The 57084-nt window shown below is 63.1% G+C and carries 51 protein-coding genes, 1 tRNA gene, 1 other RNA gene and 1 riboswitch (1 of these 54 only partly in view); of the genes, 16 read left to right on the top strand and 37 right to left on the bottom strand.

Annotated elements, in window-relative coordinates; genetic code table 11:
• From V6E02_RS10610 to V6E02_RS10565, 10 genes are all read right to left on the bottom strand, one after another.
• Positions 1-1093: the 5' portion of a tyrosine-type recombinase/integrase gene (locus V6E02_RS10610; protein ID WP_347308774.1), read on the bottom strand. The gene continues 71 nt to the left of window position 1, outside the view; the window shows 1093 of its 1164 coding nt (coding positions 1-1093); the start codon lies at positions 1091-1093; the stop codon falls past the left edge of the window.
• A 252-nt stretch (positions 1094-1345) separates the two neighbouring features.
• The gene (gene pelG, locus V6E02_RS10605) at positions 1346-2716 is read right to left on the bottom strand and encodes an exopolysaccharide Pel transporter PelG (RefSeq protein WP_347308773.1); all 1371 of its coding nucleotides are present in this window, start codon (positions 2714-2716) and stop codon (positions 1346-1348) included.
• Entirely contained in the window at positions 2716-4215 is a 1500-nt protein-coding gene (pelF, locus tag V6E02_RS10600; RefSeq protein WP_347308772.1) for a GT4 family glycosyltransferase PelF, read from the bottom strand. The genes pelG and pelF overlap by 1 nt, the downstream gene beginning before the upstream one ends.
• Entirely contained in the window at positions 4212-5186 is a 975-nt protein-coding gene (locus tag V6E02_RS10595; protein WP_347308771.1) for a tetratricopeptide repeat protein, read from the bottom strand. The genes pelF and V6E02_RS10595 overlap by 4 nt, the downstream gene beginning before the upstream one ends.
• On the bottom strand, positions 5176-6471 hold the full coding sequence (locus tag V6E02_RS10590) for a PelD GGDEF domain-containing protein (RefSeq protein ID WP_347308770.1): 1296 nt from the start codon (positions 6469-6471) through the stop codon (positions 5176-5178). Before V6E02_RS10590 ends, V6E02_RS10595 begins: the two co-directional genes overlap by 11 nt.
• A gap of 7 nt (positions 6472-6478) precedes the next feature.
• Positions 6479-7009, bottom strand: a complete 531-nt coding sequence (locus V6E02_RS10585; protein ID WP_347308769.1) for a penicillin-binding protein activator LpoB — start codon at positions 7007-7009, stop codon at positions 6479-6481.
• Between the two features lie 44 nt (positions 7010-7053).
• The gene (locus V6E02_RS10580; RefSeq protein WP_347308768.1) at positions 7054-9342 is read right to left on the bottom strand and encodes a tetratricopeptide repeat protein; all 2289 of its coding nucleotides are present in this window, start codon (positions 9340-9342) and stop codon (positions 7054-7056) included.
• Complete coding sequence (locus V6E02_RS10575) at positions 9311-10654, bottom strand: hypothetical protein (RefSeq protein ID WP_347308767.1); 1344 nt, start codon at positions 10652-10654, stop codon at positions 9311-9313. Before V6E02_RS10575 ends, V6E02_RS10580 begins: the two co-directional genes overlap by 32 nt.
• Positions 10614-13316: a bifunctional glycoside hydrolase/polysaccharide deacetylase family protein gene (locus V6E02_RS10570; RefSeq protein WP_347308766.1), complete on the bottom strand. Its 2703-nt coding sequence runs from the start codon at positions 13314-13316 to the stop codon at positions 10614-10616. The genes V6E02_RS10575 and V6E02_RS10570 overlap by 41 nt, the downstream gene beginning before the upstream one ends.
• 37 nt (positions 13317-13353) lie before the next feature.
• Positions 13354-14817, bottom strand: coding sequence for a RimK family ATP-grasp domain-containing protein (locus tag V6E02_RS10565; RefSeq protein WP_347308765.1), 1464 nt, complete (start codon positions 14815-14817; stop codon positions 13354-13356).
• Between the two features lie 211 nt (positions 14818-15028).
• On the opposite strand from V6E02_RS10565, the gene V6E02_RS10560 reads away from it, so the two are divergent.
• Entirely contained in the window at positions 15029-15706 is a 678-nt protein-coding gene (locus V6E02_RS10560) for a response regulator (protein WP_347308764.1), read from the top strand.
• 514 nt (positions 15707-16220) lie between these two features.
• A complete protein-coding gene (locus V6E02_RS10555) occupies positions 16221-17570 on the top strand; it encodes an ATP-binding protein (RefSeq protein WP_347308763.1) in 1350 nt (449 codons plus the stop codon).
• An 11-nt stretch (positions 17571-17581) separates the two neighbouring features.
• On the opposite strand, the gene V6E02_RS10550 is transcribed toward V6E02_RS10555, so the two are convergent.
• Positions 17582-18649, bottom strand: a complete 1068-nt coding sequence (locus tag V6E02_RS10550) for a thioredoxin family protein (RefSeq protein WP_347308762.1) — start codon at positions 18647-18649, stop codon at positions 17582-17584.
• Between the two features lie 184 nt (positions 18650-18833).
• Between V6E02_RS10550 and V6E02_RS10545 the strand changes: the two genes are divergently transcribed.
• Complete coding sequence (locus tag V6E02_RS10545) at positions 18834-20039, top strand: GAF domain-containing sensor histidine kinase (RefSeq protein WP_347308761.1); 1206 nt, start codon at positions 18834-18836, stop codon at positions 20037-20039.
• The gene (locus V6E02_RS10540; RefSeq protein WP_347308760.1) at positions 20036-20704 is read left to right on the top strand and encodes a response regulator; all 669 of its coding nucleotides are present in this window, start codon (positions 20036-20038) and stop codon (positions 20702-20704) included. The genes V6E02_RS10545 and V6E02_RS10540 overlap by 4 nt, the downstream gene beginning before the upstream one ends.
• 147 nt (positions 20705-20851) lie before the next feature.
• On the opposite strand, the gene cysG is transcribed toward V6E02_RS10540, so the two are convergent.
• The 16 genes from cysG to dsrA form a co-directional block, all read right to left on the bottom strand.
• Positions 20852-22273, bottom strand: coding sequence for a siroheme synthase CysG (gene cysG / locus V6E02_RS10535; protein WP_347308759.1), 1422 nt, complete (start codon positions 22271-22273; stop codon positions 20852-20854).
• A gap of 58 nt (positions 22274-22331) precedes the next feature.
• On the bottom strand, positions 22332-23801 hold the full coding sequence (locus V6E02_RS10530; RefSeq protein ID WP_347308758.1) for a dihydrolipoyl dehydrogenase family protein: 1470 nt from the start codon (positions 23799-23801) through the stop codon (positions 22332-22334).
• A gap of 4 nt (positions 23802-23805) precedes the next feature.
• A complete protein-coding gene (locus tag V6E02_RS10525) occupies positions 23806-24183 on the bottom strand; it encodes a HesB/IscA family protein (protein ID WP_347308757.1) in 378 nt (125 codons plus the stop codon).
• Positions 24184-24209: 26 nt separating this feature from the next.
• Positions 24210-25613, bottom strand: coding sequence for a cobyrinic acid a,c-diamide synthase CobB (locus V6E02_RS10520; protein ID WP_347308756.1), 1404 nt, complete (start codon positions 25611-25613; stop codon positions 24210-24212).
• Between the two features lie 116 nt (positions 25614-25729).
• On the bottom strand, positions 25730-26935 hold the full coding sequence (gene nrfD, locus V6E02_RS10515; RefSeq protein ID WP_347308755.1) for an NrfD/PsrC family molybdoenzyme membrane anchor subunit: 1206 nt from the start codon (positions 26933-26935) through the stop codon (positions 25730-25732).
• A gap of 2 nt (positions 26936-26937) precedes the next feature.
• The gene (gene dsrO, locus V6E02_RS10510; protein ID WP_347308754.1) at positions 26938-27684 is read right to left on the bottom strand and encodes a sulfate reduction electron transfer complex DsrMKJOP subunit DsrO; all 747 of its coding nucleotides are present in this window, start codon (positions 27682-27684) and stop codon (positions 26938-26940) included.
• A complete protein-coding gene (locus V6E02_RS10505; protein WP_347308753.1) occupies positions 27681-28160 on the bottom strand; it encodes a hypothetical protein in 480 nt (159 codons plus the stop codon). The genes dsrO and V6E02_RS10505 overlap by 4 nt, the downstream gene beginning before the upstream one ends.
• Complete coding sequence (locus V6E02_RS10500; protein ID WP_347308752.1) at positions 28160-30109, bottom strand: NAD(P)-binding protein; 1950 nt, start codon at positions 30107-30109, stop codon at positions 28160-28162. Before V6E02_RS10500 ends, V6E02_RS10505 begins: the two co-directional genes overlap by 1 nt.
• Before the next feature lie 39 nt (positions 30110-30148).
• Positions 30149-31690, bottom strand: coding sequence for a sulfate reduction electron transfer complex DsrMKJOP subunit DsrK (gene dsrK, locus V6E02_RS10495; protein ID WP_347308751.1), 1542 nt, complete (start codon positions 31688-31690; stop codon positions 30149-30151).
• Positions 31691-31713: 23 nt separating this feature from the next.
• The gene (locus V6E02_RS10490) at positions 31714-32448 is read right to left on the bottom strand and encodes a respiratory nitrate reductase subunit gamma (RefSeq protein ID WP_347308750.1); all 735 of its coding nucleotides are present in this window, start codon (positions 32446-32448) and stop codon (positions 31714-31716) included.
• A 78-nt stretch (positions 32449-32526) separates the two neighbouring features.
• Positions 32527-32859: a TusE/DsrC/DsvC family sulfur relay protein gene (locus tag V6E02_RS10485; RefSeq protein ID WP_347308749.1), complete on the bottom strand. Its 333-nt coding sequence runs from the start codon at positions 32857-32859 to the stop codon at positions 32527-32529.
• A 31-nt stretch (positions 32860-32890) separates the two neighbouring features.
• Positions 32891-33196, bottom strand: a complete 306-nt coding sequence (gene tusB / locus V6E02_RS10480; protein WP_347308748.1) for a sulfurtransferase complex subunit TusB — start codon at positions 33194-33196, stop codon at positions 32891-32893.
• 13 nt (positions 33197-33209) lie between these two features.
• Positions 33210-33617 (bottom strand): sulfurtransferase complex subunit TusC, encoded by a 408-nt coding sequence (gene tusC / locus V6E02_RS10475; protein WP_347308747.1) that lies wholly within the window; start codon positions 33615-33617, stop codon positions 33210-33212.
• Positions 33618-33628: 11 nt separating this feature from the next.
• Positions 33629-33988, bottom strand: coding sequence for a sulfurtransferase complex subunit TusD (gene tusD / locus V6E02_RS10470; protein ID WP_347308746.1), 360 nt, complete (start codon positions 33986-33988; stop codon positions 33629-33631).
• Between the two features lie 79 nt (positions 33989-34067).
• Positions 34068-35138, bottom strand: a complete 1071-nt coding sequence (dsrB, locus tag V6E02_RS10465; RefSeq protein ID WP_347308745.1) for a dissimilatory-type sulfite reductase subunit beta — start codon at positions 35136-35138, stop codon at positions 34068-34070.
• A gap of 71 nt (positions 35139-35209) precedes the next feature.
• The gene (gene dsrA / locus V6E02_RS10460; RefSeq protein ID WP_347308744.1) at positions 35210-36514 is read right to left on the bottom strand and encodes a dissimilatory-type sulfite reductase subunit alpha; all 1305 of its coding nucleotides are present in this window, start codon (positions 36512-36514) and stop codon (positions 35210-35212) included.
• A 321-nt stretch (positions 36515-36835) separates the two neighbouring features.
• Between dsrA and V6E02_RS10455 the strand changes: the two genes are divergently transcribed.
• The 11 genes from V6E02_RS10455 (at position 36836) to V6E02_RS10405 (ending at position 44003) form a co-directional block, all read left to right on the top strand.
• Positions 36836-37057, top strand: coding sequence for a DUF6967 family protein (locus V6E02_RS10455; RefSeq protein WP_347308743.1), 222 nt, complete (start codon positions 36836-36838; stop codon positions 37055-37057).
• Positions 37058-37062: 5 nt separating this feature from the next.
• Complete coding sequence (gene cas6 / locus V6E02_RS10450; RefSeq protein WP_347308742.1) at positions 37063-37695, top strand: type I-MYXAN CRISPR-associated protein Cas6/Cmx6; 633 nt, start codon at positions 37063-37065, stop codon at positions 37693-37695.
• Positions 37696-37771: 76 nt separating this feature from the next.
• Positions 37772-38104 (top strand): TusE/DsrC/DsvC family sulfur relay protein, encoded by a 333-nt coding sequence (locus V6E02_RS10445; RefSeq protein ID WP_347308741.1) that lies wholly within the window; start codon positions 37772-37774, stop codon positions 38102-38104.
• 56 nt (positions 38105-38160) lie between these two features.
• On the top strand, positions 38161-39009 hold the full coding sequence (locus tag V6E02_RS10440) for a sulfurtransferase (RefSeq protein WP_347308740.1): 849 nt from the start codon (positions 38161-38163) through the stop codon (positions 39007-39009).
• 1 nt (position 39010) lies between these two features.
• Entirely contained in the window at positions 39011-39583 is a 573-nt protein-coding gene (locus tag V6E02_RS10435; protein WP_347308739.1) for a hypothetical protein, read from the top strand.
• Positions 39583-40482: a TauD/TfdA family dioxygenase gene (locus V6E02_RS10430; protein ID WP_347308738.1), complete on the top strand. Its 900-nt coding sequence runs from the start codon at positions 39583-39585 to the stop codon at positions 40480-40482. The genes V6E02_RS10435 and V6E02_RS10430 overlap by 1 nt, the downstream gene beginning before the upstream one ends.
• A gap of 74 nt (positions 40483-40556) precedes the next feature.
• Positions 40557-40655: signal recognition particle sRNA small type (gene ffs, locus V6E02_RS10425), an RNA gene on the top strand.
• 91 nt (positions 40656-40746) lie between these two features.
• Positions 40747-42372, top strand: coding sequence for a DNA polymerase III subunit gamma/tau (gene dnaX, locus V6E02_RS10420; protein WP_347308737.1), 1626 nt, complete (start codon positions 40747-40749; stop codon positions 42370-42372).
• Between the two features lie 12 nt (positions 42373-42384).
• Positions 42385-42711, top strand: coding sequence for a YbaB/EbfC family nucleoid-associated protein (locus V6E02_RS10415; RefSeq protein ID WP_347308736.1), 327 nt, complete (start codon positions 42385-42387; stop codon positions 42709-42711).
• Positions 42712-42771: 60 nt separating this feature from the next.
• The gene (gene recR / locus V6E02_RS10410; protein ID WP_347308735.1) at positions 42772-43371 is read left to right on the top strand and encodes a recombination mediator RecR; all 600 of its coding nucleotides are present in this window, start codon (positions 42772-42774) and stop codon (positions 43369-43371) included.
• 11 nt (positions 43372-43382) lie between these two features.
• Positions 43383-44003 carry a nucleotide-binding protein gene (locus V6E02_RS10405; RefSeq protein ID WP_347308734.1) on the top strand — a complete coding sequence of 207 codons (621 nt, stop codon included), beginning with the start codon at positions 43383-43385 and terminating at the stop codon, positions 44001-44003.
• On the opposite strand, the gene V6E02_RS10400 is transcribed toward V6E02_RS10405, so the two are convergent.
• From V6E02_RS10400 to V6E02_RS10355, 10 genes are all read right to left on the bottom strand, one after another.
• Positions 44004-46457, bottom strand: a complete 2454-nt coding sequence (locus tag V6E02_RS10400; protein ID WP_347308733.1) for a DUF1631 domain-containing protein — start codon at positions 46455-46457, stop codon at positions 44004-44006.
• Between the two features lie 100 nt (positions 46458-46557).
• Positions 46558-46645, bottom strand: a riboswitch (cyclic di-GMP riboswitch).
• Between the two features lie 261 nt (positions 46646-46906).
• A complete protein-coding gene (locus tag V6E02_RS10395; protein ID WP_347308732.1) occupies positions 46907-47740 on the bottom strand; it encodes a transposase in 834 nt (277 codons plus the stop codon).
• Between the two features lie 82 nt (positions 47741-47822).
• The gene (locus V6E02_RS10390) at positions 47823-49955 is read right to left on the bottom strand and encodes a nitric oxide reductase activation protein NorD (RefSeq protein WP_347308731.1); all 2133 of its coding nucleotides are present in this window, start codon (positions 49953-49955) and stop codon (positions 47823-47825) included.
• A 95-nt stretch (positions 49956-50050) separates the two neighbouring features.
• Positions 50051-50863, bottom strand: a complete 813-nt coding sequence (locus tag V6E02_RS10385) for a CbbQ/NirQ/NorQ/GpvN family protein (RefSeq protein ID WP_347308730.1) — start codon at positions 50861-50863, stop codon at positions 50051-50053.
• Between the two features lie 2 nt (positions 50864-50865).
• A complete protein-coding gene (locus V6E02_RS10380) occupies positions 50866-51786 on the bottom strand; it encodes a YkgJ family cysteine cluster protein (RefSeq protein ID WP_347308729.1) in 921 nt (306 codons plus the stop codon).
• A gap of 179 nt (positions 51787-51965) precedes the next feature.
• Positions 51966-53987, bottom strand: a complete 2022-nt coding sequence (aprA, locus tag V6E02_RS10375) for an adenylyl-sulfate reductase subunit alpha (protein WP_347308728.1) — start codon at positions 53985-53987, stop codon at positions 51966-51968.
• A gap of 72 nt (positions 53988-54059) precedes the next feature.
• Positions 54060-54527: an adenylyl-sulfate reductase subunit beta gene (aprB, locus tag V6E02_RS10370; RefSeq protein ID WP_347308727.1), complete on the bottom strand. Its 468-nt coding sequence runs from the start codon at positions 54525-54527 to the stop codon at positions 54060-54062.
• A 71-nt stretch (positions 54528-54598) separates the two neighbouring features.
• Positions 54599-55807, bottom strand: a complete 1209-nt coding sequence (gene sat / locus V6E02_RS10365) for a sulfate adenylyltransferase (RefSeq protein WP_347308726.1) — start codon at positions 55805-55807, stop codon at positions 54599-54601.
• A 190-nt stretch (positions 55808-55997) separates the two neighbouring features.
• Entirely contained in the window at positions 55998-56402 is a 405-nt protein-coding gene (locus tag V6E02_RS10360; protein ID WP_347308725.1) for a hypothetical protein, read from the bottom strand.
• Positions 56403-56495: 93 nt separating this feature from the next.
• Positions 56496-56765 carry a hypothetical protein gene (locus tag V6E02_RS10355; RefSeq protein WP_347308724.1) on the bottom strand — a complete coding sequence of 90 codons (270 nt, stop codon included), beginning with the start codon at positions 56763-56765 and terminating at the stop codon, positions 56496-56498.
• Between the two features lie 130 nt (positions 56766-56895).
• On the opposite strand from V6E02_RS10355, the gene V6E02_RS10350 reads away from it, so the two are divergent.
• Positions 56896-56972, top strand: a tRNA-Met gene (locus V6E02_RS10350).
• The last annotated feature ends 112 nt before the right edge of the window (positions 56973-57084 follow it).

The raw sequence follows: 57084 nt of genomic DNA, 5'->3' as shown, positions 1-57084 counted from the left end.
GCCGGTAAGCCGACTCGACGCCTTGAAGCTGGTGTGCCAGCGCGGCCTCGATAACGTCGCGTGGATGATGGGTCATGTCCCCGGCCCAGTCTCGGAATGTGGAACGGAACCCGTGCACGGTCATCCCAGGGCGCATACCGCGCAGCAATTCAAGCATTGCCATGTTGGACATTTGTCCGCCTCTTGCGCCTGGGAACACGTATGGGCAGCCGTCGATCACGGGGGTGCGGCGCAACGTCTCCAGGGCAAGGTCAGATAGCGGCACTTCGTGGGCGCGCCTGGTTTTCATGCGTTGCGCAGGGATCCTCCAGAGGGCGTTGCTCATGTCAATTTCGTCCCACGTTGCTCCCAGCACCTCGCCAGTTCGCGCGGCGGTGAGGATCAGAAATCGCAGGGCCAGAGCGGCCATGCCGGACTTGGCTTGAAGCTCCTGCCAAAAGGCGGGGAGGTTCTCGTAAGGGATCGCCGGCATGTGGCGTACGAGCGATTTCTTGCTGAGCGCTGGCAGAAGATGCTGAAGGTGTCCCCGCCAACGGGCTGGGTTGTCGCCGCGACGCCAGCCGGCGGCGCACGCGGCGTCCAGGATCGCTTCAATGCGCTGTCGTACGCGGCTGGCCGTCTCGTGCTTCTCCGTCCAGATGCTTTGCAATGCTCGCAGGACGTCTTGCACGTCCACCTCATCAACTTTCTTGTCTCCGAAAACGGGGAACACGTAAGTGCTCAGGGTGTTTTCCCATTGGCTCGCGTGCTTGGCGTTTTTCCATCCCTGACGCTTAGATTCGATGACCAGGGTCGCAACCTCAGCGAACGACGGAACATGCTCGCTGCGGTTGTCGCGGCCCAGTGCCGAGGCGGGGTCCTGGCCATTCGCTATGAGCAACCGCATCTCTGCGGCAAGCTTCCTGGCCTGAGCCAGGCTGCGGCTGACGGCGCTTCCAAGGCCAAGCTCCCTGACCACGCCGTTGCTCTTGTACCGGAATACCCAGGCACGGCTGCCGCCCCGGACGCGAAGAAACAGATTTCCACCGTCCGCGTGATTGCCGTCCGGGAGTGTTTCGACTTGCCTCGCAGTCAAGATATGGATACGTCCCATGGGTGCGTTGTCTTACCGTTTGTCTTACCCGTAACGGTCGGATTGTGCAGATCGTAAGAGGACCATACAAGACAGAAATAGCGATATAGATTATACACTTATGGTTGACAGATGGACCGTGAGAAACCGCTTTGGATAATGATTGTGCGGACGCCCTCTCCGCCATTCAAAAAATGGGGCCATTGGCCCCATTTTGCATTTCAGCGTGCCCGCGAGACATACGCAGGGATTGGTGTGGCGGGCTAGGCTGCTTCACTGGAACATGAAAGTCTCGTATTCGAGCCGGTCGAGCTTACGGTCGAGGAGGATGAGGCCGAGGGCGACGGTGGTCAGCAGCGCGATGGCGAAGCCGTAGCCGTAGAAGGGGGCACCCAGCTTGAGGGTAAGTACGGTGAAAAGGGTATTGGCCAGAAGGAAGATCGCAGTCAGGGCCACCACGATGCGTCGGCGATCGAGATAGAACAGGACGTTGAGGATGGCCAGCAACATGACTTGCAGGCTTGCGCCCACTACTTGAATCTGCAGCAAGGGTAGATATAACCCGGATATGCCGAGCAGTGCGAGCAGGCTTGGGCCGGCCACGAAGGTGGCCAGCACGGCGATGAACTGGATCTTGGCGATTTCCCCCAATCCCTGCCGCACGGCATAGACCATTTCGTCTCGCATGTCCTGGATGTATTCCAGCGAGGCGCCCTCGCGGACGGCGGTGAAGAACTTGTCGTAATACTCCGCGAAATCGGTTTCGATGCGCACGAGGAATACCGCCATTCCTGGCACGATGGAAAGATAAGCGAGGAACACCGGTAGATCGTAGATGAGGGAGCCGCGCAGCGGGCCGATCACCGGCTCCGAGGTCTCTGGCCAAGCCCAGAATAGAAACTTGTCTGCCCATACGGCGAGATTGTAGAGGGTGCCAGTGACGAGCAGGCTGGGATAGAAGGTGCGCCGACGTAGGCAGTGGTAGCTCACGCTGCGCGGGCTGGGATAGGCCCGGGCCACCGTCCACCACATGCCGCCGAGCAACACCAGTTGCCCCAAGGCAAAGGCAGCGAGCAGTCCTTCCAGACCGAAAGGAGCGAGGGCATAGGCCAGGCCCACTACCAGCGAGTAGGCCACGGCGAACAACAGCACGATGGCCTTGTAGCGTTTCAGTCCCGACAGCAGCACCGCCAACACCCATACCCCGGCCAGTTCCGTGAAGGCCATCACCACCAGGACGCGGTAGGCGAAACTCACGCCTTCGAACAGAGTGGCCAGGGCGAGGGTGGACAGGGCGGCTGCGCCAGCCAGCGTCAGCCCCAGCACGCCGTGCAGATTGGGTAGCACCAGCTCGTCTCGTTGCTCGAACAGGCGGTCGGAGACGTAGCGGGTGAAGGCAAGCTGCAAGCCACCGGTGAGGATCAAACTGAAGGCGATGAGGTAGGTGACGGTGGTCTGGAACTGGGTGACGAGACTGGGCGGCACCACGATGCCGCTCGCTAGCACACCCACCAGGAGAATGCCGATGATGGACAACACCCAGGGACCGGAGCCGATCATGCCCGCGTAGGCGTAGGCCTGCAGCACACCGCCGAGGGTGTTGCGGGCGAGCAGCTTGCGCAATTCGAAGCCGATGCCTGCCATCAACCCCGCTCCATGGCTTCGCTGTACACTTTGCGGTAGGCGTCGAACATCATCTGGTCGGCATAGTAAGTTTCCACGCGCGCGATGGCCGCACGGGAGGCCGCCTGCCAGCGGGCCTCGTCCGTGAGTAGGGCGAGTGCGGCATCGGCCAGCGCGGTGGGATCGGCGATACCGACGATAGCGCCCGACGGGCCCAGGGCGCGGTCCTCAGGGGTGAGCCCTTCCACCAGCTGGCGGCAGGAACCCACATCGGTGGCCAGCGTGGGCACGCCCGCCGCATAGCCTTCCAGGATCACCAGCGGCAGTGCCTCGCTGATGGAGGAGAGCACCGTGAGTCCAATCTTGGGCAATAGCTCATCCACTTTTTGGAAACCAAGAAAGCGTACCTTTTCTGTGAGGCCCAGGCTTGCCACCAGGTTGCGGCATTCCTGGGCGTAGCCCGGGTCCTCGTCCTCGGGGCCCGCGATCCAACCTTCCGCTTCCGGCAATACGTTCACCACGCGGCGCATGGCGCGGATGAAGGTCTTCACATCTTTGATGGGTACGACTCGCCCGATCAAACACAGCACGGGTGGAACGCGGGTGGAGCGTTGCGCACGCAGCGGAGCAAAGCGGGCGAGATTGACGCCATTGGGAATGAGGCGGGTGCGGGCGGGGTTGGCGCCGTCCTGGATCTGACGCTGACGGTTGGCCTCGTATAGAGCAATGATGGGCTGGGCCGCCTCGTAACAGGCGCGCCCCAGCCATTCGAAGAAGCGGATCCAAAGGGAGCGGTAGTAGGACACTTCCGTGGGATCGCGCTGGAAGACATTGCGGTTATCTTTGATCCACTGCGCCTGGAGGAGATCGATCTTGCGCTCCTTGGTGTAGATGCCATGCTCCGACAGGATCAATGGCCGCCGGTGGTGTGCTTTCGCCAAAGCGCCAAGAAATCCTGCGTAACCGGTGGAGATGGTGTGATAGACGCGGCTGGCAGGCAGGTTCCGCGCGATGGCGGCGAGTTTCCACAGGGGCGCATGCATGATGCGCACCGTCCAGAAGTAGTCCACGAAAGAGGGGTCGGTGCAGAAGCGCTTGTAGCGGCTGCAAATCGTCTCCCATGCCGCGCGGGAACGCAAGAAATGCTCGCGGGTGAGGTGATCGCCTTGTAGCAGGGTGGGATACATGCTGGCCATGCGCGCCATGGCCTGCGCTGGCGGGACCCCGGCGAGAAAGGATGTGTGCAGGGCCTCGACCTCGGCCATCACCTGAGGCGACGGTTCCAACACTTCGAGGGGAGGGGGCGCTTCCGGTTCAAACAGGTAGTGGGTTTCCAGCCCAGCCACGTTGGAGGGAAGCTCGTAGCGCATGGGGCCGTAATCTTCACGTCGGCTGCCCAGGAACACGAGGTGAAAACGCCACTCCGGGAAGGCGCGGATGATCTGGTGCACCCAACTCGACACGCCTCCACTCACGAAGGGATAAGTGCCTTCCAGGAGCAAGGTAATGTCTGCCCTCATGCCGCGCTCCAGTAACGCACCACGGCTGCCAGGCGGGGCACGGTAGCGAGCCGGTCGAGGCGGCCGATTAGCTGACGGGCCGTAGCGTAGTCACCCTGGTCGTAAGCCAGTTCCGCGAGATAGGGCAGCACACGGCTTGGCGGCAGCTCGTCTAGCTCGCGGTATAGCGCCGCGGCTTGCTCGAGCTGGCCCAGGGCGTGTAGCGCCCGCGCCTTGTAGAGCTTCATCTCGGCATGGGGTCGGACGGCCAGCACCTCCTCTGCGTAAGCGAGGCAGCTTTCCAAGGCGTGGCGGCGCACATCGCCCACGGCCAGGCCGTGATAGACCAGCTCCCAGTAGAGCTCGGTCAGCCGTTCGGCGGCAGCCAGTCGCTCGGCCCCGCCTACCGCGTAACGGCTTAGGGCTTCGTGGATGGCGGCGTTGAGACGTTTTTCCTGCGCGTCCAGCAAACCATAGGCGAGCAGGCGCACATCCTCGTTGCTGCAAGCGAGCACGCGGCGCAAAAGTGGTGTGGCAATGCGGCCGGGCACCTGTGATAAGGCCAGCAGAGCACCCACCCGCGTATCCACTGGCACGCGGGCATTGGCCAGCATGCCACCGGCACCGGTGAAACGAAACCGCGGTCGCGTGGTGAGATGGATGTCGAACGGTGGCACGCTCACCTCGGCAAAGGTCGCGGCCCGGTGCCGCGCGCGCAGCCGACGCACCCCGAGAAGCCAAAGCAGGATGAGGGGGATGCCGATCAGGGGCAGTGCAAACAGCAGGGCGAAGGCGAGGGGCAACAGGGACAGTCGTGCTCGGCGCGAACCTGGCGCGAGCAGGGTGGTGAGCGCCAGGCTCGCCACCAGCGCGGCTGCGGCGTGCAGCAAAGAGAAGGCGACGAAGCCGGCGCTGTCGCTGCTGGCCAGGATGACACCACCCCAGGCCGACCCTTCCAGGACGGTGGCATAGGCGAGGAGCTTAGTTTGCACCCTGCGTCTCCAGCACCCGAGCGAGCACCTTTAGCGGCGGCGCGTCGAGGCAGAAGCGTTCCAGCGTCACACCCACCTCCGACAGGCGGCCGCTGCCGCGTTCGGCAAACCAATGTTCGATGCGCCGCGCGTAGCCTTCCGCTCCCGCCTCGCCGGTGAGCGGCAGGATCACCAAAAGGCGCGGGATCGGCGCCGCCACGAACCATTCCAGATCCAAGCCGCGGGATTGGCGCGCTAGCACGTGGGGCAGGTCAGCGGCCACCGCCTCGGTGCTGAAACGGAACACCATGAGGCTGGAAGCGATGCCATTGACCGTGGCCAGGCGATAGAGCCGCTCGAGTTCCAGAGCAAAGGATGGCGGGCATTCGGGATAGCGGGCCAATATGGGCGCAGCCAGGCGGGTCATGGCCATGCCATCGGCATAATAGTTGAGCAACAGTTCCAAACTCTGCAGGGTTTCCTCGTGCAGCGCGAGGAAAGGGAGCCGTTCCACCACCAAAAGCAGGGTGACGCCCTCGCCCTGCGCGGCGGCTGGCGCCACTACCCGGTAGCGGCTGCCGGTCTCACCCGTGACGTGCCGCACATGGGCGAGACGCTCGTTGTCTAGAGCATGGCGCACCAGGGGGTCGAGGGGATCAAGCGGGAAAGGTTCGCCCACCCGCGCCAATGGCTCCAGCACCAGCACGCCATCATGAATGGCATAGAGGGCGGCGCGCTCCAGTTGGCAGTACTGGGCCAGCAGGTCCATCAGAGCTTGGGCGTGCGTCTCCGGGCTCTGCTCCGACACCAGGCGGCCCAGGGCGTCACGCAGAGTCATGGGCCGCGTGAGAAGTTCCTGCTCCAACTTGTCATGGGATAGGCGCAGCAAATAGTACTGTTCGGTGAGACGTTCGAGACGCTCGTCTAGATAGGCCTGCAGGGTTTCCGCGCGACGCGCGCGCGCCAGCCACAGGCTGGTGAATTCTCCTGTGAGCATGACCAGGATGAAGCCGCCCAGGAAATACAGGCGCGGAAAAGGGGCCAATGGCCAGCCTCCCGCGGCGAGAAGTAGCCAGGCCAGCACCAGCACGCCGCTTGCCGCAAGGCCCGCCAAGGATCCATAGCGCAAACTCACCAGCACCGGCGCAAGCCACGCCCAGGGGAAACCGGCGCGTGTCCAGAAGGGATCGAGCGGCGATAGCCACAGCCCCAGACCTACGGCCAACAGGGGCGCGGCCAGGGTTTCCCCCGCGGCAGCGGGTTGGCTGGCAAACCCCGCCCAGCGGTTTTTCAGGGCTTCCCACATGGGGACTTCAGGGTGCGGTGGCCAAGGGTGCGAGCAATTCTGCGGTGAGTTTTTGCGCCACGGCCGCGACTGACTCGCGGGCGTAGCCGCTCTTGCCACCCACGGCGCTATACAGGCGCGCGCCACTGGCGACGTCGTACACGGTCACCGTCAGGCCCACCGCTGGCTCGCCATCCACGCCCACCTTGTAGCGCCATTCCGAAACACTACCGGTGAGCAGATAGCGCGCGCCCTGGCCTTTGGCCCATTGCAGCAGTTCCTGGAGGCTGCGCGGTTGGGCTTTCTCGAACAGGCTCTCGTCCAGCCATGCCGGTGGGGGGGTCACCACCCGCGGCGAGACGCGCGCGGCGATCCACTGGCTGGCCACCGCCTGGGCGCGGCTGCCCGCCAGCGGTGTTTCCGTGTAATTGGCGAAGGGTGCGATCGCCCACGTCGCCTGGGGCTCAAGGGTCGGCGCAGGGGACCGTTCGACCGTCGCGCAGGCGGCCAGCAGCCAGGGAAAAAAGCAGGCCAAAAGTAGCAGGGTCTTCCATCTCATGATGATCCTCGTTTGGGTGGCGGTTGGTTCTTCGTTCTTACGAGTCAGAAATCGAGGCGGTAGCGCAGCAACAGCCGGCGTGTCGTCCCCGGCGTGGTGCCCTGGGCGCGGGCCCACTGGCCGCCAAGCGCCAGGTGATCGGCGCCGAGGGGGCTGGCTGCGACACCGAGCAGGGCATCGTAACCGAAACCGTCCTCACTGTGCCGGGTGAGACTCAAGGACCAGAAGGGTCGCAGCGCTCGAGTGCCGCTGTCCAGCAAGGCGAGGCGGCTACTCAGGGTGAGTCCCCAAAGGGTGAAGTCCCGCGGCAGGAAAAAATTCGCGTCGAAAGCAGTGCTAGCCGGCGGCAGCAGGGGGGCGAGCGCGGCATCGCCCACGGCCCGCGGCCGGTACTGGTGGCGGCTTGCGAACAGGTCGAGCAGCCAGTCGGGATCTTCCCGGCGCAGCCAGGTGGTGGCGTGGACTTCCCATTCGCGGCCCTGGCCCAGGAGGCTACCCGTCTGGGCGCGATAGCGCTGGGCGGCGGCCCGAGCGGAGAAAGCGAAGGGACGCACCGGCTCAATGCTGAGGCGAAGCGCGAGGCTGTCTTTCTCGCCCGCCACGCGCAAGGCGGTGGATTCTTCCGCAGGCTGGGCGTGGCCCGCTTCCAGGACCGCTTCCCAGTGACCGCGCCGCCGCCGGTAGGCGAAGGAGAGGGGCGTGCGCTGGGCGAATGCCTCGCGTCGGCCGAGGGACAGTTCCCAGTCGTCCTCACCACGCTTGGCAACCGCGGTGAGCAGGGCGCGGCGCTCGTTTACCACCTTGCCCAGGGCGGTGGTGTCCTTGAGGCTGCGTTGGATGGAGGTGAGCTCCAGCGCGAGCTTGAGGTGGGGCAAGAAGGTCCCCTGGGCACCCAGCCGGGTTTGAGTTTCGTCGAATGCGGGAAAGCGCAGCGCCTCCCCCGTTAGCGAGGCATGGTGACCCCCGGCGCGCAACAGCTCGTCGAGCTGCCCTTGCAGTTCGTCGTCGGTGCCGAGCCGACTCTGGGCGGCGAAGGCGAGACTGGCTGCCTCGGGCTCGAACAGGCGGCGCGCCCCTTCCACGGCATCGCGCCGCGGTAAGTCTTCCGGCTGGGCGAGCAGACGGGCGAGGCTTTCGCGGTCGTCGTCGGCCAAGGCCACGGCCAGCTCCGCCCACCGTGGGCGAAGCGTTGCCTGCGCCAAGCGCCCGTAAAGCCAGGCGCGGGCCAGGCTAAACTCGCCGGCGTTGATCCAGTGGGCGAGCAGCAGGGGGCTTGCCCGTTCCGGGTCGTCTAGCACCGCGGCGGTCAGGGCAGCGCGGGCCTGATCCCCGGGTGTGAGACTTGCGGCCAGGCGCGCACGGGCGATAAGCCTGGCTTCCGGCGCGACCCGCTCGATTTGGCGCAGGGCATGGCGTCGCAACTGCCAGGCTTCGTCGTGGCGGTCGAGCTGTTCCAACAAATCCGCCGCGGTGATGAGCCAGAGGGGATCCTCCCGGCGGCGGGGTAGCTCGGCTGCGGCCAGCCGCCAGGCCACGCCGGCTTCGTTCAGGAGCGCATGGGCCGCGATCCGCACGTCGTTTCGCTCAAGTCCGGCGAGCTGCGTTTCGTGGCGGGCGAGTAGGCGGCGGACGGCGGCCGTGTCGGCGTTCTCGATGGCGAACCAGAGCAGGGCTTCGGCCACTTCGACATTCTGCGGGGCGAGTCTTTCCGCTTGGGTGTACAGGCGGCGCGCCTCGACGATTTGACGCATCTGCCATGCCTGGCGCGCGGCCAGCAGACAGTAGCGAGGATCTTGTTCGAGGCGCTCGCGGGTGGCCGGATCAAGCCCGCCAAGCAGGGTCTGCGCCTCCTCGAAGCGGGCGGAGGCCTGGTAGCGTTCCAGCGCGCGTATGAGCGCGGCCTGGTCGTGGAAGCGTTGCCAGCGCAGGACGGCCACGCGCGCTGCAGCCAGCGGTTCTTCCTCGGCGAGTAGCCATTCCAGATCGTTGAGATCCACCGGCTCCGCATCGGCCTGCGCCAGCAGCCGTTCCAGGGCGAAGCGGGCGGCTGTCCGATCGCCGGCGCGGCTGGCGAGAGCCGCTCGCAGCCGCCAATAGCTAGCGGGCGCCGTCTCCTGATTGCGCGCCGCTTCCAGGCTACGGCGCGCAGCGTCGTCGCGTCCGAGCAGAATCTGTAAGGTCGCCAGGCGTACCGCCTGTTCGGGGGTCGGCTTCTCCCCAAGTGCGTGGTGCCACCAGTCCACTGCCGCTTCGAGCTCGCCCAGGCGTTCCGAAAGCTCTGCAGCGGCCTGCGCCAATCGCCTATCGGGCGCGCGCCGCCAGGCTTCTTCCAAGGTGGCGCGCGCCGCTCCAGGTCTTCCCTGGCGCTCCTGCAAGCTCAAGGGCCAGGGCGACGTCGAAGCGGGTGGCGAGCCGGTGGCGCAGATAGGCTTCGAGCGCATCGTCGCGCAACAGGCTCGTTCCCAGGCGGCGTACGTTCTCCCAGGCCTGAGCGCTGCCGCTTTGGCGGGCGATCACCAGCCACTGCTCCAGCGCCTCATCGGGTCGAGTAAGCCACTCCGCCACTTGAGCCAGCCGTTGGCGCCAGACCAGGTTGTCCGGGGCCTGGCGTACCGCCGAGGCTGCGACCCGCCAGGCGTCCTCCAGCTTGCGGTTTTCGAGAAACACGGTGTAGGCCAGGCTTAAGACGGCATCGTCAAAGGGCGCGGCCGGCCCATTGGCCGCGACACGGCGCACCTCGAAGTCGAGGCCTGCCACCGCCCGCTGCCATTGCCAAAGCAAGCTCATGCGCAGCAGGCGGCGCACATAGACCTCCGCCCGCTCGGGACGCTGGGCCGCCCGGGCCAGCCTCACCAACGCGAGCAGCACTTCGCGATCGTCGGCGAGATCGCCCAGCTCACGCTCCCCCAGCGCAAGCGCATCCTGCACCCGGTTGCCACTTTCCAGGTCGCGTAGCGCGGCGAGGAAATAATGCCGACGTGCGGCGGGAGTCTGGGCTTCGTGCCGCGCTGCCATGTGTATTTCCGCCGCCGCTGGGTAGTCGCCCCGCGCCAGGGCGAGCGCCGCGGCCCGCTCCAGATGCGTAAGCAGCTGGCCTGGCGCCTCTTGCTCAAGTTCCCGGAATAGGGCCATGGCGCGGCTAGCCTCCCCCAGAGCCAGAAGCTGGCCAGCAAGTTGGGCAAGCCGCTGCGGGTCCCGCTCCAGCGCCGCCAGCACGAGGGCGAGTTCCTTTGCGCGTGCGGCGTGCCGACGGGCGAGCGGCCCTGCCATGGGTTTCAGGGACTGCGCATTTTCTGCTTGCCACAACAGCCACAAGGCCTCCCGCCGCAGGGCGGGTTCGGGGCTGGCAAGCGCTGGTTCGAGCGTTGCCTCCATCTCCGCATAACGTTGCGCCCGCAGGAGATTGCCTGCCACCAGCAGGCGCAAATGGGGATTGTCAGGATCGGTTTTCAGCAGGGCCCGCAGATAGGCAGCAGACAGGGGGCCTTCGGGCGCCGCCGCAAGACGCAGCACCAAATCCTCGCGGGGGAAGAGCAGCACCAGGGTGGCGGCCATTCCGAGGGTGAGGGCGAGCACGATGAGCGGCGAGGCAAGCCGCGGCCGCTCATGGGCGCGGACAGTGGACGGTGAGCGTGAGCGTAGCATGCTTGCTTTTGATGATTTGCACGCCCTCTACCCGAGGCCCGAGGCGTGCGGCCGGCTCGGCGCGGAGTTTGCAGTCTTCGGGCACGAAGAGTCCGGCCTCGACGGGAACGTGGCCTAAGAGACTGAGCCTGAGATCCCTGCCTTCCCGCTTAAATAGCGTGATACGGGCGTTGGCCTCCTCCAGGTGGGGCAGAGTGGCCCGCGCCTCGGCCTTTGCCAACACTATACGCGCCTGCGTTCCGGTTAGATGCACGTAGGTGCGGCCAAGTGCGCGCTTGAAACCCGCTACGTTTTGGCTGGCTCCCAGATCGGGGCTGGCTAGGCCCTCTTCCAACCGCACGGTGGCGAGCGCACCGCGCCCGCGCAAGATCCAGGCTTCCCCTTCGCGGGCGATGGCGTAATCGAGGAAATCCCGCACCTTCTCCACGTATTCACTTATGAACACCGGATGCAGGGGCTGGCTTTGAGCCCAGCCATAGACCTCTTCCAGGGCCTTGAGCGCCGCCGGCTTGGTGGCGGAATAGAAGTGGTAATAAATCCCCACGGGTTTGAGGCGATGGGGTGTTTCCGTGCGCTCGAAGGTTTCGATCACCCGCCGGTAGCCCCAGAACGGGCCAGTCCAAAGATTGGTGAACAGGTTTTCGTTGGACACCGGCGCATATACCTGAAGTTCGCCGTCTTTGGCGAGGCTATAGGGCGCCACACAGGTGAGACTTGGGCAGGTGCGGGAGATGATGGTGTCACCGCCGTTGATGTTGAGCAGTCCTGCTTCGCGGGTCAGGCGCAGCTGCTCCACGGTGGGGGCGCAGTCTCCGGTCCAGAAAAACAACCGCACTGTCTTGCCGGCGGGCAGGAGGTGGGCCAGGTACTCGCGGCTACCCAGGATTTCCCGCCGCGCATCGAAGACATAGCCCGCAATGGGCAGGGTGTAGCGCCCCTCGCCTTCTCCAGCCTGCGCCGTGGCCTCGGCCCAGCGGAAGGGATGGCTGAAGCTGTGGCTGGCGGCTTCCACCCAGGGCAGGGCGAAAATACGGCGGGCAATGCCCTCCAACTCAGCGCTGTGTTGGGGATAGAGGCCGGTGGGACCGATTTCGCCCTCGATCACCGAGATGCCATGGGGCAGGGGGTGCTTCTTAAGGAAACCTAGCAAGACTTCACCGGCCCAAGGACGCCCGGGCAATTCGGCACGGGAGACGAAGCCGTCGCCGTCCACATGGATGGTGAGCAGGCGCCGGCCGGTTTCCGTGGTGACGTCTGGCACCGGCCAATCGGGGAGTCGGAGCGCTGTCCTGAGCAGGGCGAAGGGCGGGATCAGCCAGCGGTATTGGTCCACGCCAGGCACGGCTTCGATGAGGGCCGGGGCAAGCGCGAATCCACCCCAGGACGCAAGCCCCACCAACGCCCCGCCACCACCTTGCACCCAGGCATCGATGCCGTCTGCCTGAAGCCCCTGGACTGAAGTCACCAGCCGGCGGGGGAGTGGTGCTTCGAACTGGGCGAGGCTTGAGTGCAAGCCCGTGCCGCCAGGTAGGTTGACCCGGCGTGTGCCCAAGGCCGGCGCAGGGTCGAAGGGCAGGGTGCCCATGAGCAGAATGGGAATGCCTTCCTTGCGCCGTGCCCCGAGCCATTCCAGCACGGGCTGTGGATTTGCGAGCTCGCCCGTTCCCCACACCACCACGCCTGCCAGCCGCCCGGCCTGCGGTTCCGTGGAAAGCGGGCTGGTCATTTCCTGGTAGCGCACACGCAGCCCGAGATACTGGGCAGGTAGCTCTAGGAAGCGATGTGCCTCAAGGTAGTTGAGATCCGGTGCCTCGCGGGCGTCGTAGAGGACGAGCAGGGTGCGTGGCAGGGCCTCGCGCACGCCCACGCCCAAACTGAGGAGCTCGCCGTCGCTCACCCAGGGGACGACCCCCAACTCCGCGATGCGCCGGGCGATGGCCCGCGCCCGCTCCCGCGCTTCGGGCGGTGCGTAGTCGATGGCCACCACCGGCAGCCCATAGCGTTCCCGCACTTCCTTGAACCGGGCAAGCAGCCACTCCCGATCTGCGGCCGGCACCTCGGCATAGCTGCGGCTGGCCGGCTCATAGCGACCAAACAGGGATTCCGCGGCCACCGCCTCCACCAGGGGCGCGATCTGGGGCAGGAGTTCAAAGCCGCGGTTGAGCATCAGCCGCAGGCCGGGATGACGTGCCTTGAGTTCGCGTATCAGAGTCGTGAGCCCGGCCTGCTGTTCAGTGGCAGCGGCTTGCTTGGCGAGCTGGTAGCTATCCATGGTGTCGAGGAAAAAGCCGCGCCAGCCAGCGTTCCAGAGGGGCGCGAAGACCTGCGTGAGCCAGTAGCCACGGCACTCGGCGCGCGAATGATCGAGCACGATGCTGTTCCAGGCAGGGTTGTACGCGAGACGGCAGATCGTGGGCAGACCTTTGACTGCGGGATGATCCCCGCTTAGCTCGCCCACGCTCACGTAGGCGAAGGGCTCGAAGCCGGGCCGGCGCGCCGCGTCGGGCGCGAAGCCGTGGCGCGGTTCCACCACGGCGATGTCGAAGGCGGCGAGTTCCGGCAGCCATTCCCCACCGTAGTAGAACGCCACGCTCAAGGCGTGCACAGGCCCGGCGACAAACCACGCCCAGAGGAAGAAAAGCGGCATTGACAGGTGGCGCATGAATGAATTGTAACGTCGGCGAGCAGGCGTCGTGTTCTCAGGCGGTGCACAGCCGGGCCGTCACCCGCGCCAGGAACACCTCCATGAGCTGACGGTAGAGCGCATCGCCCACGACGCCGTCCTCGTTGCCCGCGTCCACGTTGGGATTATCGTTCACCTCGATCACCACTACGCGATTGCCCACCTGTTTCAGGTCCACGCCGTAAAAGCCGTCGCCGATCAGATTGGCGGCGCGCAGGGCGAGCCTGACCACGGCCGCAGGCGTGGCCTCCACTGGCACCGCCCGTGTGGGGCCTTCCACCAGCTTGCGGCGTTGTGCATCCCGCAGAATCACCTGCCAGTGTCCCTGCGGGAACACGTACTGAGCCACGAATAGCACGCGCCCATCGAGGATGCCGACACGCCAGTCGAAGGTGGTGGGCAACCATTCCTGGGCGATGACCAGGTCCGACTCGGCGAACAGGGCAGGCAGGGTGCGCGCCAATTCGGCCTCGCTGGCGATTTTCAGCACCCCGCGGGAGAAGGAACTATCCGGCTGCTTGAGCACACAGGGCAGTCCCAACTCCGTCACGATGCGCTGGGCATTGTTGCGGTGCACGACCAGGGTGCGTGGCATGGGAATGCGGTGGCGGGCGAGCAGCTCGGCCAGGAATACCTTGTTGTTGCAGCGCAGGATGGAATCTGGATCGTCGATCACCACCAGCCCTTCCGCCGCCGCCGCGCGGGCAAAGCGGTAGGTGTAGTGGTTAGCATAGGTGGTATCACGGATGAACAGTGCATCGAATTCACTGATTCGGTGGAAATCCTCGCGTGTGATGAACGAGGGGTGGATACGCAGTTGCCTTGCCGCGCGCTGGAACTTTTCCATGGCCCGGGCATTGGAGGGAGGCTCTGGATTGGCGGGATCGTGCAGGATGGCGAGATTTAGCCGCGGCGCCGGGCGTCGGTGCACGTGGCCGCGGCCCGCAAAATAATCGCGTAATGCCTTGAGCAGAAACTCGCGGTGGGCACTCGGAACATCGGCCGCTGCCATCGGCCGTAGCCGTATTAGATGCCATTGGCCCTTGCGGCGCATGAAGTCGGCGCTCAACAGCGGCGCTGGCATCAGCGCGAACAAGCGATGGGCCAGGGGCGCATAGCGGCGCAGGGGATGTCGACCGAAATAGATCGGCAAGGCAAAGCGGTCCCCCTCGAGCCGCGCCAGCACGCGTTCGATGAGGGCTTGCACCTCCTCCGTCAGCAGCCGCACCAGGGCGGGACTGTGCAAGTCCTCTAGGGTGCTCACCCGTGGTAGGGGTCGGTGGCCGCGCGCCTCGGCCAGCAGCGAGACGTAATAGCCGAAGCTCTGGTAACGGTAGGATTGGCAGAGATTGAACACCTGCACCGGCCCCTTGCCGGCACTGGCCGGGTCGGTCAGATAGCGGTGCGCCGCCAGCACGCTCACGCCGGGCAGGGCAAGCGGCCAGAGCCGGGGATCGTCCACTACGATCAGACTGCGCATGGCTCATCTGGGCGCGGGTTTAAGCGCGGTTTAAGTGAGATGTGCGAGGCTTGCGGGGGGAATTGGGGCATCATGGCGCTGTCCCGGAAAGGGGTCGTGTCGCGATTGTTGCGGCTGGCCCCGTTTCTGGCAAGCGGGCGCGCACCCTGGGGCATAATTGACCGGCACTTTGCGCGCCCGGCGCGGTCCATGAACGCCCAACGGGGGGGTGATGCGTATTCTGCTCGTCGAAGATGACAACCTGCTCGGTGATGGCATCCAGGCGGGGTTGGCCCAGAACGGCTTCGCCGTGGATTGGGTGCGTGATGGCGAAGCGGCGGAGCACGCCCTGAAGAGCACCGAGTATGACGGCGTGGTGCTGGATCTCGGGCTGCCACGCCTGGGTGGCATGGACGTCCTAAATCGGCTGCGTGGTCGCGGCAGCGATGTGCCCGTGCTCATCCTGACCGCGCGCGATCACGTGGAAGATCGCGTGCGGGGACTGGATGCCGGTGCCGACGACTACTTGGTCAAACCCTTCGACCTGGCGGAACTGGCGGCTCGGCTGCGGGCCCTGCTGCGGCGGCGGCACGGCATGGCGAGCCCCGTTTTGCAGGTGGGTGCGGTTATGCTCGATCCCGCCGCCCATCGCGTGGAATTCCAGGGCCGCGAGGTGGCGGTGTCCGCGCGCGAATTCGCCCTGCTGCAGGAGCTCATGCTGAATGCCGGGCGCGTCCTGTCGCGCGCACGACTAGAAGAGCGTCTCTACGGCTGGGGTGAGGAGGTGGAAAGCAACGCCATCGAGGTGCACGTGCACCACCTACGTCGCAAGCTCGCGCCGGAGGTGATCCGCACCGTGCGAGGCGTGGGCTATCTCATGCCCCGCGAGGCATCCGCGGGGGATTATTGAGATTGACGAAAGTGGGTGCCGAGCTACGCGATTGGATCAATATTCCCGCGCAAGTGGAAAGCAAGGACTGCGTCGCCACCGCTTGCGCCGTGTGCTGGCTTGCGGCTGGCGGCTCCGGCGCCCGGGCTGATGTGTGCCCATCGCGCGTGATCTGGCCGACATGACGCTAACGGCATCATTGCCGCGCAAGCGGGCATCCCGGCCTGCTCGCGCAGGCGCGGATGCTTCTCAAAAATCGGCGATGAACGTCATGTGCCGTGCAGTTCATTGGGCGCGCGCCGGTCCATTGAGCATGACGTAAGTAGGTGACACCCTTGTGTCGTCCCCGCGAAAGCGGGGACCCAGGAACAAGGCGAGGAATACACTGGATTCCCGCTTTCGCGGGAATGACGCTTGACTTACGCAGCCTGTGAACGACTTACGTAACGCTCAATAATGGATAATCTGGCTTCGAGGCCGCGTCCTGGATCGCCGCGTGCGTGGCGATAAGGGAAACGCCTCACGCACTTGGCCAATGCTCGATACGCTCACCCAGTCTATCTCGCTGCGACGGCGTCTGCTCCTGTGGCTCATGGGCGCGAGCTTGCTCGCCTGGGGCGCCGCATCCCTCCTGAGCTACCGCGGCGCGCGCCATGAGATCGACGAGGTGCTGGATGCCCATCTCGCCCAGTCCGCCGCCCTGCTCATGGCGCAACTTGCGCACGAGCCCGAAGAAATCGACACCGAGCACGTGCCGGTGCTGCACCGTCATGGTCGCTACGTGGTCTTCCAGGTCTGGGATGCGGCCGGGCAGCTCCACTTGCATTCCGCCAACGCACCGGATGTACCCCTGTGCCCGCCTCGAGGGGGCTATGCCGACTGTTTCACGGATGGCACGCACTGGCGCGTTTTTTCTGCCTGGAACGAAGATCGCAGTCTGCTGGTGCAGGTGGGCGAGGACGCAGGCGTGCGGGCGGAAGCAGCACGCAAGGTGGCGGCGGGTCTATTACCCCCGCTACTAATCGCCCTGCCCGTGTTGGCGCTATTGATCCTGTGGGGCGTGCGCCAGGGACTCAAGCCTCTGGCTGGGCTGCGCCAGGAGGTGGAGCGCCGCGATCCGGCCAATCTCGAAGCGCTGGCCAAGCCGGTACCGGCGGAGGTGGCACCATTGGTGGCGGCGCTCAATACCCTATTTGCCCGCATGCGTGCCCTGCTGGAAAACGAGCGCCGCTTCACCGCCGATGCGGCCCACGAACTGCGCACCCCGCTCGCCGCCATCCGCACCCAGGCTCAGGTGGCGCGCGCAGCCGCCGCCGAGGCGGAACGTCTCCATGCGCTAGATCAGGTGCTGGCCGGATGCGATCGCGCGGCACATCTGGTGGAGCAGTTGCTGCTGCTTGCCCGCCTGGAGGCCGGCCCACCCCCAAGCGCAACCCTCTGTTCGTTGCGGGAACTGGCCGCCCAGGCCATCGCCGACGTGGCGCCGGTGGCGATACGCAAGGGTGTGGAACTGGAGCTCGAGGATGGGCCGGAGATGATGGTCCGCGGCGCACCCGAGTGGCTGCGCATCCTCATGCGCAACCTGATCGACAATGCCGTGCGCTACAGCCCGCCCGGCAGTACGGTGCAGGTAAGGGTGGCAAAACACGCCGACGCGGCGGTGTTCTCGGTCACCGACGAGGGGCCCGGCATTCCTCAAGCCCAGCGCGTGGCGGTTTGGCAACGCTTCCATCGTGTGCTGGGTAGCGGCGAGGCGGGCAGCGGACTGGGGCTGTCCATCGTGCGGCGCATCGCCGAGCTGCACGGCGCCCAGGCCTGGATCGAGGACGGCGAGGCGGGAAGGGGGCTACGGGTGGGCGTGCAGTTTTCTGCCGTCTCACCCTGAATGTACCAGCGTCAGCGCGGGCCAGGCGGCTCGTCGGCAAAGCGCCAGATGTCCACGTCGCGCCCCTGCTCGCGCAGGGCTTCGGCGCGGGCCGAGAGATAGCGCTGGAAACTCGGCTCCTTGCGATAGGCGCCAGTCACCGCGTAGGCGAACATGCCCTGGGTGTGGAAGACCTTGAAGAAGGCTTCCGAGCGGATGATTTCCTTGCCCCTGGCATCCATGATGACGATGGTGGGGGCGTATTTCACATCCAACTGGCGTGCCCACTCGCGGGCAGTGGTCTTGCGCCCATCCGGCAGGATCACCGGGGTGTCGGACCACATGTCCAGCTGGAGGTTGTAAAGTTTCTTCACCACCTGGCGCGTCTCGGCATCGGTCAGGACCTTGTCGTGCAGCATGTCGCAGGCCGGGCAGTCTTTCTGTTCGAAGAACACGGCGATAGGCTGCCTCACGCGGCGCAGATCATGGGGAGGGGCGGCGAAGAAATCCTCCCCATGGAGCGTGCCGGACGCGGGCGGGGGTTCATGGCGCGCCATGAATTCCCGGAACGGCAGCTCTTTTTCCTTGCGGTTCGCCACGTATTCCAGCGCCAGCTTGAAGCGTTGGGGCGGCAGATAGCCATTGAGCCTGAGCACCACCTGCCCCTGCTCGTCGAAGAAGAGCAAAGTGGGTGTGAACTGCACCTTGAGGGCGGCGGCAAATTGTTTTTCCGTCATGCGGCTGCCCGAGTAGTCCGTGACCTCGCGGTCTCCCCACATGTTGATGGCCACGGTATCGAAGCGGGCTTGCATCAGGTCGACGATATCCTTCTGGGACAGATTGCGCTCCACCAGCAGATTGCAGTAGGGGCAGTTGTCCTGGTGGAAGACGATGAGCACCCGCTTGTTGGCGGCGGCGGCTTCGGCAATGTCCTCGCGCAGGTTCAGGAAACTCTCCTTGAACCAGGCCGGGTATTCGGTGGCCTTGGCGCCGAAGTAGCGCCCCCGTTGTTCGGCGGCCCAGGTCTCGCCGGCCAGGGTTGCCAGGACGAGCAGGACACCACTCAGAAAGAAACGGGGCAATAGCGGGGAACGGGTCATGGCAAGCTCCACTCAAAGGATCGAGGCTATTCTATGATAACGGACAGACTCGGGTGGCATGAGATACAGGACAATTGCCCTGATGCCGACCTAACTATCTGTCTGGAAAGCCAAATCCGTCGCACCGCCGTTTGCATGGACAGGCCCTGGTGTTAGAATCGCCCGGCCAGTTTGCGAGATGTCCATGAGCCACGCGAAAAAGCCCGCGCCTCCCCGCGAACCCGAGGAAGAACGGGGCGGCTATAAGCTGCCTGCGTTGCGGGTTTATTCCGAGATCGCCACCAGCCTCTCCAGCGATGCGGATCTGGAGCAGCTGCTGGAGCGCTTCCTGCAAACCATGATCCGGCTCGCCGGGGCCACGGCTGGGGCCGTGCGCGTGGTCTCTTCGGATGGCCAGCACATGCGCCTGGTGGGCGCTATTGGTCTGCCCCAGGAGGTGATCGACCGCGAATATCTCGTGCCGATCGGCTGTGGGGTGTGTGGCCGAGCCGCTCAGCATTTCGCCATCCAGCGGGGAGAGGCGGCGGGCAACTGTCACGAGGTGACGCTGCTCGATTATTTCGGCGAGGGATGCAAGAACGTCATCGCCGTACCGCTGCGGCACAAGGGCAAGACCATGGGCGTCTATAACCTGTTCATGCCCTGCGACCGCAGCATCCCAGAGGAGGTGGCGCTGTTGTTTTTGTCCATCAGCGAGCACCTGGGGATGGCGCTGGAGAACGCGCGACTCACACGCGAGAACCTGCGCATCACCCTAATGGACGAGCGCCAGATGCTGGCGGCGGAAATCCACGATTCCCTGGCCCAGACGCTGGCTTACATGAAGATGCGGCTGGCCATGCTGCGCGAGGCAGTGCGCGAGGGGGACGAGCTGTCCACTGAGCGTTACCTGGGCGAAGTGGACGATGCCTTGGAATCTGCCTACTCCGGTCTGCGTGAACTGCTCACCCAGTTCCGCCAGAAGATGGATCCGCGGGGCCTCTTGCCGGCGCTGGAGGACCTGATGCACAACTTTTGCAACCGCACCGGCATCAAGGTCGACTTCATCAACCGTGCGCCGGACGTGAACCTCACCCCTGATCAGGAAGTCCAGGTGTTCCACATCGTGCAGGAAGCCCTCAACAACATCAGCAAGCATTCCGCTGCGCAGCACGTGAGCCTCACCATCGAATTCATCGGTGACCGCTACGCACTCACCGTCACCGACGATGGCATCGGGCTCAAAACGCAGGGTAGCAATGGGCCCAGCATGCATCTGGGCATGAGCATCATGAAGGAGCGTGCTCAGCGGCTGGGCGGTGAAGTGATCGTGGAAAGCCGCCCCGGTCAAGGCACGCGTGTGCATCTGGAGTTTCCGGCGCCGCGGCCGCGTCGAGTGGGGGCACGATGAGCGAGCCAATTCGTGTCATTCTGGTCGATGACCACACCCTATTCCGCAAAGGGTTGGCGGAACTCATCGAACGTCATGGTCGCATCAAGGTGGTCGCCATGACGGGTAATCCCCAGGAAGCACGCGAGCTCATCAGGACTCACCAGCCAGATGTGGCCGTGTTCGACCTCAACATGCCGGGCGTGGATGGCATCACCCTGATCGGTGAACTGCGCGCCGAGGGCTGCACGGTGCCCATCTTGGTACTCACCGTGAGCGATGCCCAGGAGGATCTCGCCGCGGCCCTGCGCGTCGGGGCGCGCGGCTACCTGCTCAAGGACATGGAGCCGGACGACGTGGAAGACGCCTTGCAGCGGGCCGCACGTGGGGAGACGGTGGTGGCGCCGAAGATGACCGCCAAGCTGGTCAACCTGCTCGACCAGAAAGAGGGCACGCCCGATTCCCTGCTGGCTCAGCTCACGCAGCGCGAGCGGCAGATCCTCATGCACCTATCCCGCGGCGAATCCAATAAGGCCATCGCCCGGGCGTTGGACATCAGCCACGACACGGTGAAGTTGCACGTGCGCCACATCCTCGCCAAGCTCAATCTCTCCTCGCGGGTGGAAGCGGCGGTATTCGCCGTGGAGCACCGTCTCACCGCACCCCGTTCCGCCGACGGGAACTGACTCCCGCGCCGTCCAGGCTACGGCGCCATGCCAATCGATGTTTTTGCGCGGATGCCCCAGCGCGGTGCTTGTCCCGACGATGCCGATCGGCAAATGGGATAGTCGCGACGACCGTGACGGCCACGACCAGGACTGATCGGCACGTGATTACCTGTCCGAATCCGCTAGGCCGTCGTGGGATTCCTTGGGATTGAACCATTTCAGCTTGTCGTGGAGCGTGACGACGGTGCCGACGATGATTAGCGTCGGGGCTTGGAGGTGAGCGGCTTCCGCCAGCGCCGGCAGTGTCGCCAGTGTGCCGATGACCACGCGCTGCTTGGAGGTCGTGCCCTGCTGCACGATGGCAGCGGGGGTGTCTGCAGCGAGTCCATGCTCCATGAGTTTCTGGCACAACACCGGCAGGCCATGTAATCCCATGTAGATGACGATGGTCTGATGCGGCCGCGCGAGCATGTCCCAGTCGAGATTCATGCTGCCGTCCTTGAGATGCCCCGTCACGAACACGCAGGCCTGGGCATGGTCGCGATGGGTGAGGGGAATGCCGGCATAGGAGGCCACGCCGGAGGCGGCGGTGATGCCTGGCACGACCTGGAAAGGAATGCGGTGTTCCGCCAGGGTTTCGATTTCCTCGCCGCCACGACCGAAGATGAAGGGATCGCCGCCCTTCAGACGCAGCACGCGTTTCCCTTCCTTGGCAAGCCTCACCAGCAGCTCGTTGATTTCCTCCTGTGGGAGCGCGTGGTCGGCGCGCTTCTTGCCCACATAGATGCGATCAGCGTCGCGGCGGACCATGTCCAGCACCGCTGGTGAGACCAGGTTGTCATAGACGACCACGTCGGCCTGCTGCATCAGGCGCAGGGCGCGGAAGGTGAGCAGATCCGGATTGCCCGGACCACCTCCTACCAGATACACCTCGCCGATGGGCGTATCTGGCTCTATTTCGCCCTCGATCATGGCCTTGAGGGTCGTAGCTGCGGCTTCGTCCTGTCCGGCAAACATCATTTCCGCCACCGGCCCCTGGAAGACTTTCTCCCAGAACATGCGTCGGTTTTCCGGTCGCTTGAACTTGGCCTTCACCTGGTCGCGGAAGCGTGCGGCCAGGGCCGATAGCCGTCCGTAGGCAGAGGGGATCATGGACTCCAACCGCGCCCGCAGCAACCGCGCCAACACGGGTGAAGCGCCACCGGAACCCACCGCGATGAGAATGGGCGAGCGGTCGATGATGGAAGGCATGACGAAACTGCATAAGTGGGGCGTATCCACCACATTGACGGGTAGGTGGCGGGCGCGTGCGGCTTCCGAGACTTCCCGTGCCTTGGTTTCGTCCGACAGCGCGCATATGACCAACTCCACATCGTCTAGCAGTTCCGACGTGAATTCACGCGGTTGGTGATGCAGTCGTTCGCGATGGGGCAGCTGCTCGAAAGCCTCGGCCAGTTGCGGCGCAGCCACGGTGACGTGTGCGCCCGCGTTGAGGAGTAGCGCAGCCTTGCGTGCCGCGATTTCATCGCCGCCGACGACCAAACAATGTTTGCCGCGGATGTTCAGGAAAATGGGTAGGAAATCCATGTGACTTCGATTCAAGTGGATGATCTACTTGGGGCACCCAACGCCGGGTGCATGAAAATCAGGAATTGCGCACCGCCTTCTTGGTACGCAGAGGGCGAAAGATGCCCGGGCGGAATACTTCCTTGGCGGACCGCGAAAAAGCCGAGGTGCAGGGCTCGATGGCGGTCTCGAACTCTTCGGCCCAAGAGGGATGGCTGTAGGAGAGTTCCTTGAAGAACCAGAGCCCCTGCTCAGACTGGCAGGCCGCGGTCATCATTTGGATCTGTTCGCCTGCTTCTGGTCCGACGATGCAGCCACCCAGCAGCTGGCCCGTCTCCGCATCGTGCACCACCTCGATGAAGCCTTCCGTGTCATGGTAGGCGCGCGCCTTGCCGGATCCACCGAAGCTGGTGCGGGCGGCCTCTGGCTCGAAGCCCGCGGCTTCCGCCTGTTCCTCGGTGAGACCGACGGCGGCGATCTCCATGGCCGAGTGCAGCACCGTCGGTACCATGAAGTAGTTGAAGGTGAGCTCATTGCCAGTGAGGGCATTGGTGGCCGCGATCTTGGCGTCATGGAGGGCGGCATTGGCCGTCATGGGTCCCGGTTTGACGTCGCCGATGGCATAGATACCCGGGACGTTGGTCTCCAGATAGCTGGAGGTGATGATGAAGCCTTCCTCGTTGACCTTCACGCCAGCCTTGTCTAGATCGAGGCCGGCGGTGAGGGGACGCCGTCCCACTGCCACCAGGATCTTGTCGAAGCGGCCTTCGCTTCCATCGTCGAAGCTCACCGCTACGCCGGCCTCTTCGACGTGGCAGGCTGCCACCGAGGTCTCCGTGCGGAACTCAAGGCCAATGCGGTTGAATTTGCGTACCAGCGTGTTGATGGCGTGTTCGGGGATGCGCGCATTGGGCAGCAGGCTTGGCTCCCGCTCCACGATGAGCACATCCGTTCCAAACTGGTGCATGAGATAAGCCAACTCCACGTTCGCCATACCACCACCCACGAATAGCATGGAACGGGGCTGGTCCTCGGTCATGGACATGAAATCGCGCGTGTTCAGGATGAAGTGGCCGTCGGTGGGGCATTGCGCAAGTGGCTTGGGTTCGGACCCCGTTGCGATGATGATCCGTGGCGCGCTCAAGGTGCGCACCGGTTCTTGCTCATGTTCCGAAGTGGGATCTACTGCGATCTCGTAAGGCCCGATGAAGCGTGCCCTACCAGTGATGACGGCGACACCCAAGCGCCGCAACCAGACCGGGAAGTTGTTGCGAATGCCCGCCACCACGTCGTCCTTGTGACGCATGGCAGCGCGGAAGTCTCCGCGGATCTCGCCCACCAGTCCTCGTCCGTTGAGATGTTGCACGTCCTCGATGATGGAAGCGAGATGCAGCAGCGTTTTTTTTGGGATGCAGCCCAAGTTGAGGCAGTTGCCGCCAGGCAGGGCTTTCTCGATGAGGGCAACCTTGGCCCCCAGCCGGGCAGCGGTGAGGGCGGCCTTATAGCCGCCGGGTCCGCTGCCGATGATGATGAGGTCGAACTTGTCCATTGTTTCAGCCGCAGCTGCCGCCGCTGCCGGAACCACAGCCGCCGGACCCACAGCCTGGGGCGCTGCAGCCGCCACCCGAGGGCGTCGGTTCTTCTTGGCGGGGCGGAATGAAGACGAAGCCAAACTGACCCGGCGCGAGTTCCATGTAGTCCATGGTGGCGCCCTTGAGGATTTCCCAGCTCTTGGGACCGATCAGGACGTTCACACCCGCCTGGCAGACGATTTCCATGTCCTCGATGCGCGCCTCGTCGAAGCCCATGCCGAACTCGATATCACCTTCTGGCGTGATTTTGGCGGCGATGCGCAGGCCCAAGCCTTGGGCGCCGCTGAGTTCGGCGGCCTTGGCGATTTGGACAGCGGCCTGGTGGGTGACGGTGAACATGGTGACTCCTTATCGATGCGTCGCGTTTAACCGGCAGAGGCGCGACGGGGTTGATGATGGATGTGGCAACGTCTCACCCATTCCAGGAAACGCACCGGCCAGTCGAATGCGGCAGTGCCCCGGAGATGGGTATAAGAGGCGAGCAGGTTCTTGTACACGAAACCGTCGTAACGGCCGTCGATGCCATGGCCCCGCTGCACTGCGTAGGCATAGGTGAGGCCGGGCGGCAGGTTTTCCAGACTCGAGTAATGAAATTCATGGGCCTGAATCGATCCCATCTCTTCGCCTGGCGCAAGCCAGGGCCATGCTTGCGTCGGCTTGAGCCGAACGTAGCCGCGTCCCACGGGCTTAGCGTGCATCACCACGTCGCCCGGAATGATGCCCACCATCTCGTGGGTGGTGCCCTGGCTGGTGAGACTACGGGCGAGGTACATGAGCCCACCACATTCGGCGTAGGTGGGCAGGCCGGCTTCGATGGCGCGGCGGATGTCTTGGCGCAGGCTGCGGTTGGCGGCGAGCTCGCCGGCGAAACTTTCTGGGAAGCCGCCCCCTATGAACAGGGCATCGGCTTCGGGCAGGCAGGGATCGTGCAAAGCGTCGAAGGGCAGCAGTTCGGCACCGGCCGCGCGCAGTGCATCGAGATCGTCGGCATAATAAAAACCGAAGGCGCGATCCCGGGCGATGGCCACTCGCACCGTTTCTCCCGTCTTGAGGCTGGCGCGTGGTGTCGTGGGGGCCACCAGAGGCGGCGCAGCGGCGGCCACGGCAAGCAGACGATCCAGATCCACCTGCTTGGCGATGCGCTGGCCGATTGCCTGGATTTGCGCCTGCGCCGCTTCTGCTTCATTGGCGGGCACCAGCCCCAGATGACGTTCTAGGATTTGCATCTCCGTATCGTGATGGACCGCGCCCAGCACGGGAATGTCGGTGTAGTGCTCCACGACCGCGCGCAGCTTGGCCTCGTGGCGGCTGCCGCCCACGTTGTTAAGGATCACGCCGGCGATGTTCACCGCCGGGTCGAAGGCCTGATAGCCCAGAAGCAACGGCGCCACGCCACGAATCACGCCGCGCGTGTCCAGCACCAGCACCACGGGTAGGGCGAGCAGCTTGGCCAGCGCCGCATTGCTGTTGCTACCATCCAGATCGAGGCCATCATAGAGCCCCTTATTGCCTTCCACCAAGGCCAGGTCGGCATGCGAGGCGTGGCTGGTGAAGGTGGCGAGGATTTCCTCCTGACTCTGGATGTAGAAATCCAGGTTGTAGCACGGCCGAGCCGCAGCCTGGCTGAGCCACATGGGATCGATGTAATCCGGCCCTTTCTTGAAGGGTTGCACCCTGAGCCCACGGCTGCGCAACGCCGCACACAGGCCGATGCTGACCGTAGTCTTGCCCGAAGACTTGTGTGCAGCGGAGAGGAGCAGGCGGCTCATGGCTGCGCTTTAGATGGGGCCAGGTCAGTGGCCCGGCCCCTCTGTCTCATGGGGAGAGGAGGAAGGCAAACGCCGGTCGGCGCGGGAAGACGGAAGCATGCCTCCTCCAGTATGGATTACTTCGCGGCGTGGGGATCCACGTCCGCATCGGAGAGGCTCTCCGGCAGGAAGCGCAGCACTTTCACGCCGATGGTGACGATGGCCAGCGCCACGGCCACACCACCTATACCCAGGAGCACCTCGGGCAGTGACGGGCTGTAGGGGTGGACGACACCATCGAAGAAGGTGCTACGTTCTTCCCAGCCCGGGAAAATGTCCAAGGGCCAGGCTTGGCCGCCGATGATGGTCACGTACATTTGCGCGAGTCCTCCCAGCACCACCAGCAGGCAGGCGGTGACCAGCAGGCCACGCGAGGCACGCAGTTTCGGATTGAACAGGATCAGCATGGGCACCACGGAGCCTAGCAGGATCTGGCCGATCCAGAACATTTGCGTGTAGACGCCGCCTTCTACCAGGATGAACTTTTCAAAGCCGTGATATTTGGTGAAGTAGAGGTTGGTCATGTGGAACACGACCACGAAGTAGAGCGCGCCGGCGATGAACCAACCCAGCAGCTTGGCCAGGCGGTTGAGGAGGGCCTCACCCAGCGGCCGGCCGGTCCAGACATAGGAGGCGATCAGCACCAGCAGATACACTGCCATGCCGTAAGAGAACGACAGCACAATGAACATGGGTGCCAACAGGGCCGAGCTGTAGGACTCACGCGCCACCAGGAAGCCGAAGATGGAGCCGGTACCGGTGGTCAACACCAGGCGCCAGATGAAGGCCGCCATGCCCGCGTATTTGCCGTAGGCGCCGACCGTGCTGTCCATCATGGTCCACAAATAGAGCGCGACGAAGGTGAAGAAGCCCGTGTACAGGAACACGTTCCAAGCGAACACCGACTTGAAGTTATAGTAGGTGGCCGCCACGACCACGCGGTCTGGGCGCCCCAGATCCAGCATCAGCACCATCAGGCCGCCGGCGAGCAAGGCCACCGCCACCAGGCCGGATAGACGCGCCAGGGGCTTGTAGGCCGTCTTGCCAAACACCGAGGCGATCGAGGCCGCGTTGAGCGCGCCGGAGGCCGCCACGATGAGGAACACTGCGAACACATGGGGCATGCCCCAGACGATCTGGTTGGTCATGCCGGTGACGATGTGGCCGTGATGTTCCATGTACCAGGCTGCGCCCAGGCCAATCAGGACGAACAGGCCGATGAGACCGAGCAGTGCCCAGTAGCGCGGACTGCGGCCCTCGACCTCGCGGTAGGTGATATGCATGTTCAGAACCCTTGATAACGAACACCGAGATTGAGTTTCAAGTCGGCGCGTAACTCCATGGTGGCATACTGCGCGATGCGCTTGGCGATCTCGCTGTTGGGGTCATTCAGGTTGCCGAAGATGATGGCGCCGTGACCGGCCTTGGCGCAGGCTTCCACGCAAGCCGGCTGCTGGTCCCGATCCACCCGGTGCACACACATGGTGCAGGACTCCACGCAGCCTATACCGCGCGGGACGTCCGGGTTCTGGTCGGTTATGCGCTCGTGCACGAAGGAGCGCGCCTTGTAAGGGCAGGCCATCATGCAGTAGCGGCAGCCGATGCAGATGTGGCGATCCACCAGGACGATGCCATCGGCACGCTTGAAAGAGGCACCGGTGGGGCAGACATCCACGCAAGGCGGCTCGGCGCAATGCTGGCACATGACCGGCAGCGACTTGGTCTGTCCGCTGCGCATGTCTTTGAGCTCTACCTTGCGGATCCACTGGGAATCGGTTTCTCGAGTGCCGTGACCGAAGCCATTTTCCTCACCGCACGCCTTGACACAGGCGTCACAGCCTTCCCGGCACTGGTTAGTGTCGATCAGCATACCCCAACGCACCGCGTTGCTCACCGGCTGGTCCGCCGGCTTGCCATGGGCGATGTTGTAGAGGAGTACGCCGGGGGCGATGGCCACCCCGGCCATGGCCGCTGAAGCGGTCAGGAACTGGCGGCGATCCTGATCGATCGGGTTTGCGTTCTTCTCGTTCATTGCTTGCCTCCGGCAGTTGCCGCCATGCCGACCGCGAGGGCCGGTGCCGGTGCAGTGGCTTGCTGCTTGGGCTTGCTGGCGTGGCAATCCCAGCAGTCCAGCTTCACTGCTGCATAGCTGTGGCAGCTCTGGCAGAAGTTCTCATCGGTACCCAACACGCTGTTATTCTTGCTGCTGGCGTGACAGTTGATGCAGTTTTGCAGGCTGTGTTTTTCAGTCCGGATGCCCTTGTGGACGGTGTCGTCCCGCTGGTGCATCAGGAGCTTCATGTGATTGCGGCGCATGTAGGCCGTGTCTTCGACACAGCGCTCGCCCTTTTCGATGACGAGGGTGGGCTTGGGCGTCCGGCTCGACATCGTCGCGCCGTCACCACTGCCACCAGCGACGGCGCCCAAACTGAGGGCGAGCAGGGCAGCGAGGCCCGCTGCCCATTTCCACACCGAGCGCCGACCGAGTTTGGCGGGCCCGCGCATCATCACTCACCCATGCCCATCTTGATGTAGCCGGTGGGGCACACGTCGGCGCAGATGTGGCAACCGATGCACTTGGTGTAGTCGGTATCCACGTAACGCCCGGTGGTCGGGTTGTCCTTCTTGGGCACCTTGAACACGGCAGTCTGCGGGCAGTAGATCACGCAGTTGTCGCATTCGAAGCACAAACCGCAGGACATGCAGCGCTTCGCCTCTGCCACCGTCTCCTGTTCCGACAGGGGTAGCAGCCGTTCCTGGAAGTTGCCCAGGGCCTGCTCGGCGGTGAGGATGATCTCCTTGCGCTTGTTACGCGGCGTGTAGGGGAAATGCCCCAAAAACAGCTCGTTGGCGGGAATGATGTACTTCTGGGAGCGGTCCTCGAAGTTGTGCAGAATGCCCTTGTCGAAGGACGTGCCCTCGTAGTAGCCATGCACCTCACGGTATTCATGGCCGCTCTCGATCCACTTGCGCACCTCGTCAAAGTGGCGCACGTCCACCTTGGGCCGCTTCTCCAGCTCTTGCCCGCGCAGGTAGGCGTCCATGCCGTCCACGGCGATGGCGGCATGGCCGATGGCTGTCGTCAGCAGATGCGGACGCAGCACGTCGCCGCCCACGAACCATTTCTCCTTGCCCGGCACACGATAGAACTTGTCGGCGCTCATCAGGCCTTTGCCGTTATTGAGTTCCTCCAGACCGGTGAAGTCCACGGCTTGGCCGATGGCGGAGACGATGAGGTCGGCCGGAATGTCGGTCTCGGTGCCCGGTTTGATCTTGGTTTCACCGTTGACCATTTCGAACTCGGCCACACGCAGATGCGTGGCGCGGCCATCCGGCCCTTTGATCACTTCCACCGGTGTGACGCCGCCACGGATTTCGATGCCTTCCGCCAAGGCGTGCTCCACTTCAGCCTTGTTGGCATTCATCTTGTCGATGGTGGCGCGCGAGATCAGAATCACCTCGGCGCCCTCGCGTGCGGAGACCGCGGCCACGTCGTGGGCGACATGGCCCTGCAGCACGTACTCGGGCCGATCGCTTTCGTTGATCTTGGTGATGTTGCCGAGACGGCGCGCAACGGTCGCCACGTCGATGGAGGTATCGCCGCCGCCGATCACCACGACGCGCTTGCCCACATACTGCAGGCGGCCTTCGTTGAAGGCGCGCAGGAAAGCCATGGCGGTCACGCAGTTGGGCGCATCCGACCCGGGCACCGGCAGGGTGCGACCGGATTGGGCGCCCATGGCAAAGAAGATCGCGTCGTAGTCCTTGTCGAGCTGTTCCAGAGTGACGTCGCGGCCCACGCGGGTGTTCAGTCGCACCTCCACACCCAGATCGAGAATGCGCTGGATTTCGCCATCCAGCACTTCCCGCGGGGTGCGGAAGCCGGGGATGCCGTAGCGCATCATGCCGCCCAGTTCCGCGTGCTCATCGAAGATGGTGACGGCATGCCCCTTGCGGCGCAGCTGATAGGCCGCGGCCAGACCAGCAGGGCCGCCACCGACGATGGCCACTTTCTTGCCGGTGTCGGGGCCCGGTTCGCCGAAGCCGAGCTTGTGCTCCAGGGCCCAGTTGCCGATGAAGTGCTCCACGGAGTTGATGCCCACGTGATCTTCCACCATGTTACGGTTGCAGCCCTTCTCACAAGGCGCGGGGCAGACCCGACCCATCACCGCGGGGAAGGGGTTGGCGTCGGTGAGACGACGGAAGGCATACTCCTGCCAGCCCATGCCACCCGTGGGTTTTTCGATGCCGCGCACGATATTGAGCCAGCCCCGGATGTCCTCACCGGAGGGGCAGCTGCCCTGGCAGGGCGGCGTGGACAGGACGTATTCCGGGCACTTGTGCGATTCGTCACCTTGGAAAATCCATTCGCTCAAACGCCGGTCTTTGCGGCTCTGGCCTTCCTTGAAGCGGCGGAACGTCAAGCCTTCGGTCTTCGGTTGGTTCGGGGCTGCCATCTGACTTCTCCTTACGTCGTGATCGTCTGATTTCGTGCTTTATTCGTTGGAGCCCAGCTGGATCGCGGTGCTCACCAGCTGATGCACTCCACCCACCATGCTCATAGGGAAGCCGTAGTAGGGGAGAACCTTGGTGAACTGCGCCTTGCAGATGGCGCAGATGGTGGCCATGAAGTTGACCTTCCTGTCATCGACCACCTGCTTCAACGCCTGCATCCGCGGAAGGGCACCCTTGACGCGGACTTCCATCAGGTCGTCCGTGAGCAGGCCGCCACCTCCTCCGCAGCAGAAGGTGCCTTCGTAGATGGTTTCCGGCGCCATATCGTAGAAGTGGTTACAGGAGGCCTTGATGATTTCGCGGGGGATGATGAACTGCCCGCCGGGGATGTCGCCCATGCGCGAGGCCCGAGCGACGTTGCAGGAATCGTGGAAGGTCACGATGCGATGATCGTTGGCCGACTTGTCCAACTTGATGGCGCCTTTCTGGATCAAATCCCAAGTCACTTCGCAGATGTGGGAAGGCTGCTTGTAACGATGATCCAGCTGTTGCTGCAGCGCTTTACCGAAGGGGTCTTCAGCGCCGGCGCCGACACCGATCAGGGTGTTCCAGAAGCTGTAGGCGACGCGCCAGGCATGGCCACATTCGCCCACCACGATGCGTTTGACACCCAACTCCAGGGCCGCCTCGCGGATGCGCAAGGCGGCTTTGCGCATGTTTTCGTAGCTACCGATGAAGAGGCCGAAGTTGCCTGCTTCGGAAGCCGTGGAGGAAAGCGTCCAGCTGATGCCGGCGGCGTGGAATACCTTGGCATAGCCGATTAGGCTCTCCACATGGGGCTCGGAGAAGAAATCCGCTGAGGGCGTGACCAGCAGCACCTCGGCACCTTTCTGGTCGATGGGTAGGCGCACGGGCACGCCAGTGTCGGCGAGGATGTCCTCTTCGAGACCGGCCAGGGTGTCTTCCAGGGCAGGTCCTGGCAGACCCAGGTTGTTACCGATGCGATGCAGCTTGCCCAGGATCTCGTTGGAGTACTTCTGGCCACGTCCGACGGAGTCCATGATCTCCCGTGCGGCCATGGTGATCTCTGCGGTGTCGATGCCATAGGGGCAGTACACCGAGCAGCGACGGCATTCCGAGCACTGATAGAAGTAGCTATACCACTGGTCCAACACTTCCTCGGTGAGGTCGATCGCACCCACCAGCTTGGGGAAGTATTTGCCGGCAAAGGTGAAATAGCGGCGATACACCTTCCGCACGAGTTCTTGCCGCGCCACTGGCATGTTGTTGGGATCGGCGGTGCCCAGGTAGTAATGGCACTTGTCCGTGCAGGCACCGCAATGGACGCAGGCGTCGAGGAAGACCTGTAGGCCGCGGTATTTCTGGAGCAGCTCGCCCATGCGCTCAATGGCGCGTTCCTTCCAGTTGGGAAGGAGTTCGCCCGGGTAGCCGAGCTGTTCTTGGATCTTGTCTCCCGCAATGAAGGACTGGACGCCCTGCATCGCCCCCGGCTTGACGGAAGGAATCGGCAGGGTTGCGGTATCGTCTAGCAGTTTCGGTGTCTCGAAGGTCGGTCCGGCCACGTTGATCCCCTAAACCTGTCTCGTCATTTTTCCAGTTCGGTAGCCCAAGGCGCCAGGTGACGATGCTCGCGCGGATCATCCACCTGATTGCGGCTGGGGCTGAAGAACACGCCGGGCGCGTGCAGCAGTTTGCTGATCGGGAAGATGATCATCAGCGTGGCCACCAGGGCCAGATGGGCCATCAACAGCGGGTCTTCCGGCAGCGGATTGATCTCGAAACGCATGAGTCCCAGCATGAAGATCTTGAGACCGACGACGTCGGTGTGGGAGACGAAGGTCATGCCCATGCCAGTAAGACCGATGCCGATCAAGAGGAGCAAAATCAGATGGTCGGACAGGGTGGTGATGTAGCGAACACGGTCCACTAGAAAGCGGCGTGCCCACAGCCCGATCAGACCGGCCACCATGGCAAAGGAGGCGTACTTGCCGGCAGCTTGCACGAACTCGAAGGACACGATGTCCCACACGGGGTATTGGAAATAGCGCAGATGGCGGAACAGGACGACGGCTAAGCCCACATGGAACAGCCAGCCGAAAATCCAGATCCATTTGTTGGACTTGAACAGGCTCTCGAACAGGACGACTTCGCGTCCCATGCGCATGATCACACCGGCCTTGGTGGTGGGCGCCGGTGTGGTGGGAATCTTGAGGGGGGCAGGGGTCTTGGCGTACTGATAGATCTTACGCGCCAGGCCCAGCACCAGAATGGCGGTTGCCACGTAAAACAGGGCCGCAAAAAATACCGTCGTTGTTGTCATCACCAGCCTCGGAACCAAATCGCAGGTTCACGGCGAGCTGCGCAGGTTGCACCTGCGCAGCTACCGCGTCAACGCACCTTAGATGCAGCCGGTCGGCTTGGGCAGACCGGCGATCTTGCACGCCTGCTTGGCCGGACCATAGGGGAACAGCTCATACAGGTATTTGCTGTTGCCTTTCTCGGGCCCGAGCTTCTTGCCGATGGCCTTGGTCAGCACGCGGATGGCGGGAGCGATCTGATAGTCGTTGTAGTACTCACGCAGGAAGTTGATCACTTCCCAGTGGGCGTCGGTCAGCTCGACCTTTTCTTCCGCGGCCAGGTGCTTGGCCACTTCCTCGTTCCAGTCGGCCAGGTTGACCAGGTAACCTTCTTCGTCGGTTTCGTACACTTTGCCGTTGATTTCGAAGCTCATTTCGATCTCCTTACTTGAAAAATATGAAGCACTACAACCAGGACTGGTTGTTACGATGCTCCGCCACCAAATCCACAAAACCGCCGTAATCCACCAGCTTGATGCCGTCGATCACGCGATCTTGCATGCCACGCGCTTCCAGGTCGGGCCACAGGGCATAAACTTTGATCTTGCCCATGACCGCCTTGAGCGAATTCTCCGCGATGTTGCCCTTGGTGGCCGCATACACGCCGTCTTCGGTAAGCAGCAGCGCTGCCCCCTCCTCGTGCACGATCACCCGCAGGCAGTTCTCCAGCGTCCGGTTTTCGAACGGGGATTTGTTCACGATGTGCAGCATTCCGTTCCTCCCCTCAGAAGCTCAGCACGACGTCTTGCTCGGCCATCAGCTTGGCCATGCCGGCGGCGTCGAGCACTTGCACGTCCACCAGCAGATCGTCCACGGTCAGGCCCCGCTCTTCCAGCGATTCCTTCAACACGTAAAGCTTCTCGATGTCGTAGCCTTCCAGCGCCCGGTAGGTGGGGGAGAAGTTCTTGACGTCGATGGCCTTGGTGTGCTGGCCCTTGACGATCTGATACACGCCATCGTCAAGGAACACGAGGCTCACATCCTGATCGAAGGCGGCACTGATGAGCACCACTTCCAGCCCTTCCAGCGCGTAGATCGTGCCATAGGGAGCCTTGCGGTTGACGAACATGAACTTCTTGACGATGCCGGAGCCTTCGTCCTCGAAGTCGATACCACCCGTTGCTTCCGTCATGTCTTCCCCCATCAGTCGCCAAACACCACCAGACGATCGGCCTGGATACCGACCTCAACCAGCTGGCCGAGACCGGAGATACGAAAGCCTTCTGCCAGGTTCTCGTCCTTGATGCCGCGGCGCAGCGCGGCCGCCACGCACACCACCAGATCGATGTTGTGCTCCTTCGCGAGCTTTTGCCAGCGATTGACGATGTGACGATCGTCCTGCGGCGGCTCGGTCAGGCGGCTGGAGTTGTACACCCCGTCGTGATAGAAGAAGACGCGGGGGACCTCGTGGCCTTTCTCGATCGCAGCCTTGGCAAACTGATAGGCGGTATCGCTTGCCTGGTGCTGGTAAAGACCCTCGTTCACCAGAATGCCAAATTTCATCCAAAACCCCTGATATTTGTAGTGTTTTTTAATGGCATCACCCCCGCCCTCGGACGAGGGCCGGGGGATGCAACTACGATTAGAAGCGGATGTGCGCCGAAGCGTTGAACGTGACGCGGTGGCCCTTCCAATCATCAATGTGATACTTGGTGAAGGGCAGCCCGGTCTTCTCGAAGAAACGGGGCCAACCGATACGGTCGATCCAGTCACGCATACGCTCCCAGGGACGGGCATCCGCCTTGTACACCGAGAGGATCTTCTTCACCACGGCCGACACCTCCGGCCAGCGCGGGGCGTTGTTGGGCAGGCCCGCCGCCACCAGCTTGTGGAAGGTCGGACGGGAACGGGCGTTGGAGTTCTTGCCGCCCACCCAGATGGCGATCTTAGAGTGCTCCGGGTCGTTGATCTGCATCGGCGGGCAGGGGGGATAGCAAGCACCGCAGCAGATGCATTTCTTTTCGTCCACTTCCAGGGAGGGCTTGCCGTTCACCAGCGCCGGACGGATGGCGGCCACCGGGCAGCGCGCCACCACGGCCGGCCGCTCACACACGTTGGCCACCAGATCGTGATTGATCTTGGGCGGCTTGGTGTGTTGGACGATGACGGCAATGTCCGCCTGCCCGCCGCAGTTGATTTCGCAGCAGGAGGTGGAGAGCTTGACGCGATTGGGCATTTCGCACTTCACGAACTCATCGTAGAGCTCGTCCATCAAGGCCTTGACCACGCCGGAAGCGTCGGTGCCGGGGATGTCGCAGTGCAGCCAGCCCTGGGTATGGGCCACCATGGATACGGAGTTGGCGGTGCCACCGACCGGGAAGCCGGCCTCGGTGAGGGCTTTGATGAGGGGCTCCACCTTCTTCTCGTCCGCCACCATGTATTCGATGTTGGAACGGGCGGTGAAGCGCACATAGCCGTCACCATACTTGTCGGCGATCTCGGCCAGCTTGCGGATGGTATAGGTATCCATCTGGCGCTGGGTACCGGCCTTCACGGTCCAGATCTCGTCGCCACTTTCGGCACGGTGGTAGAGCACGCCGGGGCGAGGATGGGAATGGAATACCCACTTCCCATAGTTCTTGACCATCACCGGGTGCATGTACGGTTTGGGATCCGGCGCCCCGGATTCGATCGGTTGGCGAAGTTCTGCCATAAGGTTTCCTCTCTTGTTTATGCCTGGGGTTGCAGGCCCACCCTCCCGGGTGGGCGCTCATACCGTTAAGCTCAGCCCGCCTTGGCGGCAGCCTTGCGCTCGTTCCACTTGGCGACTTCTTCGTCCCAGCCGTCGGTCCGCACGTAGGGGTTGGAACGCGGCTCGAGGATCATGTGCGGATCCACGTCGAGGCCGATGCCCTCGAGGAAGTTCACCAGACCAATACGATCGATCATCTCGCCGGTACGCTCGTGCTCCAGCGCGTTCTCGGCGAAGAAGTCGAGGATGTTGCGGGCCAGCTCGTTCAGCTTCTCGAAATCCTCGTCGGATTCGAGCTTCATGAACGGGATGATCACGGTGCCCATGGTGGCACCGATCTTCAGCACGCCCTTGCCGCCCACCAGGATGGTCACGCCCTTGTCCTTGCCGGGCAGCAGACCGCCCGGGATCACGTTCAGGCAGTGCATGCAGCGCACGCAGTTGTGGTTGTCGATTTCCATGCAATCCTGGGCATCGACCGCGGCGACGGAGTAACCATCCCCCTTGGCGACCTGATCCTTCGGCACCAGCCGGATGGCTTTGGTCGGGCACATGTTGATGACCTGGTTGACGAGCTCAGTCTTGCCATGCTTGGCCACCCACTCCTGCACCAGGCCTTCGTTCACCTGGATGTTGTCGCGCCAGGTGCCGATGGTGGCCATGTCGGAACGTTGGATGGCGTTCACGCAGTCGTTGGGGCAGCCGGAGAACTTGAACTTGAACTTGTAGGGCAGGGCCGGACGGTGCATGTCGTCCAGGTTGTTGTTGATGACGGTACGCAGGGCGCGTGCCTCGTCATAGCAGGACATTTCACAGCGGGCAGCACCCACGCAGGACATGGAGGTGCGCAGCGCCGGACCGGCACCGCCCAAATCGAAGCCATGCTCGTTGAGCTCGTCGAAGGCCGCCTGCACGTTCTCGGTCTTGATGCCCTGGAACATGATGTCGCCGGACTGGCCGTGGAAGGCGATCAGGCCGGAACCATACTTGTCCCACACGTCACACATCCAGCGCAGCAGATCGGAAGTGTAGTGCATGCCCGCGGGCGGCTGCACGCGCAGGGTGTGGAACTCGGCGGCATCCGGGAAGAGGGGCTGGTCGTTTTCGTCTTTGAGCTCGGTGAAGCGCGGAATCACGCCGCCGCCGTAGCCAAACACGCCGACGGTACCGCCTTTCCAGTAGCCTTTCCGGGTGCGATAGGAGGTTTCCAGCTGACCCAGCAGGTCAACCATCATGTCCTTTTCCTTCGCGAGGCGCTTGAGGCCCGTCACGAAGCTGGGCCAGGGGCCACTTTCCAGTTGGTCGAGCAAAGGCGTTTCGATCATTTGTTTTGCCATGGCGTTTTCTCCACTTCTCAAGCGTTGAACTGACAACCCAAGGATACTGCGCGACTCGCCCAAACCGGCCAAGCTGGCGCCGCTTTGCTTGGGAACCCGGCGGGCCCGAAGGCCGGACCCGCGCTTCGTGGCGAAAATCTTATGCCCCGCGATTTTAGGTCGCTACTATTCTGAATAGTTAGCCCGGACCTACCCAAAAGGGGTATACGGGCTTCCCCCGATTGGTTAAAAGCGGGCCAAAGGCCGCCGGCTACCTTGATTCGACGCAAGGGAGCCATTACCTTATCGCGAAAGCCGAAACTCTAGCATAGGTTGTGGATTTTGCAATCGGATCAGATCACTAGCCTGGCCAAATTCACCTGCCAGCCGTTTCGTCAGGAAGTGGAGGTGCAGCAGGTGGAGCACGCGGCCGGCTATGTGAGTTTGCGGCTGCGCATCCGCGAAGGGAAACGTTTTACCGTGTTCGACATCGACGCGCCCACCGCGGCCTACTGGGGCCAGATCCTTACCGATTGGGCGCGCGGCCAAGGAGAGACAAAATAGGCTGGTTGGCAGATGAGGGCTTTGTCGCGCCTGTGGTGGACGAGGCCGCGGTCACCGACGTTCAGTTCGAGCTGAAAGGGCGGGGTTTGCCCCAGGACCATGGGTTGCTGCTCTATCGGGCGTTGCGGGAGCTCGCGCCCTGGATCGCGCAAGAGGACCTCTTGGCCATCCACCCGATTCAGGGTGCGGACGTGGGCGGCGGGCGGCTCATGCTCAACCGCCGGGCCAAGCTCGTCATCCGGGTGCCGCGCGAGCGGGTAGAAGACATCCTGCAACTAAGTGGGCGCAGTTTCGAACTTGCCGGCGAACGGTTCCAGATCGGCGCGGGGAAGGTGCGACCCCTGACCTTACATACGCCGCTTTATGCCCACTTGGTCACCACGGGCAGCGCCGACGAAAAAGCCTTCGCCGACGATATCATCCGCTTACTGGATGAGCTCAAAGTCGATACCCGTTTCATCTTGGGGCGACGTCAGGCCCTGACCACGGAGCGCGGGACGGAATATGGCTATAGTGTCATGCTGCACGGCCTGCCCATCGAGCATGCCATCATGATCCAGCAGCGGGGGCTGGGCACCAATCGCAAGCTGGGCTGCGGGATTTTCATCCCGCACAAGTCCATCACGCCCGTTTCCTGAGCGCCCCCGCGAACAATTGGGAAACGCGCCGGAGTAGCCGGTGCATTGATAAACCTGTGTCAGAAGGAGCTGATCTATGGGTTATGTGATCGACGGTGTCGAGTACGAATACGATGACGAGAAATTCCTGCTCGAGCCGATCATGACGGAGGAAGCCGCCAAGGTGATCGCCGCTGCGGAGGGCATTGAGCTCACGGACGAGCATTGGATGGTCATTGAGCATCTGCGCAATGAATATCGGGAAAAGGGGCATACGCCCAATTTCCGTAACCTGGTCAAGGAAATGGACGAGCTCAAGCCCGGCATTGACTGGAAGAAGCGGCTGTATGATCTGTTCCCCATGCAGCCGGCGCGTCAGGCGGTGCGTATCGCCGGTCTGCCCAAGCCCTTCGGTAAGGGCGGCTACTGAGCGCGCGTGGCGCGGCGAAAGGCCGGCGCGAGCCGGCTTTTTTCTTGGAACAGGGCATGACCTACAACACATTGATCAGCACCGAGGCCTTGGCGGCTCACTTGCACGATCCCGCCTGGGTGATCGTGGATTGCCGCTTCACCCTGAGCGACACGGAGGCGGGACGACGGGCCTACGCGGCCAGCCACTTGCCGGGGGCGCGTTACGCCCACTTGGACGAAGACCTGTCGGGACCGAGAAATGGCCGCAATGGTCGCCATCCCCTGCCGGAGCCGGGCGTCTTCGCCCAGACCCTCGGACGTTGGGGCATCGACCGCACCAAACAGGTGGTGGTTTATGACGACAGCTTCGGTTCCATGGCGGTGCGGCTTTGGTGGATGCTGCGCTGGATGGGGCATGACGCGGTGGCCCTGCTCGACGGTGGCTTCCCTAAATGGCAGAGGGAGGGACGGCCTGTCACCAGTGAGCGACCCGAGGTGACCCCGGCGGTGTTCGTGCCCAACCTGCGCGAGTCGCTGCGGGTGGACACCCAGGTCGTGCTGGAAGCCAGCCGCACGGGTGATCGCCTGATCCTGGATGCCCGGCCAGAGATGCGTTTCACCGGGGAGATGGAACCCATCGACCCGGTGGCGGGTCACGTACCGGGTGCAATCAATGTGCCTTTCGACGACAACTTGGATCTGGGGGGCACCTTTCTTCTTCCCGAGGAATTGCGGGCCCACTACGAAAGCCTGCTGGCGGGGCGCCGCCCGGATCAGGTGATTCTGATGTGCGGCTCGGGCGTGACGGCCTGCCACGATCTGCTGGCCATGGAGGTGGCGGGACTTAAGGGCGCGAAGCTTTATCCCGGGTCCTGGAGCGAATGGATCGCCGATCCCGCCCGGCCCGTGGCCACCGGAGAATGAGATGGCGATACGCATCAAGACCACTTGGTTCAAGAAGGACGCCGGCCGTGCCAACGACGAGACGGCAAGCGTGCTCGCCCTCAACATGTGGAAGCAGGCGTCCAAGGCCGTGGACGACATATCCAAGGCCGACTACGACATCGTCCATCTGGGACGCGGCTTCGGCATCATTGCTGAAATGTGCGCCTTCATGCTGCACATCGCCGACCGCATGCTCTACGGGCGCGTGGACGAGGAAAGACGGGCGGGACTGATCGCTGCGGCTGGTGCCAGGCTGGCGGACTATGTGGACCAGAACATTCGGGATCTGGCACCGGATGAGGAACATAGCCGTGATTACGCGGCGGAGTTCCTGGATTTCCTCAACCGACGCGGGGCGGATTACGCCACCTTCGATTTTCCCGCGGACGAACCCAATTTCGCGGTCAAGCGCTATCTCGCGAACATGATCCGCGAGCGGATGGAGGCGCAGGACCAGATCTGGATCATCGATCAGGTAATCGAGTTCCAGGCGCCGGAGGCGATCGAAACCGTGAAAAAACTGATCAATGGCTTCTTCCCCAAGGCGGCGTGATGGCAGGGCCCTTCGACCTCGGTGACGAGACGGCCTACCGCGCCTGGCGCGATGCCAAGCTCGCGGCCTATCCCCGTTCCGTGGACGAGCTGGTGGTGACGGTCGGTGATCCGCGCCAGCTCACAGCGGCGGAGCACGCGGCCATCCTCGACCGCTGCCGGCGCGCCAACATGGCGATCTATGTGAGTGGCCATCTGGAAGCCGACAAGGCCCTGCCGCGCCGGCTGGGGCAGCAATTCGGGCTTGCGCGCCTGGACCGCAACCTGCTTGCCGATGAGGATGCCATTAGCACCCTGACCGTGGCGGAGGAACAGGACGGCATGCGGGGCGAGTACATTCCCTACACTAACCGCCCCATCCGCTGGCATACCGATGGCTATTACAACCCGCCCGAAAATCGCATCTGCGGCATGATTCTGCATTGCGTGCAGGCTGCTGAGCGCGGCGGCGAGAACCGGCTGCTCGACCACGAGGTCGTGTATATCCTGTTGCGCGACCGCGACCCGGAGTACGTGCGCGTGCTGAGCGAGCCCGACGTGATGACCATTCCCGCCCGCATGGACGAAAGTGGCGTGGCGCGCCCGGCCCAGACCGGCCCGGTGTTTTCCGTACTGCCGGACAGCGGCGCGCTACACATGCGTTATACCGCCCGCACGCGTAGCATCCAGTGGCGCGAAGGCGCCGCCGTGCGTGCCGCCGTGGCGGCCCTAGAGTCCATCCTCGCGGAAGATTCCCCCTTCGTGCTGACGGCGCGCCTCGAACCCGGCATGGGGCTCATTTGCAACAACGTGCTGCACGACCGCTCCGGCTTCGACGACAGCCCTGCCCGGCGGCGGGTGATCTATCGCGGCCGCTATCTGGACCGCATTCGCGGCACGGAAATGCAGCCTCAGGCGTAGCCATGGGCGCGCCCGGGGGCGGGCGGTTGATTTCCGCCCGCCGATGCGGGATGATGCGCGCCCAGTCTTATCATGGCGGGCCTCCCCGCATTGCAAGGCGGTGAACCTGGTCAGGTCCGGAAGGAAGCAGCCATAGCCGCTCACTGCAAGTGCCGGGGATAAGGCTCGCCACCCCCATTCCCGCGTTGCCGCGCCCCCGGTGGGCGCGGCGCTCGACCCCGCGCATGATCTGGGCCCGAGCAAGATCTGGGGTAGAATCTCCTTATGCCTTATCAAGTCCTCGCGCGCAAGTGGCGCCCCAAGAGCTTCGCCGAAATGGTGGGCCAGGAGCATGTGGTGCGCGCCTTGTCCAATGCGTTGGACCAGCAACGCCTACATCACGCCTATCTGTTCACCGGCACGCGCGGGGTGGGCAAGACCACCCTGGGGCGCATCCTGGCCAAATGCCTCAACTGCGAGACCGGCATTACCTCCAAGCCCTGCGGCGTGTGCGCCGCCTGCACCGAGATCGACCGCGGCCGCTTCGTGGACATGATCGAACTCGATGCCGCCTCCAACACCGGCATCGACAACATGCGCGAGGTGCTGGACAACGCCCAATACGCTCCCACCGTGGGCCGGTTCAAGGTGTACCTCATCGACGAGGTGCACATGCTGTCCAAGGCGGCGTTCAATTCCATGCTGAAGACACTGGAGGAACCGCCGGAGCACGTGAAGTTCATCCTTGCCACCACCGATCCCCAGAAGATTCCGGTGACCGTGCTGTCGCGCTGCCTGCAGTTTAACCTCAAGCAAATGTCCCAGTCGGCCATCGTTGGCCATCTGGAGCGGGTGCTCTGCGAGGAGGGGATCGCCTTCGAAGCGCCTGCCTTGCGGCTTTTGGCGCGTGCCGCCCAAGGGTCTATGCGGGATGCCTTGAGTCTCACCGACCAGGCCATCGCCCACGGCAGCGGACGGGTGCTGGAGGCCGAGGTGCGCGCCATGCTGGGAGTGGTGGATCAGGGCTACCTGTTCGATCTGCTGGACGCCCTGTTGCGGCGCGAAGGCGCGGCGCTGATTGGGGTGGCGGACCGCATGGCCGAGCGCAGCCTGTCCTTCGACGGCGCCCTTCAGGATCTGGGCGTGTTGCTGCACCAGGTGGCCTTGGCCCAAACCACGCCGGAAGCGCTGGCCGACGATCTGCCAGAGCGGGAACGGATCCTGGGGCTCGCGCAGACCTTATCCCCGGAGGAAGTGCAACTCCATTACCAGATCGTGCTGCTCGGGCGGCGCGACTTGCACCTGGCGCCCGACGAATACGCGGGTTTCACCATGACCTTGCTGCGCATGCTGGCCTTTCGGCCCGAGTCGCCCGGCGATCTGGCGCAGGCGCCTGCCGCTAGGGCGGCTGGTGTGCCGGCTCAAAAAAAAACTGAAATGCCCGCGTCTGCGGCGCACACCCCTCACGCCGTGGCGAACCCGGCGCGCCCTGCCGCCGTGGCCGCCACACCCCCTGCCAAGGCTCGAGCCTTCGATGGCGACTGGATCGCTCTGGTGGAGCGGCTGCGTCTGTCGGGCATGGCGCGCATGCTGGCGGAGCACTGCGTGCTCGAATCCTTCGAACAGGGCGTGTTGCGACTGGTGGTGCCTTCCGAGCACCGGCACCTGAGCGAAAAGCCTTATCAGGATAAGCTCTGTGGCGCGCTTACGGCGCATTTCGGCGAGCCGGTGAAGCTCGTCATCACGGTTGGCGCGCCAAGCGGCATCACCCCCGCCCAGCAACAGCAAGGCGAGCGCGCTGCACGTCAGGCGCGGGCAGTGGAAGCCATCGAGCAGGATCCCTTCGTGCGGGAGCTGGTGGAGCAGTTCGATGCCCGGGTGATCGAATCCAGCATCAAACCGATTCAGTAATAGGAGAAAGCGATGATCAAGGGTGGCTTGGGCAACCTGATGAAACAGGCCCAGATGATGCAGGAAAACATGAAAAAGATGCAGGAGCAGCTGGCAGCCATGGAGGTGGAGGGCCAGGCCGGCGCGGGCATGGTGAAGGTGGTGATGACCGGACGTCATGACGTGAAGCGCGTCAGCATCGATCCCAGCTTGCTCACGGATGACAAGGAAATGCTGGAGGATCTGATCGCCGCCGCAGTGAACGACGCGGTACGCAAGATCGAGGCCACCAGTCAGGAAAAACTCGGCGCCCTCACCGCGAGCCTGGGTCTGCCGCCGGGATTCAAGATGCCGTTCTGAGCCTGCTCGGTGCCCCTGGCGAGCCGGGTTCGTGTTCGTGAATCGTGCGGGTCGATCGAATTGAATAACCCTTCCACCCTCGACGCACTCATCGAGGCCTTGCGCTGCTTGCCCGGGGTTGGTCCGAAGTCGGCCCAACGCATGGCCTATCATTTGTTGCAGTATGATCGGGAAGGGGCGGCGCGCTTGTCCACAGCCCTGGCCACCGCCTTGGCTCAAGTGCGCCACTGTCGGCTGTGCAACAGTTTCACCGAAGACGAAGTCTGTCGCCTGTGTCGCTCGGGTACCCGTGACGCGAGTACCCTGTGTGTGGTGGAGATGCCAGCGGATCTCATGATGATGGAGCAGACCCAGATCTACCGCGGCATGTATTTCGTCCTGATGGGCCGGCTGTCACCCCTGGACGGCGTGGGTCCGCGGGAGCTGCACCTGGAGCGCCTGCTCAAGCGTGTGGAAGACGGCCAGGTACGCGAGGTGCTGCTCGCCACCAATTTCACGGCGGAAGGGGAAGCCACCGCCCATTACATCGGCGAGCTGCTCAAGGGGCGTGGCTTGAGAGTGACCCGGATCGCGCGCGGCGTGCCCGTAGGCGGCGAGCTGGAATACACGGACGCTGGGACCCTGGCCCAGGCTATCCTGGAGCGGCGGGAGCTTTCCTGACGGGAGGCGGCATGCAAAGCATCCTGATCGTCAACCCCAAGGGTGGCAGCGGCAAGACGACCCTGGCCACCAATCTTGCGGGTTTCTTTGCCTGGCGCGGCGACCGTGTGATCCTCGGTGACATGGACCGTCAGCAGTCCAGCCTGCACTGGCTGTCTATCCGTTCTCCTCATTTGCCGCGTATCGAGGCCTGGGATGCCCGCGATGGGGACCTCACTAAAGCCCCGGCAACGGATTTCCTGATCCTCGATGCACCGGCTGGTATTCATGGCAAGACACTGGCCAATGCCCTGAAGGCGGCGGACAAGGTGCTGGTGCCGGTACCGCCTTCCTTGTTCGATATCTGGGCGGTGGCGGACTTCTTCCAGGACCTAAAGGAACACAAGGCCGTGCGCAAACACGCGGTGCACATCGGCGTGGTGGGAATGCGCGTGGATCCCCGCACGCGCGCGGCTGCTACGCTGCAGCATTTCTTCGAGAAATACGAGTTGCCGGTGATCGGTTGGCTACGCGACACCCAGGTGTATGTGCAAGCGGCTGCGCTGGGGGAAACCTTGTTCGACCTGCCGCGCGCCCAGAGCGAGCGCGAGCTCGAGCAGTGGCTGCCGTTGGTGGATTGGGTGCGCCGCTGATCAGGCGGCGGCCTGCTTCAGCGTTTCGATCACATTGTCCACGGCGCGATCCATGAGCGGCACATCCTCCAGCAAGCGGGCGGTGCCGATGCGGAACGCGGCTTCCAACTTTTCCCGCGGCATCGTGGCGCCGCGCTTGCCTTGACGGTCGCAGAAGAGATAGGCGCCGCGCAGCGGGCTGATCCACTTCAGCCTGGCCTGGAGGGGTTCCATCCCGGTGTGGCGGAATTCCACCCACATGCCGGGTTTAAGCGCGGCCACTGCTTCGCGTGCTATCTCCGCATCGATCTCCGGCGCCGTCGTCGTTTCCGCGCCATCGGCCCCAGAGGCGGTAGGGGCGAATGCCTCCTCCTCGGCCCAGCCCACGCCGCTGATGGTGATTTCCTCCACTTCCACCTGCCCCTCGTCGTCGGCCGGCGTGAGGATTTCCAGCTTGACAGGCGTGGCCTGGGGTTTGGGGAATTTGAGCACCACTGCCGTTTCCCGCGGCGCGGGCGCCGGCGTGGCGCTCTCCTGTGCGAAGCCAGCGGAAACGGCGCTGGCGTGGCACTTCACCAGCTGGCTCAGGAAGCGGTCGCGTACTTCCTCGCATGTTCCCGCGGCTTCCATGCCGTTCTTCAAGCGCTTGAGCAGCGAAGGTAGGATCTTGATGAGGTGCTCCCGATCCTCGCGGGTGGGTTTGGGTCGGGTGCTCCACACCAGCTCGTCCATGGTGGCGAGCGCCTCCTGCCACGCGGGGCCATCGCCACCTGCTTCGATGCGCGCGCGACAGAGCACCTCCATCCAGGTTTCGCACAGGAAGGCGCGCACGGCTTCCGGCAGTTCGCTTTCACGGGCGCGACGCTCGATGGCCGCCTGCGCCGCTTCGCGGGCTTCTTCTGCCGCCAATTCCCGCTGCTCCCGCGCCACGATCAGGGGCGTGGCGGCGGCCACCAGGGCCTCGGCCTGCCGTTCCTGTTCTTCCAGGAAGCTCTGGAACTCGGCGAGCGCGTTCTCGAACACTGCGAGATCGTCCTCGAACTGGTCGAGGATGGTCTGCACCAGGCGCTCGATCTGGCGATAGAGCGGATCATCATGGTCAAAGGTGCCCTGCCAGCCGATGGACGCCTCGCCGATGAGATTGAGCAGACGTCGGGTGGGATGGGTTTTGCGCGAGAAGAAGGCCGGATCGATCATCGCTGCCTTGAGCACAGGAATCTGAAGGCGGCCGATCAGGGCCTTCACTGCGTCGGGTACCCGCGCGTCGTCGAAGATGTAGTCGAATATCATGGCCACCACTTCGATGGTCATGGCGGAGGCCGGCCCGAGACTATCCACTGGCAGCGCCTCACGGATTTCGCGCAGCACGGCCACCGGCGCACCGGCAGCGGCTTGCGCCAACACCGGGATGCGCTCCGCGCCTTGTCCATGCTGTAGTTCGGTGAGCTGGGTGAGGATTACCGGAGAGCAGGCGGCGGGTGCCGGTGTGGCTGCTACCTCGCTAGCGCTTTTGCTTGCCCCGCCCGCGGCGATGTCGGCCGGCCCGTGCGCCAGGGTCGCGCTGGGGAGCATCCCGCCTGGAATCAAGCCGGCGGCAACCGCGCCCAGCCCGGCGGGCATCCCCCCAGCCTGGGGCAGAGCGCCCCGCTGCGCGGCGCGCGCAAACCATTGCTGCATGGCGGCAAACACATCACCATCGGCTTGCGCGGCCTGCACCGCCTCCACCGCGGCCTGGGCGGCAAGGGCGGCGATTTCCGCCGTGTGGGTGTGGCCACGGCGGATTTCGCGGCGGATGCGCGGCAGCACGCCTTTCTCGATCAGGTATTGATTGATCTCATGATAGGTCGAGGCTACCGCGTCCTGCATGTGCTTGTCCCACATGGTGACCAAAAGCAGCCGGATCTTGAGGGGGGCCTCCGTGTCGCGGCAGGCCGCCATGTAGGCTTCGGCCAGCACCGCGGGATCGAAGGGGTGCTTCACCCGCTGGAATTCCGGATCGTGCAGCAATAGGCCTACCCGTTTTTCCAAGGCGGCGAGCTCTTCCGTGCAGGTATGTTTGATCTTCGCCGCTATCTCCTGGCTGGCGATGGACTCTTCCAGATCGTCCGGATCCACGAGGGTGAACTGATCGCTCTCCAGCGGCTGCACCTGCCCTGTCTTGCGCTTGTGCGGCAAGAGGGCAGCCTGCATGCCCCCTTGCAAATGCTCGCGGAAGCGCTTTTCGATTTCCTCGGCACGCATGCGCACTAGGCTCATGGCCTCCAGATGGAGCTGCTCCATGGCGCGCTCGGTGGATTTCTGGGCGAGCTGGAAGAATTCCTCCTCTGCCTTTTCGAGCATCGCCTTGAGGGCGCCTGAGAGGGTGCCCAAGGCAATCTGCATGCCGCGATCCAGCAGACGACGTTCTGCCGCGGTAGGCTCGTTGCGGCAGGTTTCCAGGGCGTTCAGGCGTGCATTAGGGTCGGCACCTTCCATGTTGCTTCTCCGGGTCCTAGGTGACATAAACACTCTGCCAAGGAGAGCACCGGGGGAGAGCACCGGAGGAGACGCCCGGCACCAGCCGGTCGGCGCGACACCCAGCAAGCCCGCTGCCATGGGAGCTAAGTTCCGTTAGGCCGGTGCTTTTGCGTCGCCGCCTTTCGGCGGCTTTGCCCTTGGTAGATGTCCGTTCTCGGGTACGGCGTGTTTGCGCCGTGACCCGTCGCTTACATCGGTCACGGGGCGCGGAACTTTAGGCCGGTCGCAAGTGACGGTTTCGTTAAGGGGAGGCTTAACAGCCCGTTGAAAAAGTGTTCTTCGAACGCAGCAGCGACACTGATTTCGAAGAAACGAGCCGCCCAGACGCGGGTGGGCAGCGATTGCGACGTGCATTTCGGCCTGTTTGCAAGCCGTTTTGCCCATTTCGGGCGCACGGATCCCACGGTTCACGCATGATGCGCGTCCCACCAGCCGCCGATGGAGCCCATGCGCACCAGGTTGTAGGTGGCAAAGCAAAGCAGCGCCTGGCCCGTGAGCCTGGCCTGGCCGATCAGCTTGGTCTTGGCCAGGCCGCCCACGGTCTTGATCCAGCCAAAGGCTTCCTTGATGCGCTTGCGCACCTTCAGACTGGTCTTGTCGCCCTCGTGGCGCTTGATGCGGCCATCCACCGCCGAGTGCTTGTCCTTGGCCGCCACGTGCGGCGTGATCCTGAGCCTTCTGCAGCCTGTGATGAAGTCCTTGGTGTCGTCGCCCTTATCGGCCCCGACCGTGGCGCGCTTGTTCTTGTTGCCCCGGCGCGCGAGCATCGCCAGCGCCGCTTCGCGCTCTGCGGTGCCGCTGGCATGGGTGATCTCGACATCCACGATCAGCCCGTTGCGGTTTTCCATGAGGATGTGCCCCATGTGGCACAGGCGGGACTTGTCCCCTGGGGCTTTCTTGAACAGCCGGGCATCGGCGAAGGTGGAGTGATCCCAGACCTTGTCCTCGATGTTCAGGCCGACGAACCAGCGGTAGAGCAGGTTGTAGTCGATCGCCTCGACCAGCAGCCGCTCGCTGCGGATGGAAAACAGAATCTGCAGCAGCAGGGCCTTCAACAGCATCTCCGGCGGCACCGAGGGGCGGCCACGGCGGGCGTAGACCGCTTCGAATTCATTGTCCATGCTCGCCAGCAGCGCATCGACTACGGCGCGCAGCTTGCGTAGCGGGTGGGCCTGCGGCACTTGCTGTTCAAGGCTGATGTAGCTGAACATCGCCCCCTGGAAGTTTTGGTTGCCTCTCATCGTGCTCGTCTCGGTTGTTCTCGGGTGGCTTCCAATCGTAATGGCCGACGCAGGCGCCGGCGGGGGATTTTTCAACGGCTTGTTAGGTCGTGAGCCGTCGGTAAATGTCGGCGACCTTTAAAGGAAGTTTTCGTACGTCGTCGATAATGGCGTAGTGCGCGGCGCCGTACATGTGGGGCAGGTAGTCGCGCGCTTCTTGGTCGATGGTGATGCAGAAGGAATGAATACCAGCCCGCTTGGCCTCGATTAGCGCCTGACGCGTGTCCTCGATACCATACTGGCCGCGATAGACATCGAAATAGTCGTCAGGTTTGCCATCCGAGAGGGTAATGAGCAGTTTGGTTCGGGCTTCCACGCGGCTAAGCAAACGGGTGAGGTGTCGAATGGCGAAGCCCATACGGGTGTAGTCTTGGGGACGGATGCCGCTAATGCGCGCCTTGACGAGTTCGCCGTAAGGCTCGTCGATTTCCTTGATGCGGTAGAGTTCGCAGCGCTTGCGGGTCTGACCGGAGAAGCCATAGATACCATAGCGGTCCCCCAGTGTCTCCAGCGCCTCGCACAGGAGAAGCAGCGTCTCGCGCTCGGCATCGTTGATCCAGCCGCGAGTCGAGCCGCTCATGTCCACCATGAACATGACGGCAATGTTGCGCTCGGCGCGGTGCATGCGGGTGAACAGCCGATCGGACATCTCGCGGCCATCGCGCGCATCCGCGAGGGCTTCCACTAGGGCGTCGATGTCCACCTCGTCGCCATAGGGTTGCCGCTTATACAGTTTGTTCTCGTCACGCATGGCCTCGAAGCTGCGACGCAGGTGTTTGACCACGCCGCTGTAGCGTGCGAGCGTCTCGCGCGCGAAGTCGTCGTACACCGGTGTGACGTCTTTCTCGCGCATTACGCACCAATTCTTACGGTAATGCTGTCGACCAAAATCCCATTCGTCGTAAAGCGTCGCGCCGATTTCGTGATAGGCACCCTGCCAGACGTCGTTTGGATCCGGGGTCTGCTCCTGGTATAGGCTGGGATCGTATTCGCCTGGGCCGGCTGGCGTGAGGTATTCATCCGGGATGTGGCCGAGATCGAGCTGGATCGAAGTGAGCAGAGCCTTTACGTCTTCCGGAGCAGGCAGGGGTACGCCATCCAGCATGAGTTCCATTTCCACCGCGCCGGAAGCGGCGTCCTCTTCCTGCTTGAGTTGGAAGTGGGGCACTGGTATTTGGGTGGGGGCGTCCTTGGCAGGGAGGGGATGACCGTGTTCTTCCGCGAGCTGCGCCAGTTTCACGCGCAGTAGCGCCTTTTCCCGTTGGATGCGGGCAGCCATGCACTGGGCCACGGCCTCGGGCCGGATCTCGCCCTGGTAGCAGAAACGGGGCGGGTCTGGTTCCTCCATGGCCAGCGGGAGTAGGCGCAGGCTGTCCTCGACGCTTGCGTGTGGATCGGCGAGCGTATTTGCGTAAATCTGCCAAGTAGGCGAGAGGCGGTCCTCGTTCAGCAAGGCCTTGAGGTACTGCATGTCGCGGTACAGCCCCGGCAGCTCGCGGCGAATGCAGGCTTCGAGGCGCAGGGTTTCCAGTGCCGTGAATACGCGTAGCGCCTGTTCGCGACGCGGGTGCGCTGAAAGGGCGTTTTGCAGATCGAAGTGGAACGTGCCAAAGCGCGTTTGAGCCCAGAGCACGGTGACGGTGGCCTTGGCGAGGCGGAAGTTGTCTTCCAAGGTTTCCAGTTCCGCAATGACAGTGGGCAGAAACAGGGTTTCGCTGTCGGTGTAAGCCACATCGCCTTGGGCCAGATTCAGTCGGCGACCGGAGAGGCCACGCACAAAGTTGAAAAGAATGCCATCGATGTCTTCGAACAGGGCGCCGGCGACCCGCGCATGACGTTGGGCGGCGAAGCCATCCACGCCCTCGATCACCAATAGCGCGGCGCGTAGGCCGCTCTTGTCGTAGCTGTCCATGGCGTGCAGCGCCCAGGCTTCGATCATGCGCCAATCCATGCGTCCCAGCAGGGCGGGAGCACGCCGCGCGAACTGGTAGGCAATCTCGATGTTGGTGGTGGCGATGCGACGGATCCAGTCGAGCAGGAAATTCTGTTCACCCCGCGGCCGCCGGGCGATGTCGGCGGCGAGCTCTTCCACCCGGTAAAACGTGAATTCCACGTCCAGCCATTTCTCGAGGGACGGGAGAATGTCAGCGATGTCGAGACTCGCTTGAACCGACATGGCGCTCACCACAGCTGTGTCACGCCAGGAAGGAAGTCATGTTGGAGCGGCGGCATGGCTGCTTGTCTCGGCCCTCGGTCCGCACGAGGCAAAACTCAGAACAAGGATGAGGAAAGTTCCTGCACGGCGGCCAGCATTTCTGCGTCGTCGGTGATCGCCTCGGCGATGGCCGTCCGGCACGCGGTGATTGGCGCGATGCCGGCGGCAATCAGTTTGCCGGCATGGACCAGTAGGCGGGTGCTGGCTCCTTCTTCGAGCCCACTGCCTTTGAGGTTGCGGGTCATGTGGGCGAATTTCACCAGCTTTTCCGCGGTGGCGGCATCCACACCGGCTTCCGTGACCACGATCTTGCGCTCCAGCTCCGGCGAGGGATAGCTGAATTCCAGCGCCACGAAGCGCTGGCGCGTGCTCTGCTTGAGGTCCTTGAGTACGCTCTGATAGCCAGGGTTGTAGGAGACGGCGAGGCAGAAGCGATCGTCGGCTTCCACCAGGAGACCGAGCTTTTCCATAGGCAAGGTGCGTCGGTCATCGGCGAGGGGGTGGATCACCACCATGGTGTCTTTGCGGGCTTCGACGATTTCGTCCAGGTAGCAAATGGCCCCGGTCCGCACCGCGCGGGTGAGAGGGCCATCGACCCAGGTGGTCTCGCCTCCCTTCACCAGAAAGCGACCCACCAGGTCCGATGCGGTGAGGTCGTCGTGACAGGATACCGTGATAAGCGGACGCTTGAGGCGCCAGGCCATGTACTCCATGAAGCGGGTCTTGCCGCAGCCGGTGGGACCCTTGAGCAACACCGGCAGTTTGTTGCGGTAGGCGGCTTCGAAGACCGCCACTTCGTCACCGGTCGGCTCGTAATAGGGCTCTCTTTCGATGAAGTAGGCCTCGGTATCTAGCGTTCGCGCGTTCATGTTCAGTCCGAAGCGTGCTTGTACTTGTCTTCCAGCTCTTCCACAGGAACGGTTTCCACCGGGCCGATCTTTTCGACGATTCTATCCAGGATCTGTTCTCGTTCCCGTTTGCGCGCCAGGCGTTTTTCCAGGGCATCGGGGCGGATGGGAATGCTCATCTCGTTGAACATGACCTGCCGCAGCAGCCGAAAACCGAACTGCATGAGAGCAATGTCATCGGTCTTGATCTTTTCCCGGGTCTCGGGCTCCACCTCGTATAGGTCATTGAACTGCGCCGAGGTGGCGAAATCCCGGAATTGATCCAGGTCGTAACAGGTCATGAAGAACATCTGCAGACTGCGCTTACTCGGCTTGCCCACGGTCGGACCCGCCGATTTCTTCTTCAGGATGAGCTGGCGCCAGCCGCGGCTCAACTCGTCGTATTCTTCCAGACCCTGTTCCTTGCGGTATTCGGCGATGGTGAGCTGGCGTGCTTCGTTGTGGCCAAGGCAGTGGTTCTCCTTGATGATGGCATAGGCCTCGCGATCGAAGTTTTCGCCCTGGCGCCGGATGGAGAGTAGCCCCACCGGATAGTAGCGGCAGGCGGTGGGCCGGTCTTCGTACACGCTGCACCCTTGCTCGGTCATGAAGCGGCATGCTGTCCCACCCTCCACGGGCTTGAGCTTGACCCCGGCGATGCCGTCCTTCTCCATTTCGTAGGGAAACGTGTAGGCCTTGAGGAATTCGCCCGAGCTCATGTTGAGCCGCTTCTTGAGGCGCAGGATGTCATAGGGCGTGAGGGAGATGTCGATGTTCTTGCAGCAGGCATTGAAGCACGCGATGTCCTTGTGGCAGTGGAACTGGATAACGGTTTCCGGCTGCAGAAGCTGCGGCACGACGGGGCTTGGGGGGAACGGCGAATCCTTGACTTCGAAATCTTCCATGGCACGACCTCTCATGGGCTACAAGAAAAAGCATCCATTCGGAGATGAACGCTAAAGCACATTCATATCATGCCTCTGCCGTGGGCAAAAGCATGCCGTGAATAGTGTTTTGTCGCGCCGAAAGAAAACCGGGCGCCTTGCGGCGCCCGGCTTCCCGTGCTCGGCTGTGTGCCGACCGCTCAGTGGGCCGCGGTCTTGAACAGCTTGGACTTGTCAACCAGATCGTAGTGCTGACGCTTGAACACCGTCCACTTCTTGGTGTTCTTGTCATAGACCGAGTTGACGAAGCACTTCCAGTTCTTCTCGTCGATGAAGTTCTTGTCGGCGCGGTAGTAGAAGCCCGGGTAACGGGTCTCTTCCCGGAACTGGATGTGCTTCATGTGGGCTTCCGCGGTCAGGATGCGGTGGTAGTTCTCCCAGGCACGCAGCAGCTCGTGCAGGTCTTTGGCACGCATCTTCTCCGCGTCTTCTTTCAGCATTTCCAGCTTCTCTTCCGCCACTTTGAGCATGTGCTCGTTGGTGGTGTAGTAGGTGGCCACACCCGCCACGTACTCGTCCATGATCTTTTGCAGACGGAACTGGAGCATCTTCGGCGTGATGTAGTGCGGGTTCACGTCGATGGCGGTGGTGTAGTCCTTGTACTGCAGGAAGTTGCGCACCGGCTTGTAGATCTCCTCGACCAGTTGCTCCACCGGGGTGTCGAGTTCTGGTTTCAGATCCTTGTGGTCGATGCAGTACTTGACCATCGCCTTGGCGGCGATCCGACCTTCCGCGTGGGAACCGGAGGAGAACTTGTGGCCGGAAGCCCCCACGCCGTCGCCCGCCGTGAACAGGCCCTTGACGGTGGTCATGGAGCGATAGCCCCAATGCCAGCCTTGCGGCAGGTGCGCGGGGATCTTGTCCTTTTCGGGGTGATCCTCGGTAGTAGGCGCTCCCACGTCTTCGGGGCCGGACACCCAGATACCACAGCAGCCGGAGTGAGAGCCAAGCAGATAGGGCTCGGTGGGCATGAGCTCGGAGTTTTTCTTATCCGGCTCAATGTTCTCGCCCACCCAGATGCCACACTGACCGACGCACATGTCGAGGAAGTCTTCCCAAGCTTCCGCTTCCAGGTGTTTCACCTCACGCGGCGAGAGGGTTTCTTTCAGTTTTGCCAGCGCGGTCACCGTGTCCATGTAGATGGGGCCACGGCCTTCCTTCATTTCCTTCAGCATCAGGTGGTTGCGCAGGCAGGATGCTGGCACCGCGGCTTGCCCATAGGGCGGGTAGTCGTTCAGGAGATCCTTGTTCTTCTCCATGTAGACCTCGCCCAACGCGTTCACCGCCTTGGCCTTGAACAGGAGGAACCAGGCACCCACCGGGCCATAACCATCCTTGAAGCGAGCGGGAACGAAGCGGTTCTCCATCATGGTGAGCTCGGCGCCAGCTTCCGCGGCCATGGCGTAGGTGGAACCGGCGTTCCAAACCGGATACCAGGCGCGACCCGTTCCTTCACCCACCGAGCGTGGGCGGAAGATGTTCACGCAGCCACCGGCAGCCAGCAAGATCGCCTTGGCCTTGTACACGTAAACCTTGTGCTCGCGCACTGAGAAGCCCACCGCACCGGCGATACGGTTTTTGTCATTCTTATCGTTCACCAGCTTGACGATGAACACGCGCTCTTGGATGCGGTCCATGCCCAGGGCTTTCTTGGCGGCCTCGGCCACGATCCATTTGTAGGATTCGCCATTGATCATGATCTGCCACTTGCCCGAACGCACGGGCTTGCCACCATCCTTGAGAGCAGGCAGACCTTTGGAGCCGTCATGGCGCTCGCCGTTCTCATCCACCTTCCAGATGGGCAGGCCCCACTCTTCGAACAGGTGCACCGACTCGTCCACATGGCGGCCCAAGTCGTAGGCCAGGTCGTCGCGGGTGATGCCCATCAGGTCGTTGGACACCATACGCGCATAGTCGGCCGGGTCCTGCTCCGGGCCGATGTAGGTGTTGATCGCGGACAGACCCTGGGCCACTGCGCCAGAGCGATCCAAGGCGGCCTTGTCCACCAGCTTGATCTTCAGATCGATGCCGAGCTCTGCCTTGGCGGCTTCTGCCCAGCGCACGACTTCATAGGCGGCGCCACAGCAGGCCATACCGCCACCAATCAAGAGGATGTCCACTTCCTCTTGCACGACTTCGGGATTGCCAAATTCACCAGCCATTGTTTGAGTCTCCTTGCTGCGGTTCAGCGTGGCATGCGGCCCGCTCCCTCCCGCAAATTGATGTCCAACGATTTACTTGCGAATCAGCTCAGCCGGGTTGCCGCCACGGAAACCACCCACCGAAACGAAGAAGCCAGGTTTGGTGATGTCGGCCAGTTTTGGCATCGGCTTACCACCATAGGGATCGATCGAGCCTTCCGGCGTGGTGCGGATGGGAAACTTGAACCGCTTGAGGGTGCCGTTACGGAACTTGATAGTCCACATGATGGAATCGGTACCGCGCAGGGGTTGTACGGACCCGCCGAGAGGAACGATGTCCGCATAGTGGCGCACCTCGATGGCCTGCTGCGGGCAGATCTTGACGCAGGAATAGCACTCCCAGCACTGCTCCGGTTCCTGGTTGAATGCCTTCATGGCATGTCCCGTTTCGGAGCCGTCCTTGTCGAGCTTCATCAAGTCGTGCGGGCAGATGTACATGCAAGCGGTCTTGTCCTGACCCTTGCACCCGTCACATTTGTCGGTGCGAACATAGGTTGGCATTTTGTTCCTCCAGTTGATGCAACACAGTTGAAAAAGGCCGGCTGTTGCGAGTGCCGGCCAGGCCTTCGAAACTACTTGGCAGAGTGTCCCTTGAGCTCGACCTTGACGTTTTCCTCGGCACTCAGGCTCGCGTAGTAGCGCTTGAGTACCTGAGCCACTTCGGGACGGGAGAACTCGACGGGCAGATCCTTGCCTTCCGATAGCATGGCCCGCACCTTGGTGCCAGACAACAGGATGCGATCATCCTTGGAATGGGGGCAGGTGCGCATGGAGGCCATGCCGCCACATTTGTTGCACCAGAACGTCCAGTCGATCTTGAGGGGCTGGGTTTCCAGCGAGCCCGGCGGAATCTCGTCGAAGATCTTTTGCGCGTCGAAGGGACCGTAATAGTCACCCACGCCCGCGTGATCGCGCCCGACGATCAGATGGGAGCAACCATAATTCTGACGGAACAGAGCATGCAGCAGTGCCTCGCGCGGCCCGGCATAGCGCATGTCTAGAGGATAGCCGGCCTGGATCACGGTATTGGGCACGAAATAATTGTCGATCAACACTTTGATGGCCTCGGTGCGGACTTCGGCAGGAATGTCGCCGGGCTTGAGCTTGCCCAGGAGGGAATGGATGAGCACGCCATCCATGGTTTCCACCGCGATCTTGGCCAAATACTCATGGGAGCGATGCATGGGGTTGCGGGTCTGGAAGGCTGCCACCCGCGTCCAACCCAGAGCTTCGAACTTGGCACGTGTCTCCGCCGGAGTGAGGAACTGATCTCCGTAGCGAGCCTTGAAACCACCGTCCGAGAGCACCTTGACGGGTCCGGCGAGGTTATATTTGCCCTGAGCCATCACCATCTTTACACCCGGATGCTCGAGATCCGTGGTTTTATAGACCATCATGCACTCATGGGCCTTGTCGATGGTGTACTTGTCCGTCACCTTCATGGTGCCCATGATCTCGCCGCTTTCGCCATCGACTAGAGCGACCTCGTCCCCTTCCTTGACGTCCTCGTCGTCGGTGGAAAGCGTGATAGGGATGGGCCAGAACAGGCCATTTGCCATCTTGTAGCCATCGCAGACGCCTTGCCAGTCTGCTTTGGTCATGAAGCCATCCAGCGGGGTGAAGCCGCCGATGCCCATCATTATGAGATCACCGGTTTCCCGGGAGGTCATGCGGATCTTGGGAAGGGACTGGGCGCGGGCAAGTTCGGCCTTAAGGGCCTCCCCCGACAGCAGGAGGGGCTTGAGATTGCCGCCCCCGTGGGGATTGACCAGCTTGGGCATGTTATCTCCTCTCCGGATGGTCAAGGGTGGTGTTTTTGGAGGCTCGAAGCATAGCACGGAAAAATCGGGCCTCCCTATCCAACTATTTTATGGTCGGATTAGACGGCCTTGACCCTAACAGGGCTAATAACTGACTGAAAAACTAAGAAAAAGGGGCTGGAGCGCGCCAGGGAGGGCGCGCCGGCGAGCATCAGGCGTCGTAGAAGGCGGGCATGTCGGTTTGTTCCACCTCGATCACGTCCACCCAGGCCGGCAGGTTCACACCGCCTGCGGCAGCCAGTTTCTTGACATCCTCACGCACCATCTTCCAACGGTTGAACAGGCAGTCTGCGATCTTGCTCATGCCCATGTCGTGGTAGGAGTTGTGCAGGTCGCCCAAAGTCCGGGCAAAGGATTCCAACTGCTCCAATTGGTTGCGGGGATAGCCTTGGCGAGTCGGATCGGTGTATTTCACCAGTTCGCGCCGCACCGCGTAGAGGAAGGCCCGCTGGCCATCGGTCAGGTCGCTTTCCGAGCGCGTGACGCCTCCGTGGTGGAGTACCTCGTCGATGTATTCGTTGAGGCGTTTCCCGAAATCAAATTTGGAAAAATCCATGCTTTCCTCCGTGTTTGGGTTGATGTGCGGCTGCGTGGCTATCTTCCCTCGGTGCCCCGGGCTTTGTCTAGAGCGGAACGGGCCCCGCTTATGCTAGGGTAGATCCAGGTCAAGAAAGTCCGCATGCAAGGCAGTGCGGTCGGCGGACAGTACCGGCACGGTGATCAAGGTGCGGGCGCGGCGTCTGGCATTGCCGTAGGCGTCCGCCTGGATGCTGGGGCCACAGCCCTCGGGAGCCAGCACAAGGGCGCGCTCGTCTTCAATGACCTCGATGACCACATGCGGCTCGCTACGGTAGAGGACGCGCAGCCCAATGAGGCTGCGCAGCTGCTCCACGGTGATTTCGATGGGGCCCCGTTCCATGGAGCCACCCTACAGCCAGAGGCCAGGCTGAGTCAAACCGGGCCCGGGCCCAAGGGGGTGGCCGCTGATTGTGGGCGAACACAACGTGTTGACAAGCCGGCGAGGGCTTTGCTATAGTTCCGCTTCTCGGCGCGGGGTGGAGCAGTCTGGCAGCTCGTCGGGCTCATAACCCGAAGGTCGTAGGTTCAAATCCTGCCCCCGCAACCAGATTCCCGCTTGCCTCGTCCCTTGGGCGGGGCGGCTTGCTCTTTAACAAACGAACAGCCGATAGGTGTGGGTACCTGATGCTTAGGGTGCCTGGTTTTCTGGGGCTTTTAGG

The sequence above is a fragment of the Thiobacter sp. AK1 genome, assembly GCF_039822265.1.
Taxonomy (GTDB): domain Bacteria; phylum Pseudomonadota; class Gammaproteobacteria; order Burkholderiales; family Thiobacteraceae; genus Thiobacter; species Thiobacter aerophilum.
This window is presented reverse-complemented; position numbering and strand designations above follow the sequence as displayed.

Coding starts and splice junctions, on each gene's coding strand:
- pelG (WP_347308773.1), bottom strand. CDS start 2,716: ATGGCAGGCATCGGCTTCGAATTGCGCAAGCTGCTCGCCCGCAACACC.
- pelF (WP_347308772.1), bottom strand. CDS start 4,215: ATGAGGGCAGACATTACCTTGCTCCTGGAAGGCACTTATCCCTTCGTG.
- V6E02_RS10590 (WP_347308770.1), bottom strand. CDS start 6,471: ATGTGGGAAGCCCTGAAAAACCGCTGGGCGGGGTTTGCCAGCCAACCC.
- V6E02_RS10585 (WP_347308769.1), bottom strand. CDS start 7,009: ATGAGATGGAAGACCCTGCTACTTTTGGCCTGCTTTTTTCCCTGGCTG.
- V6E02_RS10575 (WP_347308767.1), bottom strand. CDS start 10,654: ATGCTACGCTCACGCTCACCGTCCACTGTCCGCGCCCATGAGCGGCCG.
- V6E02_RS10570 (WP_347308766.1), bottom strand. CDS start 13,316: ATGCGCCACCTGTCAATGCCGCTTTTCTTCCTCTGGGCGTGGTTTGTC.
- V6E02_RS10565 (WP_347308765.1), bottom strand. CDS start 14,817: ATGCGCAGTCTGATCGTAGTGGACGATCCCCGGCTCTGGCCGCTTGCC.
- V6E02_RS10560 (WP_347308764.1), top strand. CDS start 15,029: ATGCGTATTCTGCTCGTCGAAGATGACAACCTGCTCGGTGATGGCATC.
- V6E02_RS10555 (WP_347308763.1), top strand. CDS start 16,221: ATGCTCGATACGCTCACCCAGTCTATCTCGCTGCGACGGCGTCTGCTC.
- V6E02_RS10550 (WP_347308762.1), bottom strand. CDS start 18,649: ATGACCCGTTCCCCGCTATTGCCCCGTTTCTTTCTGAGTGGTGTCCTG.
- V6E02_RS10545 (WP_347308761.1), top strand. CDS start 18,834: ATGAGCCACGCGAAAAAGCCCGCGCCTCCCCGCGAACCCGAGGAAGAA.
- V6E02_RS10540 (WP_347308760.1), top strand. CDS start 20,036: ATGAGCGAGCCAATTCGTGTCATTCTGGTCGATGACCACACCCTATTC.
- cysG (WP_347308759.1), bottom strand. CDS start 22,273: ATGGATTTCCTACCCATTTTCCTGAACATCCGCGGCAAACATTGTTTG.
- V6E02_RS10530 (WP_347308758.1), bottom strand. CDS start 23,801: ATGGACAAGTTCGACCTCATCATCATCGGCAGCGGACCCGGCGGCTAT.
- V6E02_RS10525 (WP_347308757.1), bottom strand. CDS start 24,183: ATGTTCACCGTCACCCACCAGGCCGCTGTCCAAATCGCCAAGGCCGCC.
- V6E02_RS10520 (WP_347308756.1), bottom strand. CDS start 25,613: ATGAGCCGCCTGCTCCTCTCCGCTGCACACAAGTCTTCGGGCAAGACT.
- nrfD (WP_347308755.1), bottom strand. CDS start 26,935: ATGCATATCACCTACCGCGAGGTCGAGGGCCGCAGTCCGCGCTACTGG.
- dsrO (WP_347308754.1), bottom strand. CDS start 27,684: ATGAACGAGAAGAACGCAAACCCGATCGATCAGGATCGCCGCCAGTTC.
- V6E02_RS10505 (WP_347308753.1), bottom strand. CDS start 28,160: ATGATGCGCGGGCCCGCCAAACTCGGTCGGCGCTCGGTGTGGAAATGG.
- V6E02_RS10500 (WP_347308752.1), bottom strand. CDS start 30,109: ATGGCAGCCCCGAACCAACCGAAGACCGAAGGCTTGACGTTCCGCCGC.
- V6E02_RS10490 (WP_347308750.1), bottom strand. CDS start 32,448: ATGACAACAACGACGGTATTTTTTGCGGCCCTGTTTTACGTGGCAACC.
- V6E02_RS10485 (WP_347308749.1), bottom strand. CDS start 32,859: ATGAGCTTCGAAATCAACGGCAAAGTGTACGAAACCGACGAAGAAGGT.
- tusB (WP_347308748.1), bottom strand. CDS start 33,196: ATGCTGCACATCGTGAACAAATCCCCGTTCGAAAACCGGACGCTGGAG.
- tusC (WP_347308747.1), bottom strand. CDS start 33,617: ATGACGGAAGCAACGGGTGGTATCGACTTCGAGGACGAAGGCTCCGGC.
- tusD (WP_347308746.1), bottom strand. CDS start 33,988: ATGAAATTTGGCATTCTGGTGAACGAGGGTCTTTACCAGCACCAGGCA.
- dsrB (WP_347308745.1), bottom strand. CDS start 35,138: ATGGCAGAACTTCGCCAACCGATCGAATCCGGGGCGCCGGATCCCAAA.
- dsrA (WP_347308744.1), bottom strand. CDS start 36,514: ATGGCAAAACAAATGATCGAAACGCCTTTGCTCGACCAACTGGAAAGT.
- V6E02_RS10445 (WP_347308741.1), top strand. CDS start 37,772: ATGGGTTATGTGATCGACGGTGTCGAGTACGAATACGATGACGAGAAA.
- V6E02_RS10440 (WP_347308740.1), top strand. CDS start 38,161: ATGACCTACAACACATTGATCAGCACCGAGGCCTTGGCGGCTCACTTG.
- V6E02_RS10435 (WP_347308739.1), top strand. CDS start 39,011: ATGGCGATACGCATCAAGACCACTTGGTTCAAGAAGGACGCCGGCCGT.
- V6E02_RS10430 (WP_347308738.1), top strand. CDS start 39,583: ATGGCAGGGCCCTTCGACCTCGGTGACGAGACGGCCTACCGCGCCTGG.
- dnaX (WP_347308737.1), top strand. CDS start 40,747: ATGCCTTATCAAGTCCTCGCGCGCAAGTGGCGCCCCAAGAGCTTCGCC.
- V6E02_RS10415 (WP_347308736.1), top strand. CDS start 42,385: ATGATCAAGGGTGGCTTGGGCAACCTGATGAAACAGGCCCAGATGATG.
- V6E02_RS10405 (WP_347308734.1), top strand. CDS start 43,383: ATGCAAAGCATCCTGATCGTCAACCCCAAGGGTGGCAGCGGCAAGACG.
- V6E02_RS10400 (WP_347308733.1), bottom strand. CDS start 46,457: ATGGAAGGTGCCGACCCTAATGCACGCCTGAACGCCCTGGAAACCTGC.
- V6E02_RS10395 (WP_347308732.1), bottom strand. CDS start 47,740: ATGAGAGGCAACCAAAACTTCCAGGGGGCGATGTTCAGCTACATCAGC.
- V6E02_RS10390 (WP_347308731.1), bottom strand. CDS start 49,955: ATGTCGGTTCAAGCGAGTCTCGACATCGCTGACATTCTCCCGTCCCTC.
- V6E02_RS10385 (WP_347308730.1), bottom strand. CDS start 50,863: ATGAACGCGCGAACGCTAGATACCGAGGCCTACTTCATCGAAAGAGAG.
- V6E02_RS10380 (WP_347308729.1), bottom strand. CDS start 51,786: ATGGAAGATTTCGAAGTCAAGGATTCGCCGTTCCCCCCAAGCCCCGTC.
- aprA (WP_347308728.1), bottom strand. CDS start 53,987: ATGGCTGGTGAATTTGGCAATCCCGAAGTCGTGCAAGAGGAAGTGGAC.
- aprB (WP_347308727.1), bottom strand. CDS start 54,527: ATGCCAACCTATGTTCGCACCGACAAATGTGACGGGTGCAAGGGTCAG.
- sat (WP_347308726.1), bottom strand. CDS start 55,807: ATGCCCAAGCTGGTCAATCCCCACGGGGGCGGCAATCTCAAGCCCCTC.
- V6E02_RS10360 (WP_347308725.1), bottom strand. CDS start 56,402: ATGGATTTTTCCAAATTTGATTTCGGGAAACGCCTCAACGAATACATC.
- V6E02_RS10355 (WP_347308724.1), bottom strand. CDS start 56,765: ATGGAACGGGGCCCCATCGAAATCACCGTGGAGCAGCTGCGCAGCCTC.